Raw genomic sequence first — 45,056 nt, forward strand, 5'->3', positions numbered from 1 at the left:
AATACTTTACTAAGGACTTATAAATAAATCCAACATTCCTTAAGATTTTACAGATTATTTCTAGCGGTCCCCATGCCATATCAAATATAGCATAAGCACCTGCTTTATAGGGAACATTAATATCTCCAGTATATTCAACTAAAGCATTTAAAACATTGTTAAAATATTGATAGGATATCCAATTATTCCCATCTTCTAAATAATCTAAAGACATCCCTGTCTGTTCAATAAAATTATATAATTCATCTCTTCCATAATGTTCCCCAAAATATAAAAGAATATGTCTAATTACCCTACAACTTAAATGCATTTGGGTTTTTTGCGGATCAATATATTTCATATATTTTATTAAAAATCCTTCTACCTTTAAACTTTATACTTTTATCTATTTCTCTTTCTAATCTAGGTATGAATCGATTAAAAAAGCTATACTTATTCTTTATAAATAAATAAAAAGGCTTCAATTCAGATCCTAATTCTATTTTGGGAATATATGTTGAAATTCCTAGATCAATTTCTTTTGCTCTTTCTTCTATTCCGATTCTCACTAAATTATATAGAAGATTAAAATATATCGAATATTTTTTATTATATTTATAATCTAATCCTGAATAAAGAAATCGTAATGTATAATCATCAAAGAATACCAACAAAAATCCCACAATATCATTCTCCTTAATAGCTGAAATTATTTTAACTTTTTTATTTAAATACTTATTTATATTAATAAAATATTCTCTATTAATTAACTCTCTCTGTATTTCGTTTGTGCTATTATAGATATTCAACCATAATTGTAAAAGAAGTTGAGCATCTTTTATTAAGTTTTCCTTTACTTCTATCTTGATATCTCCATCTCTCATTTTATTAATATTTTTTTTTAATTTATGTCTATAATGACTTCTTAAAGAATTTACATATTCATCAAAGGAATTCCATCTGATATTCATAACTGCTAATGGAAATGATTTCATTTTAATATATCCGAACTTCTCAAAAGTTAGTAATAAATGCTCGATTTCTGATTCAAAAAAATCTCTGATAATAATTAAAGATGCCTTACAATTTATAAATATCTCTTCAACTTGATTTAATATTAATTTCAATAAATGATGCTGTTCATTTTTATTAACATTAAAGGAAAATGGATTTCCTAAAGATATAGCCCCTCCACACTCAAGAGTATTTATATATAAGAATCTAAAATTAAAAGTTTTTCTTATAAACACAAACATCTTTTTCACAATTCCATCAAGAAAAGCATCTAATGGATAAGATGTTAGATATATACATGTATTTCCTATCAATTCTTCATTGGAGTAAACTAATAGATATTTTAATTGAAAATTTTGGATCTTTGATTTTTCTACTGCTTTTAGATAATCATATGTAAAAAACAAATTATTTTTGGCAATGACACTATCCCATTCAGTTTTTGTTACTTCATTTATATTATCAATGACCTTTATCTTATACATTTTAGATTTTTACTACCTCTCAAATTTAAAATTTTCTTTCAGGGAGAATATATCTTAAATAATCCTTGTTTAAAGAATAAGTAAAAATTGATGAAGTAACACTTTTAGTAACAATCAGTGTCTTTAAAAACTGTTTTAGGATATTATAACTTGATAAAGTATTATGAATTACATAATCATATCCACGCACTAATTGGTCGACTGTCATTAATTTAGGAATAATCATAAGTTGATCCATATCACATCGATCCCAATCAGAAGGGAAATTTGAGTATATTATACGATCTTCCATCTTTAATCTCTCAAACAATTTAGTACCTGGGAATGGGGTTAAGAATGCAAGTTGTAATACATCGATTTTAGTATCTTGAATAAATCTTACTAATTCATCAAAAATTGTAATATCTTCATTATCATTTCCGACAATAAATGATCCTATCACACCTATACCATGTTTATGAATAATAGAAATAGCATGTTTAAATCTATCAGTTCCTAATTTTAAGTTAACACCTTTTCTCATTTCTTTTAAAGTAACATCTTTAATAGATTCAATGCCTATATATAATGCCCTACAACCACTCTTATATGCGTATTTTAAAACATCCTCATTCTCAATTATATTTATCGAAGTCTGAGTACCCCATATCTTTCTAATTTTTCTATCCATCATTCCCTTAAAAAGATCTATAGCTCTTTCTTCTGCTTTTTTTCCTACCCCAAGTATATTATCATCTACGAAATATACAACTTTCTTCATGATTGTTTGCAACTCATCCAACACTTCTTCAACAGGTCTTTGTCTGTATTCAGCACCATTAAAAGCTGTGACACTACAAAATTCACAATTAAAGGGGCATCCTCTAGACGTTTGTATAACATCCATTTTATACTTTTCGGAAAACAAATCTCGTTTAGGGATTGGTAGATTCACAAGTGAAGGTTTGTCTCCTACATACTTTTCTTTTAATTGACCATTTTCGAAATCTGATATAACTTTCATCCAAATAGATTCAGCCTCACCAACAACGACTGTATTAACATATTTGGCAGCTTCTTCAGGCATCATAGAAACATGTATTCCCCCTATAACTGTAGGTATGCCCTTCTGTTTAAATTCACTAGCCAATTTGTATGCTCTTGTTGCATTGACTGAATATGAGGTAATTCCTACCAAATCAGGTTTTTCATTTATATCAAGCTTTTCTACATACTCATCTACTATCTTTATATGCCAATCACTTGGAGTAAGTGCTGCAATATAACCCAAGGCTAATGGTGGCATACCCCAAGCTTCAGTATCTCCATATCCTTGTGTCATTTCTTTTGGGACGGGATGTATTAATAATAACTTTTTCATAATATTAGCATCATACCTTTTAATGTGTTATTGTTAAAATAGACATACAACTGTTAGCATATTCAAATTCTTATATAAAAGAGTATTTTCTGAAAGTATTGACAATCGTTTATCACATATTCTATTAATATGAATTTCTATTTCAATATTATATTCTTCAATTACAGAACATTATAGCATCACACTCTTTTTCATTTATTTTGAAAATACTATTGTAGACTTAAACTTTCATACTTTATGAATACTAAATAAATATTATTATATTCCTTCTATAAAAAAGTAAATAATTTCAGTTAACGCCACTCCAAGGATCTAATCTCTTACCTGTGGCAATATGAAAATGAAGCTGAAATAATAAATCATCAAGAAGTGAACCTTTTTTATCAGGTGTTAAATAGAATTTTTTAAATTTCCACAATCTTTTAATGATATTCTTATAAGAATAGAATGTATAATAACTTTTCCAAACATTATCTTGCAAATCCTGAATGGATATATTTTTTGGGGAAAATACAATATGGTTTAAATCATATTTTGACCAATCTTTTTCAAATATTCTTCCCTCACAATCCAATTTTTGATAGAGATCTGTCCCGGGATATGGTGTTACAGTAAATATTCTGATGAAATTAACATCATTGTCTAGCAAAAATTCCAATGTTCGCTTAAGGAGTTCTACATCATCATTTTCCAGTCCGAACATTATCATAACATGAGGGCTGATTCCATTTGATTTCAGTAGTTTAAAGAGCCGCGCATATTCTTCTGGTTTGTTGAACGATTTATTAACACTTTTTAAATTACATATATTTAATGATTCAATGCCTAATATAACCTCATGGCAGCCACTTTCACCAGCTAATTCGACTAACTTAGGATTATTTAAAACCCGAGTACTAAATTGACTGAACCATCTAATCTTAAGCGGAGTAATTTCTTTGAATAATTGTTCAGAGTATTTTGAATTTGCTGCCAAGTTATCATCAACAAAAAAAAAGTCACGAGCTTTTGAAGCATCTATCTCCCGAAGGACATTATCAATAGGCTTTGTTCTATATTTGCCCCCGAAGAATTTTGTAACTGAACAATAACTGCAACTAAAGGGACATCCTCTTGTTGTGAAGATTGGCATTGCTGGTGTCTTTGCAAAGGGGGCTTTTAGGCACTTGTCTGAATTATTCAAATCAAATCGAGGAATAACTAATTTTTTCAAATCTGGGAACACATCATTTTTGTATATTGAATTTAGCTTATTATTTTTCTGAAAATCCCGAACCACCTTTTCCCATAGATTTTCTGCTTCTCCAACTACTACACTATCCACATGTTGTAAAGCTTCTTGAGGTAATGCTGTTGCATGGATGCCTCCCATCACAACGGTTTTGCCTCGCTTTTTGAATTCTTGGGCTATCTGATATGCACGTGGCGCGTGACAAGTTAATGCAGTAATTCCAACTATATCTAGATCCTCACTAAAATCTATAGTATCAATATACTCATTGGTAATGGAGACTTCAACATCATTGGGAGTTAATGCAGCTATGGTGGATAATGTGCCTGATGGCAATAATATCTTCTTGTATTTGATTGGTTTTCCAGAATCATCGAGCTGTGCTGGTTGGATTAACCTAATCTTCATTTTTCTTCCTCATATAATCTTTGCATAATAAATCTATGTTCGGAATAAGGTAATTAAAATCTTCTGAACGGGATAGCAAAGCATCACTAATATTTTTCCTATAATAGATATAGTAAATTTTTCCAATATAAACGCTGACGTTTATAATAAATAAAAATGCTTCCTTTGTAATATTAAGTTTTAAATAATTGTAATGCAATGTGGATGTTGATGTAGAAGAAGCAGAGAAGATTAAACAAAGTGTGTTCATGATCCTCCCAACCAGAATATAACATTATCCCAGTGGTCGCACTTTCAAATTAAAATCCATAAGTAACACTAACAGAATAGCCAACAGCAAAATTTTCATATTCGCCATCAATGCTGGATGAAGAGCTTATTTCATTGTAATCGACATTGTTATTAATGGTTCTATCTTCATAGAAGATCAACTGAAGCGCGCCATCTATGCTCAAATTGCCTTTCCGAAAGCCAAGCCCGGAGGTCAGGAATTGCATATCTGTATCCGGCAGATTGGGTCTCCAATTCTCGTCAGGAACCGCGTTTTCATTGTAGATGTAGCCAGCTCGAAGGCATATATATTCATTTACTTTATATTCCAAACCAAATTTGTAAGCAAAGGTATTCTCATACCCATATTCCTGTGTGATTCTATCTGGCAACAGGGGTGGTACGGGCGAGTCGATTTTAATCACAACAGAATCAAGAGTCTCCCAATTGGTCCAATCTATATTAAACTCCAATTTTAACTCCTCCACTGGTCGATAGGCATATCCTATTACTACTGTGGCTGGGAAATCAAAAGAGGTTTCTCCGCTCGTTTTATATGATGGGCCAATTCCAATGGAATCGGGAATATTTGTTAATTCGAAATCGCCCTCGTATTCCAGTTTAAAAGGGCTTTTAAAAGCAGCGGCAAAATTGTGGTGGTCGTTTATACTATACAGAATTCCCAGGTTATAGCCAAAGGCATATCCATCACCCTTCAACCCTCTTTTCCCATCAAGAGCGCCTGACAATCCCATAGAAGTCTCATAGTCGATCATACTTTCCAGCGTTACTTGAGAATAATAAATACTAACTCCAAATCCAATGGATAAATCTTTCACTACTTCCCAACCCAATGAAGGATTCACATCAATAACTGTGAGATCAGAATATGTATCAACATATCTGGCGAATCCAGTGTCACTCCATTCACTAGCAAGGCCGTTTGGAACGGTGATGCCAATACCAATAACTAAGTTCTCAGTATTCAAATCACTGGTGACAAAACAATTTGGAATATATTGCCATTCGTCCAGCATTTCCTCTTTTGCGCCTGAAGGACTTTTGTGTTCAGGCCAACCGTTAGTAATCGTAACCCCGGTTGACGCCTGTATACCATCCAATTGCGTCAACCCCGCTGGATTAAAGGCTATAGCCGAGGGATCATCTGCCTGCGCAATAAATGCTTCTCCCATTGCTGTTGCTTTTGTGCTCTTAACGCCAAGAACTCTCAATCCATTAGCATGAAGAAGATCATTGTAAAAAGAAGTCACAAGACCCAACATTACAAACCATAGAATACATCTACTCATCAGTCGCTCCTAGGTACTGTATCACGTAAAGAAGGAAACAACATACTGGAGGGAATTATTCATAATTTTCATCCAAATAATATCTGACTCTTACACTCCCCTTCCCAAAAAACGTGCCCCCTTATCGTCAAAGAAGGGCTGTCTCATGATAATTATTGCGGTGATGACAGCCCCTCTTGCTGAAACACTCCCCAAACCCCCAATGGGGACCTCATGTATGTTTTTCAGCTTTTACCGACGTCAACTTATACAATTGTATCAATTCTAATAACAATCACATTACAGATGATGATGCTACTAGAGTAGGACTAGTTTTTATTATTCCATACTCCTGACATGCCGCTTCAAATATATCCGCTGCCCTATCCAAATCTTCCATTGTATGAGTAGCCATGAGACTAAACTTGAACCGCGCCTCTCCCTTACGCACAGAAGGGAAGGGCAATGGATTGATGTATAAACCCATCTCATGAATTTGTTTGCTCATTTTCCTAACTATGATTTCATCCCCAATGATTACTGAAATAACCCCGGTTCCTGGCTGTGTTACCTCTAATCCCATTTGGGAAAATCGGCTGTGCAAGTATTTTACGTTTTGATGCAATTGTTCCAACAACTCGGGCTCTTCTTCTATAACATTAAGGGCAGCTAAAACCGTGGCGCAAATACATGGCGGCAGTGCGGCTGAAAAAAAGTATGAACGAGCATAATATCGTATATAGTTTACTACTTCCTTAGTGGATGCTACAAATCCTCCAACCCCAGCAAGTGATTTGCTGAATGTGCCCATTACTATATCTATCATCCCCTCCATTCCATAATGCTCAGCCGTTCCTTTGCCCTGTTTGCCTATAACACCGGTTGCATGCGCATCGTCCACCATTACCCTGGCTCCATAACGATCCGCAATTCTCTTTATCTCTGGCAGATTGCAGATGTCCCCATCCATTCCAAAAACACCATCGGTTATCACAAGCATTCCTTGGCGCTGACCTCTACTCTTTTGCAGGCACTTCTCCAACTTGCCCATATCGTGATGTCGATAAACCCTCAAGCTTGCCCCGGATAACCTGCATCCGTCTACAATGCTCGCATGATTCAATTTATCTATAATTGCTACGTCATTTTTCCTTAATAATGCGCTAATGACGCCAACATTGGCTGAATATCCTGTGGAAAACACCATGGCGTCTTCACATCCCTTGAACTCAGCCAATTTCAACTCCAGTTCTCTGGTAATATCAAAGGTGCCACTTAGTAAGGGTGCGGAACTGCCTCCGGATCCATACTTCTCATAGGCTCTAATTCCAGCTTGCACAACCCTGGGATGCGAAATCAATCCCAAATAGTTATTTGAAGCCATCATGATCATCTCTTTTTCTGTTCCCGTGAAATCATCGTAAATAATAACTCTGTTTTCACAAGCAGAAAGGAGTGGTCGTTGATAAGAAAAATACCCCTTTCTCTTATGATCTTCAATATACCAAAATTGTGGAACAGTTTTTTTGAAGATGTCCTCATCATCAAGCTCAATAAAATCAGCCAAAGTATAGTAATCTGAATTAAGACTTCCTGTATCAACAACCTCCTGATATGCTATTGCGCACCTGTTTAAGCTATTACCCATGTTGTTATCCCTACCTGCTTTGATTGATGTAATTGTTGAAAATCTGTTTCTGTAATAATCATCTCAGGATAGGAAGGGATTTTATAACATTCATTTTAGAAGTATCCATGGGCATTCACCCTTGTTTTACTTCATCCATTTACAATGAATTAATTTGCTAACTTCTGGTGCATTACAATATTGTTGCCTCCTAAATTTACCATGAATGATGAGAGCATATCCGCTGAATGCACATGATCAAAATAAAGGACAATAATGAATAGAACCCTAACCAATTGAGATATTACTACATGCAAAAAACAAAATACATATTAGTTATCGGATGCCTCATGCTTGTCCTTAAGTATTGAATGAAACTATTATTCTTCCTGCTCCCTTTTCATGGTTAATTGAATGTATGAATTGTGATCATACATCAAAAATGCATGTTCCGTTTTATTCTAAATATTGCATCCATTGTTTCCTTCCGCATGCAACGGCAGGGTTGTGAGTGCATACTTGAACGTCTAACACCACTCAACACATTACTTTAGAGAACAATATTAATTAAATTTGAGCAAAACGTTATACAACAGAAGGCTTTCATCACCGCTATTCAAACCATTGACTGCATCGCAATATTTATTATGTGAGTCATCTCACCCTAAAGGCTGGACTAATGTCATAATTCAGCGAATATGGTTATGCAATACACTACCCACATCCTATACCAAAATTCGCTGCAACAGGCTCAAAGAGAAATATTATATTACTTTCATCATAAATATTTGTTATGAAAGTTGAACACCAATTTGACTTTGATTAAACAAATAACTATTCAATGTATCACCTGCAAGGATTTACAGTTAATAACAATTTAAATCTATAAACATTTCCTGTTTGGAATAAAATTATGTCCCATTAGTATTTATATTTTTAATTAGGACAAATATTATAAATAAACATTTATATGTCAATTATAATTTATATTAATAAATTTTTTATAAATAAATTTGTTATTTTAATCAATACTATTGAACTGGTTCAATATATAATCCTACTCAATTTCAACAAAATTTAGAAACTTTATTACACGCATGGTGCTCTAATTTTGATTATTTTTGTAAAAAAATCACATGATCGAGAGAGCAATATGTATAAATATTTTGTAAAGGTTTTTCGGTTGCAAAGCTGAGGATAAACGATAATGTTAGAAACATTGCCCATGATACCAAGGGTGATCACGGGCAATGTATTATTCCATAATACAATAAGCCAAATTCCCATTGCCAGAATATTGTAATCATTTTATATAAAACCATAGTGGAAAAAATTAAATCTTTTTCAACATTGAATTGTCTAAATGAGTAAGGGAACAAATAAAAAACAATCACATCAAGAAGACAGGAAGCTGGTTGAGGATTTTCAGGCAAACATTAATTCAGCCTTTGATAAATTGGTTATAAAATACAAGAACATTGTTTTCAATCTATGTTATCGTATACTAGGAGACCATGATGAAGCGAATGATTGCGCACAGGACACCTTTGTGAAAGTTTATAAAAATTTGAAAAACTATCAATTTCGATCAAGCTTCTCAACATGGCTCTATACAATAGCAGTTAACACATGCAAGAACAGACTATCATCATTAGATTATCGTTTTAACAAAAGAATGGCTCGAATAGATCATCCTGGAAACGCGGAAAATCGTCAGCAGAAGATTGAAATACTGGATCTATCATTTAATCCTGATCAAATATTTGAAAGAAGGGAAAAGGCAAGATTGATCGAGGAAGCGATAGACTCATTGCCACTAAAACAAAGAGTAATGATTGTGCTTCGTGATATTGAAGGAAAATCTTATGAAGAGATCGCTTCAATTACTGGATATAAACCAGGTACAGTCAAATCAAGGCTTGCAAGGGCAAGGCAGCATCTCAGGGATAGGTTGAGAGGAATTATTTAATATGAATTGCAATAAAGTAAAACACCTTATAGCAGCTTATGTTTATAACGAACTTGAGCCTGAGATGATAGATATCGTTAAAGAACATATTTCAACATGCAATGATTGCCAAGATGAATTAACCTTCTTTGAAAAATACAAGAGAGAGATGACTTCAGTAATGAAGCTTGGAGCACCGGATGATTTCCTGAAAAAGGTTCATATACGCATCTTCAAGCCTTCATATTTTCAACAGACTATACGAAGGTTATTTGTTCCCGTTAAGATAAAAATACCCCTTGAGGCAGCAGGTGTTTTGGTGCTGGTCTTCTTTGCAATATTTCTCTTTAAGCCCATACAACCTGAGAAAAAGGAGTTACAATTTGCTCAGGATGATATGCGCTCAAGAATCAGCAAAAAACCAGAGAAGCTCAATACCCCAAGAAATCATAGTAAGATACAAAATGATTCTCTACCAATTAATGAAAAAAGAGTTATGGCCAAGGCTGCGGCTGGTAGAAAGCCGAAGGCACTTGAAACACTAATGACCTTTGAAATAGTCCTTTCGTTAACACAATCAGCTCTCGCAAAACAGGATTCGCCTGAAGCAGAATCGTCAGTTCTATCTGACGAAGATGAACCGTTAGGGGAAGCAGCAACCTCAAGATTGAAAGAAGAAAGATTAGACTATGCTATAAATGATGCTGAAACAGCCGAGACCAAATCACCAAAAAGACTGATTGATAAAAAAGAGAAGGATTTGCGAAATGATACCATAAACCAACAAATAGATAAGGTTATACAAATAATTGAATTATTAGAAGGAAGGGTTATTCAGAGAGAGAAAAACCCCGAATCTAATCATATTCAATCTATAATCACAGAGATACCCTTTCATAATTACAGGGAACTCATAGATGAGCTAAACAAAATAGGCAGGATTCAAAAAAAGTATTCATCCCTAGCCATACAAGAGAAAAAAAGAATCAGAATGAAAATAAAACTCAACCCATTGAATAAAAAAACATGGAGTGAGGACAGATAACGATATTAAATGCAACCACAGGTGAGTCTGTTTCCAGATTATATCCTTGATCTTAGTTGAATGAGTTCTTTCAGGTATTATTCTGCACCGCGAGCTATATTTTCATCAATGCTCATCCATGGATATATAGATAGACCATACCTGTAAAACTTGCGAATATGAAGTCTTTGTTCATTAGACTTGTTCTGGTTTTGATGGAATAGGTTGGCTATGTGTAGGTTTTTTGAATCCCTTTATTCAGGGGTTGTGTCTTTGGGCGCTACAGGACTTGAACCTGTGACCCTCTGCTTGTAAGGCAGATGCTCTCCCAACTGAGCTAAGCGCCCATTTATACAGGGTCTCGTTCTGTTGACTTGCTTGCTTTAAAAGAAAGGACAGATTTTGGAGGAATATTGATGCTTCCTCTAACAATAGGCGAATACACTCTCCTTCCCCTCCTCAAGGCTCTGTAAAAACAGCCAAAACCTCTAAACTCAACCCTCTCATTGTTATCAACGGTTTTAATAATAATATCGAGAAAATTATTGATAATTTGAAGAACCTCTTTCCGTTTTATCCCGCTTTGCCTAGTTAGGCTATCTACAATTTCATGCTTTGTCAAAACTATTCCTATATTTATTGATTTTAATTGTATTTATGATTGTTGAGTTAGGGAATTGACCCTCTTTGCAAGTCTTGATTTTTTTCTCGCTGCAGTCTTCCAATGAATAATTCCCTTGCCTGAAGCTGTATCTATCTTTTTTATAAAGTCCTTAAACAGTTCATTTATTTTCTGTATATCCTTTTCTTCTTTGCCCTCAATTGCATGATATACCTTTTTATAGGATGTTCTTATTGAAGACTTAACTCTGGAATTCCTAATTCTTCTTTTCTCGTTTTGTAATATTCTCTTTTTTGCTGATTTTATATTTGCCAAGTATTAAACCCTCTATATTTAATTGATATTGAATTGCAAATATGCAATGGCTTAATAATATCGTCAATAATAATTATAAATATTAATAAAAAATGTTTAACTACAAAGTGCTATTCTTAGCGAAAGGTATGGAAAAATTTAGTCCCTTTATGCTGCAGTTTTACTTATGTTGGTATCAGATATTACTAATATAAAACGGATATGATCATCATTAGGGATTATTATAAATGAAATGATGGAAAAACGTGTTATATATTAAAATATTCTTGTGATATTTTCACAACAAGATGCATTGAAGAATTATTTAAACTTCTTTGTCTCTCAAGATGGCGGGCGGATCTAATTATATCTCTGAAAATAATATGTGAAAGAGTTTGCAATCATAAAAATATATATCACATTTGTTCGTTTTTAAATAAGAATATACAATGACCTTTGTTTTATTGTTTGAAAAGGAATAGATTGCCATTTTGTTGTCTTTCTGAACATTTGAATTACCATATTTCGAGGTTAGCCCCTTAATGATTGTATTTAATTTCTGGATTGTAATTGATTTATAGGATTCCTTTATCGTGTATAATCTATTCTTCAAAAAGAGGAAGTCTTTTTGAGGTTCTGATTTAATCCTTAATATCTTTATCTGCCTTTTAAGGTTTTCACCTCTAGCAATAATATAGTTCATTATTCTATTTTCATATTCAGGCTTATCATAAGGGGTGAATTCAATAAACTTAACTTTTGAGTTGTTCTGTCTCTTGATCATTTCATCTTTAGAGATTCCCCATGTATCGATTTTATTATTTGAATATATGCTGGTTGAAGAGAACAATATTAACATAAACAAAAAAAATATAACACGATGAGAATTGCTATAAATAAAATGTTTTGATTCTTTTAATATCACATCCATTATCTTTCGCTGATATTATAGATATCTATCACTCCTTAACAATGTTAGACATCAGGAGATAGAGATTATTTTCACGAGTTTATAACTATAATAGTATCATTGAGGTGCTTATTTACAAGCATATGCAATTATATTATGATAATTATTTAATATCAACACTTTTCCATTGATTTATTAAAAAATTTCAATGCATATATTTTCAGTATATTCATCATACTGTATCAAAAAATAATTACTTGGAGACATTTCATAATGGATAAAAAACAAATCAAGGCCTTAGGCAAAATGACCTATGGAATATATGTTCTAACGACTTGCCATGATGAAAAGATCAATGGCATGATCGCTTCATGGGTTTCACAAGTATCCTATGATCCCCCAATAGTAATGGTTGCCCTGCATCCAAGGCGTTATTCTCACTATCTGCTTGAGAAGAACAAAAAATTTGCTCTTCATATTCTATATCAGAGCCAGAAGGAGTTTATGAAACGCTTTAAGGGGCCTGATCCAGAGGCAAAGTTCGATGAGATTGAGTGGACAAGAGGAAGGACAAATTGCCCAATTTTAAAGGAATGCATTGCTTATATGGAATGTATAGTACGCGAGAGCTTCTCAATGGGGAATCACACACTCTTTTTTGGTGAGGTTATTGAGTCTAACATCTTTTCTGACAAAGAGCCATTAAGCACTAATGACTATGAGGGTGTTTACATAGGGAAGGATTAAGATCTGAAATTTTACAAGAGCCCTAAATAAAATTTTTAATAAGCTCTAAAATTCCATTATCAACCGTGGAATATCTACTTTTGATGTCGGCCTTAAATTGTTCAATTTGTGGATCAGCTTTTAGGTCAGTCAATCGCCTGAAGCGGCCCAATCTTCTACCGATAATGAAGCTCTCCTTTTCTTCTGTTGATAATGAAAGAAATTCATCTATAACCTTAATAATTTTATCCTTATCCTCCGGTAGTCTCCCTTGAACATCTTCCAACAGATTCATCATATGATCGCTTAATATATTACTTGTTATCCCATCAAGACTTTCAATAAACAATCGAATTTCCTCTACCTTCCCCTCTTCTGTAAGAGGTGTCCATTTCTTCTCAGTCATCCTTTGATAAAGAAGGGTTCCTGGGACTGGTATTGTGCTACGTATGCGTATGAATGTTGGATTGATTTCATTTAACACTTGAGCTGTTTCTAATGCATTCTCCTTAACAAATTCTTTTCCACCAAGGCCTGGCATATAGTATTCTGATAGGTCAAAACCTGCCTCAATGGCTTTCTTTCCCCCTGAGATCAACTCACTCGAGGTTACACCCTTTTGAATAAATTCGAGAACACTGTCCGCTCCTGATTCCATCCCTATATGCAACCGGGAAAGACCCGCATTCCTCAAATCCTTGAGTTCTTTTAATGACTTTTTGCTTAATGTTTTAGCCCTAGCATAAGTGGTTACTCTCTCAAGGGTTGGGAACTTCTCTTTTAGATATTTTACAATCTCAATTAAATCATTAGTTTTTACTATTAAAGAATTGGCATCCTGTAGAAATGCGCTCTTCATTCCATAATACAGCCACATGGCCACTTGATTGTAATAGTGGGAAGGGGTTATATCTATACCAATGGCTTCCCGAAGCACCGGCTCATTAATGATGCCATTATAGTCCAGTTTATACGAAGCATTGATAATTCTATCAGCAATTGTGTGTATTGAATCGATGTCCCCCTTAACCTCTTCCACACTTCTCTTGGAGAAGGCTTCCCCATAGGTCATACAGAAGGCGCATTTATTCCATGGACAATTTCTGGTTACGCGGATGAGAATGCTCATCGCCTCGCTTGGTGGTCTTATTGGGCCAAGTTCAAATGCATAACTCATTCATTATTTCCTTAATATTATTGTTAACATAAAAACTAACCTAAAGCTGTGAGTATTATATAACCCGCTTGCTGGAAGGTTGACAGAAAATCAATGTAATAGAAATGAAGGTTGGCACACCCCATTAACCTCGCTAATAGCGGAGAGTCTTGCTTCTATACTAAATATTGAGCCGTTATATACTTTTTAATAGGTCATCTAAAAATGGTTTGACACATCCGTAATATCAAGACATTTTTCGACAAAATGGTTGGATTTGATTCCTCACTTATGGAATCTTTCTCCCTATATTAGCAGAGAATAACAACTTATTGCTCAAATATGTAGTCAAGCCTTTGACAGCGGAGAAGCGTATATTTACCCTGCCTAATTTGTAGTGTATTTGAATTTTTTCAATTTTGTAAAGTATTATTTTAATCATTTATATCAAATCTTGTTTGTACCCTTGACCAAAACTTGTATTATTGATTTAAATTTAAGCAGATCAAAATCCGTGGCAAAAGGCAGGAATAATATTTTGTGTGCCCAAGGCCATGTATTCAGGAGATTGTTCAGTGGTTGATGAAGCGTCTGATTTAATTAAGCATAGAATAGAAAAGATTAATATTTTAAAGGAGAAGGGAATTAACCCATATCCTGTGCGTTATAAGAGAGAGGATGTGATACAGAAGGTTAGGGACAGATTCTGTGATGATGAGATCCAACAATATGTAAATGTTGCGGGAAGGTTAAAATCAATAAGGATGATGGGGAAGGCTTCCTTTGCTGATCTTGAAGATCTATCCGGAGTAATCCAAATATATGTAAAAAAAGACACCATCGGTAATGATAATTTTGAGGTTTTCAAGATGCTTGACCTTGGGGATATAGTTGGAGTAAAGGGGTCCACATTCAGGACAAAACAGGGAGAGATAACAATATCAGTAGAAGAGATTGTTCTACTTTCAAAAAGCATCAGACCGCTACCAGTTGTGAAGGAGAAGGATGGCCAATTATTCGATGAATTTGCTGACAGAGAGATGAGATACAGGAAAAGATATGTTGATCTCGCTGTTAATCAATCTGTAAAAAGAGATTTTATCCTGAGGAGCCGTCTAATAGCAGGGGTGAGAGAGTTCCTGCTAAATCGCAGTTACATTGAGGTTGAGACACCAATGATGCAGGTTATACCCGGAGGCGCAGCAGCAAGGCCCTTTATCACCCATCATAATACCCTTGACATTGATCTTTACTTAAGGGTGGCGCCTGAGCTATATTTAAAGAGATTGCTTGTGGGTGGATTTGAGAAGGTTTTTGAGTTAAATCGGAACTTTAGGAATGAAGGTATTTCAACAAAGCATAATCCTGAATTTACTATGCTTGAGCTATATGAGGCATATGCGGATTATTCTGATATGATGAACATTGCTGAGGAGATGATATCAACACTCTCTGAGAATCTTATTGGAAAGATGATCATCGATTATCAAGGGAATAGGATCGATCTTACACCGCCATGGGAAAGAATCACCTATATTGATGTAATCAAGAAGCATACTGGCGCTGATTTCGGAAAAATCGAGTCAATAGAGGAAGCAATAAGTGCCGCTTCCTCATTGGAGATTGAGATAAAAGAGAATCTTTCAATATGGAAGATAGCAGACGAGATATTTGATGCGAAGGTAGAAAACAAGTTAATTCAGCCAACACTTGTGACAGATTATCCCAAAGAACTCTCTCCATTATCAAAATCCAATGAGGAGAATCCTGATTTCGTCGAAAGATTTGAGCCCTATATTGCTGGAAGGGAGATTGGCAATGCCTTTACCGAATTAAATGATCCCTTTGATCAGAGAGAGAGGTTTGAAGAGCAGGTAAGATTGAGAGAAGCCGGTGATGAAGAGGCACAGATGATGGATTATGATTATCTCTCGGCCCTGGAGTATGGCATGCCTCCTGCGGGCGGTATGGGGATTGGTATAGACAGACTCATGATGCTATTTGTTGATGCCCCCTCAATCAAGGACACAATATTATTCCCCCTTTTAAGGCCAGAGAAATAGTGTTGAATAATAAGATTTGATTTTATATCTGACATGGTCTATAAAGACTATAGACTACATACCAATATGGATCGATACTATTTATTATGCTAGTAAAATACAGCAGAGAGAAATATGGATTGCAGATACACAGATTTTTGTATGATTGGGTACTTTCATGGGCAGACACCCCGCTTGGAGGTTGGGCGCTTTTCGTTCTTGCCTTAATTGAGTCGGTATTCTTCCCGATCCCGCCAGATCCACTCTTAATTGCACTCGTTTTATCCCTAAAAAAGAAGGCTTTAAGGTATGCCCTTATTACCTCTATTGCATCAACATTGGGTGGGTTTATAGGATACTATATTGGCTATGAGTTGTGGTATAGCGGGGAGCATTATTCTGCTATAGCGAATTTCTTTTTTACATATGTGCCTGGGGCTAGTGTTGACAACTTTTTAATCGTTAAAAAATTGTACAATGAATACTCTTTCTGGGTTGTCTTTACAGCAGGATTTACTCCAATTCCTTATAAGGTGATCACCATAAGCGCTGGAATTACAAAAATTGATTTAGCAATATTTGCCATCGCTTCAATTACAAGCAGGTCCCTACGATTCTTTTTGGTTTCAGGACTAATATGGAAATATGGTGCTCCTATTAAGGATTTTATTGAAAAGAGGTTCAATCTCGTTTCAATAGCCTTTGTAGTATTGTTATTGGGTGGTTTTGTTGTTATAAAATATATATTATAAAATAACCCTTCCGTGGGTTATTTTGGCGGAATTTATGTAAATTTCAAAAAATTACATCCGTGTAGTTCTTAAAATTCCGATGCGCTAAAATAGACTAAAGACCTAACAAGGGTGAGTGATAGGGAATTGTACCAGTATTAGGCTCCCTTTCATTATTATTTATGCGCAATGATTACATATAAAAAATGTATTGAGAGAATAATCAATCCTGAGATTATCATAACACTGGATCTAACAAGCAATTTAACTACCTTTTCCCTTATCGTTGACTCAACATCTAAATAATTAGCGGATGATGTAATCCAGAAATAGATCATTAAGAGGGCTAGGCCGATATAAACCAGGCTGAAGGATAATAGCGCATCCCAAACATCCTGCAGCAGACAGAATATGCAATGATGGAAGGGCAGTTCTAAAAAGAGGGGACTGATCTTTGTATGAATAGCAAGCACAAGGAAAGTGAATAAAGAGATAATGATGAAGGTTTCAAAGATCATAAATGATTTTTTCCCAAACCACATAGTCTTTTTGGTTAAGTCCTCACTTTTATTGATAAATAGAAAATAGAACAACTCCCCCAATACAAAAAGCGCAAGAACATAAAAGATAAAGACCCAAGTCCATGTAGACTCTGTAATAATCTGAGGGATATCATCTCTGGGAATATCAAAGAGTGATGTGCAGCATGATACCTGTCGCGGTGGTGTTGAGAAGAAGAATGAAGCATCTAATATTGTTTCTATAATGATCATTATTCCCAGGGGCGCAAGAAACATAAGTTTTTGCTTCATAAATGGCTGCGCAGGTGTTTGACGATCAAAATAATTTAATATTAGCCAATACCCATAAAGCGTCGCTAAAACAGGCTTGAGACCGCTTGTAACATAGGAGTAGGGAGCATTGACATTATGCACTCCTATAAGGCACATTGCGCCAGGGATTGAGACGATCATGCTTTGAAGGGTCCAGAACCATAACGGAATCATGAGCAATCTTAAAAAAAATCCAAGTGATACAATAGTAACAATCAAATACACCCTTTTTTCTAATCGATACTGTTCCTCTGCAGAATTACCTAAGTCCCACTTCCTCCATATATAAAAGCCATTTATGGAGGCTACAAGGCCTAAGGCCAATGAAAGGGCTGAGCAGACAAGATATGTTATGATATAGCTATTTATAATCATTATTTAGACTAGTCCATATGATAAAAAAGAATTCTAAACTGACAATCTCACTACCTCTGATCTTAATAATAGTAGGGGATCAACCAATGATTCGAGTGGAATTTTTGTCAATAAAATCTGTCAATTGTGCTGAACCTTGTTCTTGATATTTGGCTTATCCGATCTCAGGCTCCAAATATAATTTGTGAGGGCATGAAGCTCCTTTCCCTTTATAAACCCCTTCCACGCAGGCATCTTAAGTCTGCCTTTTTCCCTGCCTGCCATTCTTTTTGAATCCTTCCGCATCTCATCAGTTATGCTGTTTAGTATCATCTCCTTTAGCGTAGCCTTAGAATTTATATGCTGGTTAAATTCTTCAGTATTCCATCCAGGAATATACCCATTATTTGAGCCTGGATTCCTTATGCCCCCAACGCCATCAATGCCATGACATACGAAACAGCTATTATACTCCGCAACAATCCTGCCCAATTTTTTCATCTTCTTCACCCTCTGCTTAATCATTTTCGTATCATCAGACATATAAACCTCTGTTGATCTTAATGCACCCTTAAAGTCTGTCAACTCGCCCCCATGTTTTTTTTGGAATTTCTGAGCCTCTCTCCTTGTATTGAAAGCGAGTCTGCTTACACTGGACATTACCCCAGTGATATCGCTTCCTACAATGAAAAAGGCCTTATTCGCATCCATAAGGTTTCCTGTATTGTAATCTGCCACCCTTATATCCTTTACATTATTATTTTTTATTATTATTGCTGCACAATGAATGCTGCATGTATATCTTCGGCTTCCATCATCAAGGGTTAGAGTATATCGTGTGAGTCTATATTTCTGTAAATCCATTGCGCATAGGGTGCACCATCTCTGTGCCTGTAATTTCTGTATTGATATTAATGGAATAATCATTAATAATATTATGAATATTATTGCCTTGCCTTTTGTATCCATTTTATATTCCCCTTTTCCTCTTATTCATTTGCTCCTATTTCCCCTTCTTCAGTTGAGGAAGAGCATATCTCGCCCGATTGAAAATAATATTTTTCATCTACCAGGTCAGCCATGTATTGTTGTTCATCATGAGATGTAGTAATAATTGTCTTACCTCTCTTTTTTAGATCCGTTAGGATATCTACAACCAACCTGATATGCCCTGAATCGATATTAGACAGGGGTTCATCAGCAAGAATTATATCCGGATCATTTATAAGAGCCCGCGCTATGGCAGCCCGTTGCTGTTCCCCACCGCTAAGCTCATTGGCCATGAAATCCGCCCTTGTCTCAAGATTCAACTCCCGTAAAATATTCATTGCCTTTTCTCTTCGTATCCGATCAGGAATGCCCATTACAGAGAGAACAAGTGACACATTTTCCCAAGTCCTGTATCCTGGGAGAAGATTGAATTGCTGAAAGATAAAACCGATCCTCTCTCTCCTAATTTGTGAGAGGAAGTGATCAGGGAAGTGGGATATCTCCTGATTATCGAGCCATAGTCGTCCGCTGGAGATCCTGATCAGACAACCGATGATATTTAAGAGGGTGGTCTTGCCTGATCCAGATGGCCCACTTAGCATAACAAACTCACCTTTCCCGATTCTAAGTGTTATGTTGTTAAGCGCCCTAACCTTAATTTTACCCGATTGATATTTTTTTGTTATATTCTCTAAACTTATCATATAAATTCTATAAAGAGTAGGTCACCCTCTTATTGCATAATCAGGATCAATAACACCTGCCAGCCATGCAGGAATGGCGCTTACCCCCATAAGGGGTAAAATGCCCAAAATATAAAGAAGCACAATCGATTGGAGATCGCATTGTACAGGAACGGGAAATTTGGGATATATGCTTGCACACCCCAAACAATAACCAGAGATCCCAGGAGTGCCTAAAAGCGCATAGACAAACCCCAGCAGCACACCTATTGAAGTGCCTCCAAGGCCGAGAATCAAGCTCTCCATCATTCTCATCTCAATAATCTCACCAGTTTGCCATCCAATGGCCTTTAGAATCCCAATCTCCCTGCTGATATCTACGCTGATATGAGATGCCTGTGCCCAGACCAACAGAAGGATGGCCACCAACAATATAAGCCACATAGCCTGAAATGTCCCACCCCGACGTCCAAAAGCCTCCTTTACCAGATCGGTTAGGGCCTTGCTCGTCATAACCCGTGTATTCTTGATCCCTGTTATCTCCCATGCTACCATATCAGCATTCTCAGGACTGTCAGTATAGACCAATAGGTCTGATGCCTTATCTCTTTTATAACCAAAAAAGGATCTCGCATCATCAATGGATGTTATCATTAGATCTGTGCTATAAACCTGCACTGTTTTTTTCAAGATTCCTATCACCTCAAAATCGCCCTTATTGCCGAGAGTATCCTCAATCTGAAGCCTGTCACCAACATCGGCATTAAAGCTAAAAGCCACACCTTCCCCTAACACAACCTTGTTTCTATCCCCAGGTAACAGAAAAAATCCATCCTCAATTGTCCATGGGAAGTGTTGATCATGAATCAAGCGCTTAAGATCCAGTCCCATCATGGTATACGCAGAATCATTGCCATCAATCTTTAGAGGAAGATATCCCCAAACCCTTGGAATCACGCGTTTAACGTGGGGAATTTTTTCTATCTTAGCAAGTATATTAAGATCAATCTTCCCAACACGTCCAGCATCAATACCCTGAACAGTAATATCTGGAAGATATGCCCTGGCAATCTCTGCGTCCCTTAAAAACCCACCCCTTGTGAACATCATAAAAGAAGAAGTGGCCATAATAAGGCCTAAAGGGATTATGATAGCCAGAGACTTGGCTTTATAGCGCCTAAGATTTTGTGCTGCCATAATCCATAGGTTAATATGCTTTGCAATATTCACGGTTGTTTTTTAACCACCTTGATTGTATAGACCTTCTCGGAAATAACTCCTATTGTAGCAATCACATCACAATCAGAATGAAAGCAGAATCCCCCGGGCAGTTCGCTTCTCCGCGCATAAATTCCATCAGTAAGATTTCTTGATGTGCAGCATTGAGCAATAATTGGGATAGCGGGTACGCCCAAAGTCCAAACTAGTGCCATCCTCATTTTTGTGTCCTCGGATCGCTGATAATTCGTTGAGATATGATAATTATAGAGATACAGAGCTATAAAAATAATAATAATTATAAAAATTCTAATGAGGTATTTCTCTTTGAAGAGTTGAAGGATCATTTGCTATTCTCAAGTTTATTAATTAACATATATTAAAGGCAATTGATTAGAAACGAAATCAAATGCTATCCAATAAACCTATTAAAACTTTGGATCATTTCACTCATCAGGTAATTAGTCAATATCCAATCATCTATACTTCACCTTCCACTGGGGAATTGGGTGTGTTCCCCGTAATATTTGTGGGGAGAAGTCAAGATTCAAAATCCAGAGAAAAGATAAATCCTTATCATTAGCATACGTCGGATAGAGACAATGCCTACTGCTTCCATTGGCGCCAGGCAATAAAAGAACCAATAGATAAAAAAACTAATCCCATACCAACAAGGGTCACTGCCTGTGGCCATAGAATCTCAAAGCCGATACCCTTTTGAAAGATACCGCTAGCAGCTATGATAAAGTTTGTTGTTGGTAGGTATAAGGCTACTTTATACAAAACAGGGGGTAAATTATCCAAGGGCGCAAGAATACCGGCCATTGCTATTAAAGAAAACCATACAGCAAATGCCATGAGGATTGCCTGAATCATGTTCTGACAGATTGTCCCTAATAGAATGCCAATACCCGTCATCCCAATTAAAAAAAAAGCCATAAATGCAAAAAAAGTAAAAACATTTCCTCTGCATGGAACGTCAAACCAGATTATCGTATAAAAGGAGAAGATAGTCGCGATCATAGCAATGATAAATGGGGCAATAACTTTAGCGAGTAGGAGTTCCCATGAATGAACAGGGGTAACCAAAAGTTGGTCAATTGTTCCCCTCTCCTTCTCTCTCACAAGTGCCGCTGATGAAAGAATAAGGGATCCCATAAGGGCACCAATCACGACATGATAGATCACTACATAATAAATACCCTCCATCTCTTGATTGAAAAATGTTCGTAAATGATTTATTATACCTGGAGGGTGGGTAATCGCAACACCAGCACTATTCAGTCGCTTTACTAAAATTTCCTGATTGTAAGTGCCGATAATTCGCTTTGCAAACCCAATTCCCTGACCTGCTTGAATAACATCTGTGCCGTCTACAATGAATTGTAATGAAGCAGATTTATTGCTAGAGAGATTGCGTGTAAATTCAGGTGGAATTATCAATCCGACATCTGCCCTGCCGCTTATAATTTTACTCTCAACATCTTCAAGCGTAGAAGCAAAGGATTCAAATCTAAAATACTCATTGGATGTAAATCGTTCGACAAGATCACGACTCTTCGCTGTCTTGTTCATATCTAAAACTACAGTATCAAGGTCCTTTACATCAAAAATATAATTATATCCGCATAATATAATACATATTGTAAAAAAATACAGAATAATAAGCATAGATACATAATCACGGTAAAACTGTATAAATTCTTTTTTTATTAATCCAATTAGACGTCTAAACATATAAGTATCCCTATATTTTTTTATCTCTGATCCGCCATGCGCATATTGAAAAAATGATTGTACAATAGATAATTAGAGAGAGTGCATCCTTCCAATAGCCGAAGAGACTAGCCCCTTTAAGAATTTCAGCTCTGCTGATACCAGTGTAATGTTGAGCAGGAAAAATATATGAATAGAGCCGCCATCCCTCTGGCATATTGTCTATTCGAGCATTAATATCTGAAAATAAAATTGCGGGCATAAGGGTGAAGAGAACAGCAAATAGCATTGCAGTAAGCTGACTATTGGTTAATGTTGAGATAAAGAAGCCAATTGCCACAGAGGCAAATATCATTAATAAAGTAAACAATGAGAATGTGATTATGTTCCCCCTGAATGGAACATTAAAATACCATAATCCAAAGAAAATAATTACAATAAAATCTATAGTAAGAATGATAACATAAGGAGTCATTTTACCTGCAATGTATTCATAGGGTTTTATTGGAGAGGCAAATATCTGCTGAATGGATCCCGATTCCTTTTCCCTTACAATTGCTAAGGCTGCCAAAATTGGCACAAAGGCCATTATGGCAAGACTGAACATGCTGGCAACCGCTGAAATAATATCACTTATGGATTGATTATACCAGGACCTGGCATCCAGGGATATGGGTTCTAGATTTATATTTTGTCCATACTTCTTCATTAATGCTGTAGTCATTTCTATTGAATATGAGGCATTGATGCCGCTGATATAATTTATAATGGTACTAGCTGTAAGTGTTTCGGACCCATCAACAAGTGTCTGAACATTAGCTGGACGATTCTCATGGATGCTTCGTGAGAAACCAGGCGGAATAACGATTGAACAGCGGGTAGTCCCTTTTGATAAAAGCTCTTTAGCTTGAGTATAGTTAGCTAAGTTATATTTGATATGGAAAAAAGGAGTATTATCAATTGTTGTAATATAATTTCTACTCTCCTGACTCTGATCCATATCTAAAACCGCAAGGGGCAAATTATTCATTTCTAACCTGAAACAGTAACCACACAAAAAAAGCAACTGCAATGGCATAGCAAGCGCCACTCCAAGGCTTAATGGATCTCTAAAGATATGTAGAAATTCAGCCCTCATGACCGTCCATGTCCTTTGCAGGTTTATATTTTCGACCCTCTCTCTTATTACAGTCCAATATTCCTTTATTTTAGCTGGTAGAGATTCCAAAATCTTTTCTATCCATATTCTATTGTCGCTCAAAATAACACCCCCTCATTACTAATCTTGATTGCTTTCCAATACATGATAAATGAATACATCCTCAATTGATGGCATAATGCTGATAATTTTATCAACATCTATCCCTTCCGCTTTGAGGTAACCCTTAGTAAGCTTTTTCTTCTCTTTTGATGAGATATGTATCTTATCCCCATATAGGGCAGCCTGATATACAATATCATTGGAGGACAACTTATCAAAGGTATCAGAAACTGAAGAAGAGGTGATCTCATAAAAATTGGCATTTATATCATTCTTCAGCTCCTCAGGAGTACCGAGAGCTATAAGCTTAGCAGCATTCATCAGACCAAGTATGTTGCAGCGCTCAGCCTCATCCATGAAATGAGTAGTGACAATTATAGTAATCCCCTCTTCTGCAAAGCGATGAATAACATCCCAGAAATCTATTCTGGAGGCTGGATCAACTCCGGAAGTAGGTTCATCCAAAAAGAGAACCGGGGGTTGATGCATTACAGCAGTTCCTAAGGCAAGTTTCTGTTTCCAGCCGCCGGAAAGCTCGCTGGTTAAATATTTTTCCATCCCCTTGAGTCCAGCAAGCTCAATCACCCACTCTTTTCTTTTCTTTTTTTCTTTTCTACTGATACCATAAATACTTCCATAAAAGTTCAGATTCTGCTCCACTGTTAAATCTGGATAGAGGGAAAAGAGTTGAGACATGTAACCAATCTGGCTCTTTACTAAACGCGCCTGAGTTGTAATATTGTAACCCGCAACGGTTGCAACCCCTGATGTCGGAGGCAAGAGACCACATAGCATCTTAATCGTAGTAGTCTTTCCAGCCCCATTTGGCCCAAGAAGACCAAAAACAGTGCCAGTATTCACCTCAAAACTAACATTATCTACAGCAGTGAAATCGCCAAACTTTTTTACTATTTCTGTTAAAACAATAGATTTTTCACCCAAATTAGGGTGTTTGAAGGACATCCAGGGCTTTTCATCCTTCTGATCCTCATCCTCGCTTAACAGGCAGAGAAAGACATCATCCATGTTGGGCGACACCTCTCTGCACTCATCAATAAGAACCTTATTGCTCTGCATATCATTTCTGATCCCTGATATCTCCTCATCCACATCGTCCAGGTATACCCTGATCCTATCGCCAAACACCTGTCCGCTCGTGGAAAGCTCCTCCCTCAACACCCGGCATGCCTGGTTGATGTTGCTGGCCCTAAAGGAGCAGACTTTTTGTTTCATCAATTTCTTTAAATTGGAGGGACTGTCACAAGCTATAACCCTCCCATTCTGCATCAGGGCTACGCGATGACATCGCTCAGCCTCATCCATATATGGAGTAGAGATGATTACAGTAATACCCTGAATAATAAATTCATATAGAATTTTCCATAGTTCTGTGCGAGAGAGGGGATCAACTCCGGTTGTGGGCTCATCAAGTATTAAAACCTTGGGATGGTGTATAAGCGCACAGCTTAAGGCGAGCTTTTTCTTCATTCCTCCTGACAAGGCGGCAGCTCGACGATTACGAAAGGGTTCCATTCTCGAAAAGCGGAGCAATCTTTTTTTTTGTCGTTCGCGAAGATCCTCAGGAATACAGCGTATATCGGCCATAAAATTTATATTCTCTTCAACAGTCATATCTAAATAGAGGGAAAAATCCTGAGACATATAGCCAATGATTGAACGAATCGTCTCCGGCTCTTTCTCCACATCGTGGCCACCAATGAAGATCAATCCTGATGTCGGCTCCAATATCCCACAGAGCATCTGGATTGTTGTGGTCTTACCAGCTCCATCCGAACCCAGCAATCCAAATATTTCACCCTGTTTAATCTCGAGATTAAGATCATCCACCGCAGTAACATTTCTGTACTTTTTGGATAGACTCTCAATTATAACTTCTTTATCTTTTAATTTTGCTAAACTCACGATTTTTCTATTTCCCACATAACTTTTATATCTGCTGGCATTCCTGGCTTGAGGACTCCTGTTGGATTATCAATACCAACCTTTATTTTATAAACCATACTGGAACGATGATCATTCATTTGAACATCCCTGGGTGTAAATTCTGCCCTGGAACCGACAAAGATAACCCTCCCCTTGAAGGGACGATCAGGAAAGGAATCTACCTTAATTTCACAGGAATCATTGAGTTTTACCTTGCCAATATCAACCTGTTCAATATAGGTTTTCACATATAGTTGTGATAAATCAGTAAGAACAACCAGCGTGGTGCCAGGGGCTACATTCTCACCCAACTCGACAACCTTTTCAGTTACAGTGCCATTCATTGGGCTATGGATAAAGGTATCATCCAAGGTGGCTTCAATCTCTCCCTTCATTGCAAGCGCTGAATCAATAGCCCTCCTTGCAATATTCTCATCAGTGATTGCGGCTTCAATCTTCTTTTGGAGGGTTCTCAAATCATTCTGTCGCAACTGGACTTCAGTCCTTGATGTTTTGGCCATGGTTAGGGATGCATCTGCCAGCAAAACCCCGCTCTTAGCCCTTTCCACTTGAGCTTGAGCAAGCTTATAGGCCTCCTCCACTGCATCCATTTTACTCTGTGATATTGATTTATTTTCTGCTAAAGGCTTAAAACGATGATATTCCTTTTCAGCTCTGGTATAATTTATCTCAGTCTGTTCCAGAAGCACCTTTGTGGAGGCGAGGTTTGCTTCAGCTTGCTTAATGCCCGCTTCAGACTTGTCTTTGGCCAACCCCAAACCGATCTTTGCGCTTTTTAGCGTGCTATTTAGGATTTCTACATAATCATGAGCCTTCTCTGCAGTTCCCCTTGCCTGTTCAACCTGCGCCTCAACATTAGCTAGACGGGATTTTAGTTGTTCTGATCCAATCTGGGCAATGAGATCGCCTGATTTAACTTCAGTACCCTCATCTACATCCAGCTTAATTACTTCTCCGGCTATCTTAGAGCTTAATGAGACCTCTGTACCTTCAATCCAGCCATGCAGGCTTAGCGTCCCTTTTTTAGTGCCACCTTGATAAACCGCATAGTAATAGATAATTCCTAAACCACCTATGAACCCGACAATAATTACAGAAAATAATAATCTTCGAAGCATGAGCCTTCGGGTTTCTTCCTGTACCATACTCCCTCCTTATTTCTTGATATAATTTATAGAAAGATGAGTTATCATCAACCCATTATTACAAATGATAGGTATAAAAGAAAATCATGTGGAAATACCTTCCCGAAGTGATGAAAACCTATGGCTACTCAGAAATAATGTTTATATCCCTTTTCCTAAACCTTGTGATCCGAAGTGATGACACTCAATATCCTTTGTGCTGAATGCTTTGATGATAATACCCCTCCCCTAATACTCACCCATTGCGTGTTTCAATTTTGCTATTGCTAAATTGTAATCATATAAGGAATTGTAATAATTCATTCTAGCTTGAGTAAGAAGTGTTTGCGCATCAAGGACCTCTGTTGATGTCGTTAGTTTATTGTGATAGCGTTCCTTGCTGCTTCTGAGATTCTCCTCTGCCTGAGACACAGCCTTTTTCGTGGTTGGTATATTCTTCTCTGCCTCGTCAAGGGCTAGCGCTGCCTCCTTCACCTCCAGACGAATATTATCCTTAATTCCTGATCTAGTAAATATCAGTTGTCTCTTTAGGTTCTCTTTCTCTTTTGTTGAATAATGAGTCTTTCCCCATTGCCAGAACTTCCAGGATAAACCCACCATAAACTGCCATGAACTAGGGAGGTGAAAATCGCTGCCCGAAACATCAGGGCTGTCTCCTTCCTTTAGGTAATCAGCGGTTAATGCTACTTCAGGATAACAGCCGCTTTTGGCTAACCTGATCTGTTGACCTACTTGAAGAAATTTTACATCAATAATCATCATATCTGGCCTGTTTTTAAAGGCCTTCTGTAAACACTCGTCAAAATCAAACTCAGGTGGTTGGTACTCCAATACATCCTCAACTTCAACCGGATCATTGATTCTCCTTGACAGAAGGATGTTGAATGCTGACCGGGCGAGCTGTGTCGCATTTTGTGCCTTTGTCAGATTATGTTGTACATTACCCAATTCAACCTCCGCCTTTAATAAATCATTCTTCGGAATTATATCCGCATTAAAGAAATCCCTGGCTTCATTAACGTGTGATTCAAGTTGAAGGGCTGCGCTCTCTGCTACATCGCGAGTTTTATCAGCCCTAAGAACGTTGAAGTAGGCTTCCTTAACGCGTAGGGCAATATTTAATTTCTCCAATTCGAGTTCTAATTTTGATACATCTATGCCTAATTTAGCCAATTTATATGAGCTTGTCAGGGCAAATCCTGTAAATATTGGCTGCTTAAGAGAGATCTTCCATTGATAGTTGTTTTCAGTATCCAGCTCGATCTTCGGAATAGTATATATAGGAGGAGGTAGGGATAGGTTCTTAATTCGGTGAGGTTCACTTAGCCTCACATAACCATAACTCGTGCTAAGCTCAGGCAAAAATTCAGACCTAACCCTTTTCCTAATGTTGACTGCACCTTCAAGAGCCTCTTCCTTAACTTTAATGGATGAAAAATTGCTTATTGCCTTAGTAACACTCTCCTCTAAAGTATATCTCTTATTCTGTATTTCACTAGCTCGTAAATCTTGAAAGAATCCCATAACTAGAATATAAATCACAATTATAAAAAGGTGTGTAAGTTCCCATCTCATGATTTTCCTCCTTAAAACAAAGCACAAAAAACAATATTAATTTCGCATATTGAGATGTAAAGTAGTATATAATATAAATGAACATTTTTTAAAACTTCTTTAAAATGATTATTAATGAAAAAAGAAATATGAAACCATCTATTCCATTGGAGGGTATAAAAGTTAAGGTACGCTCATTTCTGTAGATTCCTTCTTTTCTTTAATGAAGATACTACAACTATTTCATAACTCCTATGATTTAAGTTGAAAGTTAACATCAACATTTTCAATAATAATATTTATTCAATAATGATATCAATTCAAAATCAATTCAAAATCAATTCAAAATCAATTCAAAATCAATTTTTAATTATTTACAAAAAAATGAATAGAACCCCATACTTTCGAAGTAGCTTAAGAAAAGGGTGGTTATTTTTTACTTTTTCTAATTCTGTCATATGACTCGGTATATCCCCATACCTCTTTCCAATTAAATATTCTTCCTCCATAGACCTTTCTAAATTTATTGGCCGTTTCATACGTTGAAAAAACCAGCATGAAAGGGACCATAGATCCCTTTGGCAACAATTCACTCTCTACTAAATAAAATCCTTTTTTTGCCTCTATCATCTCCCCGCTATCGTATTTAGATGTTACTGTATTATAATCACGAACTAATATTGATCCAATTTCACCACCGCTCAATCTATATTTGAAAAGCACTACACAATGCAAACAGCAAAACGAATAGCAACCGGATGCAATCTCCTTAGTTCCCTTGCTGACATGAACCTCAAACTTTGTTTCACTTTTGTTTGAATCCATCCCGCACATAATACATCGCTCTATTGAGAGTGTATTTGATCTAAGAGAAGGAATAAAAATAATAATTAAAAGCAATATCACTATATTCTTCATATATCCTGCCTCCATTTAAAATTTTGTTTTAATTTAAGTACTACCATGCCTTTTATATAGTTATCAATATGATAAATTAGGGTGTATAATTGTAAATTGTTCTTTTTATAAATTGACAATCATTTCATTTAATTTGTTATTGATATATTATACAAGAATTTTTGGAATATCTTTGAAACATGCAAGGAAAAATAATATACTTATTATTGGACTGACAACTAGTTCATTTCAGATGAAAACATCAAAATATACAGGATTTTAGGAATAAAGGGTTATGCAATAATGGAAGCCTCTGGTAATATAACGGATTTTTTGATGGACTTGAAAATACTAGCGCTTCAGATGGGGGCAAGTTCTGTTTCAGTTATAACTACAGATGAAATTTCCATTGAGGATAAGCTCGCTGCGAACTGCAAGGATCCTGGGTGTATGAACTATGGACAGTCTGCAAGCTGTCCTCCCTATGTTGCAGGACCAGATGGATTCAGAAAGCTTATTCAGAAATTAAAATATGGGTTATTTTTTAAGATTGATGTCCCATTAGAGGTACTCTATTCCAATCAAAATTACGATATTTTCAGACTACTTCACACAATAGCCTCGCATTTAGAGCATTCTGCTTTTGAAAAGGGTTTTGTGAATTCAGCGGCTTTTGCCGGAGGCTCATGCAAGCAGCTTTTCTGTTATGACAAGCCGGATTGTAATAAGATAAGAAGAGACGGCAATTGCAGGCATCCCAGCATAGCACGTCCATCGATGTCCGGATTTGGCATCAACGTCTCTAAATTGATGAAGAGGGTTGGTTGGGAGATGAGCTTCAAGATTCAAAAAAGCGAATATGAAGAAGTATCAATGGCTAATGTATGTGGTCTTGTACTTATTGGATAATATTCATTTCATGATATTATCGGCAATGACTTCGTAAAATACCTTGATGAAAAATAAAGAACAAAAAAATTTATAGATAATTTTAATTGTTTGTAAAGAGAGGAGTTAGATTGTCTACGACATTAAGAGACAAGCATTTAGCCCTACAGACTAAAATATCCCATTTTGCAGAACATGTGATTGCCCTTCACGATGATCTGTATTCAATGGATGAATTTCCCTTTGACATATGGAGTAAAATGGGTAGCGAGGACCTTCTTGGGCTCAGCATCCCTAAAACCTATGGCGGCATATGGCAGGACTATCTTTCAATTGTCGTGGCTACTGAAACCATGGTTAGAAGGGGACACAACATTGGACTTGCCCTATCATGGATTATTCATCTCATTATCTCACGTTTATTGATTCTGAATTTTGGAAACTGTGAACAGCGAAACCTGTATCTATTCGATCTTTCACGTGGCAAGATAACAGCCTCAATAGCTGTGTCAGAACCAGAAACCGGGGCAAATCCTAAGCGCTTGATGACATCTGCGCATTACAAGGATGGTTGCTACATTATAAACGGTGAGAAGGCTTTTCTATCAAACGGTCCGATTGCTGATATTTTTGTTGTTTTTGCAGTAACAGGGGTTCATAATGAGAAAAATCAGATTACAGCATTCCTTGTTCCAGCGGATACTGCAGGTTTATCGATCATTGAGAAGATGAGTTTAAATTTCTTACGACCTTCACCTCATTGTGGGATTACACTCACCAATTGTTCTGTTCCAGCAAATAATATACTTGGCAATGTAGGCAGCGCATATGAGGATATGATGAAACCATTTAGAGAACTGGAAGAGACTATTATGTTTGGTCCAATAATTGGAGGAATGCAATTACAGATTGATCTTCTACTCTCGCTTATTGAAAAACAGGGCATTACCATAACAGATGAGTTGAGAGAGGCTATTGGAGAATTGCAATCCATGGTGCATGCCCTTAGAATTATATCCTACGAAGCGGCGTGTTTGCTAGACAAACCAAAATACTGTCAGACACCCTTTTCGCTGATGCCTGTTTTTCGAAGGCTATCAAGGGACTTTCAATCTCTATTAGGGCAGACTATGCAAAACTCAGAGATAAAGGAGGATGCTCCTTTGGATAATATCACCAAAGATCTTGTTCATATCAATGATATTGGGAGGAATGTGATAAAAATAAAGCAGAGGAAGTTTGGCAATACTATACTAAATAATAGGTGAATCAATGAAATTACAAAACCAACTATTCTCCTCAATTGAGAATATTCAACAGGGGATGAAGGGCGCTGGCTACATCTGCAGCAGGAATATCGCTACAACACTATATCTTGCCTTCAATCTTGGAAAGCCAATTCTTATTGAAGGGCCAGCGGGTGTGGGCAAGACTGACCTTGGAAAGACAACTTCTGTTCTTTTAGACATGCCCTTGATCCGTCTGCAATGCTATGAGGGACTCGATGAGTCTAAGGCTCTATATGAATGGAAATATGGAAAGCAGCTTCTCTATACACAGATGTTAAAGGATAAGCTGAATGATATTGTTAATGAGGGAGAGAGTCTTGCAGAATCAATCAATAAACTCCATCAGTATAATGATATATTCTTTTCAAGCGATTTTTTAGACCCCAGACCAATATTGCAGTCTCTTCAGAGTAAAACAGGCGCAGTGCTACTGATTGATGAAATTGACAAATCGGACGAGGAATTTGAGGCCTTTCTTCTGGAAATCCTATCAGATTTTCAGGTTTCAATCCCAGAGATAGGTACCATACATGCTGAATCAAAACCATTTGTATTCTTAACGAGCAACAATACAAGGGAGATGAGCGACGCACTGAAACGTCGTTGTCTGCATCTATTTATCCCATTCCCAGATATAAAACTGGAAAGGGAGATAATAAGCATTCGGGTGCCAGATATTGCAGAAAGGTTAAGGATTCAACTTGTGTCATTTATTCAACAGGTAAGGGAGATGGATATCAGGAAGCCTCCATCTATTAGCGAGGTAATAGACTGGGCTAGGGTGCTTCTACTTCTAAATGCAGGCGACCTGAACCCAGATTTAGTAAGAGAGACTATTAATACCTTTCTGAAATTTGAAGTAGATATCCAGTTAGTAGAAGAGCATATCTATGATATTACAGCAAAAGCAGTTAGAGAGTCAGCGAACTAAGAGATGAAAAGAGCGCTTGAAGATTTCATAACAGCTCTTCGGAGCTCAGGTGTAAGGATCTCAGTGTCTGAAAGCATTGACGCAATGAACGCAGTCGAGCTTGTTGGCTTTCGGGAAAGAAATGTCTTTAGGGATTCTCTGCAATCAGCGCTTGCGAAATCTCAACATGAAAAGGAGATATTTAATATCTGTTTTGATCGATTCTTCTCCTCCTATAGTTTCACAGATCAAAATAATGACACCCTTGGCAGCGCGGCATCAGAGGGCAATGAAGGCACATCAAATCTTGCACAGATGCTCCTCTCCGGGGACAATCTCGGCCTTGCGGTCTCCATCAGAGAGGCTGCGCGAGCTGTCGATATAACAGGGATACAGTATTTTACACAGAAAGGGGTATACCTTCAGAGGATCCTACATCATATGGGCCTTCCTGAATTGAGGATGGATATAGATATGTTATTGAAGGAGAATACAGATTATTCCAAACAAAGGGCCACGGAGCTGGAAAAGGGGAGGCACTACCTCTTCGAAAATGTCAGAAATTTTGTGGAGCAGCAATTTATACTCTTCTCCGGTTCAACAACTGAGGAAATAAGGGAGTGGTATTTAAAAAATGTAAAACTCACTAATGTGGAAGGACGAAATCTCCATCAGATGCAGGCTATTATCAACAAGATGGTAAAAAATCTTAATGATGTAAGCTCAAGAAGGCGAAAAACCCACAAGAGAGGACAGCTAGATTTTAAAAGAACACTCAGAAATAACCTGAAATATCAGGGGGTCATCTTCAATCCCTGGTGGAAATATAAAAAGATCGACCGCCCGGAGGTTATTGCGATATGCGATGTAAGCCGTTCTGTAAGAACCGTTGTAAGATTCCTGTTGCTTTTCATATATGGAATGAACAGGGTTATATCCAAGATAAGGACATTCACCTTCTGCTCCAATCTCGTAGAGGTGAGCCATATTTTTGAACAATTTGGCGTTGAAGAGGCAATGGTGAGGCTGCAGAAAGGAATCGGACTTCCCATAATGTTTGGTCCAACGGATTATGGTCGCGCATTTAGCGATTTTAAGGCAAACTGGATTGATACTGTAACCCCAAAGACAACAGTAATTATTTTAGGTGATGCTCGTAGTAATTATGGCGATCCGGAGAGGGGGATTCTTAAACTAATTTTCACTAGATGCAAAAGGCTTATCTGGCTAAATCCTGAAGAAAAATCTATATGGGGAACCGGAGACTCGGAAATGAATGGCTACATCCCCTTTTGTCATTTAGTAAGGGAATGTAACACCATTACTCACCTGGAAAAAATAGTATACGATCTTGTAAAAACCCTTTAGAGTTGACTTCGGTCAGGAGTAATATTCATCAAACAACAACTCTAGGGGGTTAATTTAATTCTATATGTACTTTAACACAAAATTTGTAAATCTTTCTGCATTATCAGGATTGCTTTTACTATCAAGCCATAGCAGGAGTTCGCTACATACACCTTGAGAAGAGTTATATTCATGATGGATAACGTAGTTAGTGATTATGTATTTCACCTGCTGGAAAATATCCTCTGCTACATTCAGATTTGAAGGGCATTTTCCAAGGATTTCAGCAATTTTGACTATGATTTCATGTTCGTTCGCCTCTTTAATCTCCTTCAGATATTGCCTGTCAAAGATTGAATCGCTAAAAATTGTATTCTCAGAATGATCAAAACAGACCGTTTCACCATGAGGCTCTCTCGTTGACTTGGATCCACTCATCATGTTATCCTCCATGTTAAAAAAAAAGCATAGGGTTTTATTAAGAAAATTATTAAAGAATGATTTTATTATGTACCTCATGTCAGAAGTCCCCCTCTAAACTTGATGGTTGATTCTTTTTTTAAATCGAATAAATATAATAAAATTTTCTTTCAAAGTCAAATTTGCTTCTAATTTTTTTGAAAAATTTAATTATTAAGTGAAAATTTCCTTAAATTCTGGTAAAAGTGTATGCAGAAAATATACTCAAATCCCTTTATACCTATTACGAGAAGAAGATTTATTACAATAGAACTGTAGGTAGGTGATGGAGATTTCTGCATAGAAAACAGTCCGTAATTCTTTAATATAGTATTGACAGATGCATTAATTAGTGCTCTTACATCAAGGGATATAACCAATGAATAAACCTCGCACTAATTGTAGTAAATTTCAAAACATGGTCTAATGGCCTAGGATTTATTAAGGTCTTATATGAAATACCTTGCTCTAATACTCATATCAATTCTCTCCCTCATATATATTAGGGATCTTTTTGCTCAAAATAATTATTCAGATAATCATATTACATCATACTATATCTCCGCTATCAATAATGATTTCAACAATTCACATGTATCTAAACATCAAAACCTGGAGAATCCATTTAGGAGGTTAGAGGTTACCTTTTTCATATCCTTACCCTTCTCATTTATTATAACCTTTATGACAATACAGATTTTTGATGTGCTGAAGGAGAAGGGGGATATGAATGTTGATGTATGGGGTGATTATGGAAACTATTTGATATCAGGGACCCTTGCTTTATCATCCATAATCTCTATACGGGAGGCAATTATCTGCAACAGAATGAATAGGGAAATACGAAAAAAAACAGATGATCAGGTGTTGCATCTCTCGGTAATTAAACGTTATTGAATTCTTCTACATTGGCGGGAACTATCATATTCAACAAGACTCTCATAAATTTCATAAGCCTTTTTTATTAGGATTGTCCTCTGGTTCATTTCGGGACAATCCAAAACCATCTCAAGTAATCCATTGAGAATCTTCCCGATTTGAGGTCCGGGCTTTAATTTGAACTCTTCCATTATGACATATCCGTTTATATCCAAATCTTTGACAGTGATCGCGTTTTCGTCTTCAATTACTTTCTCGATTCTCTTAATCAAATCATGTATTGGAGCGGGCAATCCATCCCTCATTCCATTTCCCCTTCTATCAGCAAGCCTTAGGAGAAAGAGGTCATTCAGATTCTCAAGAGCAACCTTTCTCATGAATCTCCTGACAGCGCCATCAGTCCATTCATCAATATAATGAAACATGTGATTCAAAATGAGGTTGGAAACCCTTGATATCTCCTCGTTGGAGAATTTAAGCCTTTTCATTATCTTTTTGGTAATTTTTGCTCCAATAACCTCATGATTATAAAATGTATAATCAGCATCATCCCCCATTCTCTTAGTCGTCATCTTTCCAATATCATGAAGGAGAGCAGCTAATTTTATTATTGGATCTACACCTGGAATGGCATCGCATGAATAGAGGCTGTGATAATAAATATCATATAAATGATATTTATTCTGCTCTACTCCATAGCAATTGACTAATTCAGGCAAAAAGAGTCTCAGCAGACCGGATTTTCGCAAATACTCAAAACCAATGGATGGTTTCTCTGTAGCGATTAGCTTTATGAGTTCATCCCTAATCCTCTCTTTTGATACCCTTTTTGCAATAGAAAGCGTTTCCTCTATTGATCTGAAGGATTCTTCTTCAATAGTAAAATTCAGCTTTGCTGCAAAGCGGCAAGCCCTATAGGGCCTCAGCCCATCCTCGCTAAATCTTAAGATGGGATTGCCTATTGTCCTAACAACCCTCCTCTCAATATCTCCTATACCTCCAACAAAATCGATAACCTCATCGTTAATGAAATCATAAGCAAGTCCATTGATAGTGAAATCCCTTCTCTTTACATCCTCTTCCAATGTCTTGGAGAATGAAACACTCTCAGGTCTTCTGCAATCAATATACTCACCATCAGACCTATAGGTTGTTACTTCAAAAGATTTGCCCTTTATTATCACAGACACTGTTCCATGCTTTATACCTGTAGGAATTACTCTTCGAAAAATCTTCATTACCTCTTCAGGATGCGCGTCTGTGGCAAAATCATAATCCAATACTGACTTTCCCATAATCAAATCCCGAACCGATCCTCCGACAAGATAGCACTCATAACCATTTTTGTGGAACCTTTTGACAAGCTCATGTATGTCTTCCCGAATATTCTCCGGGATTTCTATCATCATTTTTTTCTCCATAATCGACATCAGGATAATAATATTTTAAGATATGATTCATCCCCTTAGAAAGATGAAATGGTGTCTCACCTCTTACCCATCATCTCTCATGCCCCCATTGGGGTAGAGTAAGCCAATATAACAATTACTTAAAAGCAAAATTTCATTGACTAATCTCAGAACCACCAAAGGGCCTTGCTGACACCTCATTAGAGAGCTTTGATTCATGATTGTATATGGTATCAGGTTTATATGAATCATATGCGCTTATAGCAAAATAGTATAATACACTATTATTTAATAATGGATAACTGAATATCCCATCGTCATATCTATGCCTATTTTCTTCAATCACCATATTAGTAACATCTACTTCAATATAATTCTTATTTTTTGATATACTATTAGTAATTCTATTGCTCTTCACATAACCTATCACACCATCATACCTGCCAGATTTAAGACCATAGAAGATCTTATATCCATAAATATCATGCTCTACATTCTTTTTCCATTTCAAGCCAACAATTCTATCCCCTTGTCTTGTTACTTCTAAAAAGATTGGGGTTTTAGGAGGAGTGTCAACACTATATTTCAATTGTATATTATATATTGATGGTGAGTATTTACCATCAGGTGATGGAATTAAATGCGCCCTCCACTGGTAATATTTCCCTCTCAAAAACTCGTCGCCGACTCTCTTCAGGTATATGTTCTTCTGATTATTCTCGATCCTGTACCACTTCAAATTTTTATCATTCATTAAAAAAAGATTATCGCTTATCCTAAATTCCATCCAGATAAAGGTATTTTTTCTAATAATTTCATTCCACATGAATAGTGTAACAGAAGTCCCTGTTGAAGGGAAGCTATAAACAGGGCTTTGTATTGATCCCTCGCTGTTGACTGGAAGCCTATTTATAACGCTCACCTCCTTATAGTTCCGATAAGCAATAGCTGTCTCTTTCTCAAGATCTATTATATTGCGATAGGATATCCTGAACTCATCAAGGTATCCGGTATAATTCTCGCCTATAATTGCCAAAGGCAGATCCTCACATGCAAAGGATGGCTCAAAAACCTGTATAAAGGGATCACCGCTCTTAGTAATATACTGCACCTCCTCTTCCACTCCATTTAGGCATTTCACAAGCTTCCCTGAAATCCTATCAAAACTTATATAAAAGTGATGCCATTCCCCCTTTTCAAGCTCTTTTCCCCTATTTAAGATTACACTATATCTTCTTCCTGAACTGTCTCTAAACATCTTTAGCATTCTAACAAGTATCCTCCCCCCCCTTAATACAATCTCAATGCCATTCTTTTCGCTCGATAAGTATCCAACCCTTGAGAAGAGCATAGCGCCATCAGCAAGGGATAACGGAAATAATCTAAATTCGATTGTAAAGGAGCCAAGGTCATCACATCTGCCAAGCCAAAGCTCTCTAGCTGATAATATCTCAACCCTATGATCAACCTTATAAAAATGAGCCCCGCCACCCCCGAGAACACCATTTCTCTCTACGTCACAATACAATGAGTTGTGAATATGATACTTGCCGGTATCATCCTTAGCGAGATGAGAGAACGAAGAATTGAATGAGAGGACAAGGTCAGTAATCTGTGGCTTGCTTCCAGCATAAGTAAGGTCTGATAGCGTAAAGACATCCCTTCCCTTCGAATCAGTTGTCATAATAACACTATGAAGATCTAATCCCCTGGACGAAAATCTTATTACATCTCCAGTCGCATTTGTCGAAGTAGAGATCGAGCCTATCAGCGCTAATAATAGTAACACCCTTTTCATATAATCATGAAGAGGTTGAACTTGGTCCAACAGGGATTTGAATCAATGATCCTCCACCAAGATTTTTTATCTCTTCGTTAGAAATCTTTCTGATTCTGCTTTCCCCTTCGACCTTCACTCCCCACTGACCATTATCATCACAATCCTCAATGATCGTTCCCATCTTACCGTCAACCAAGGCTATAACTTTGTTCAAATAATCCTCGCTCATTTCCTCCTCCTTAATTATAATCTGTAATTTTGACCAAATGCTATTATAGTACCAGCACAAAAACATAGAACACCATAATCTCTCTAAGATGTCATTATATCAGTCAAGGTTAATTTGATCTTTTATAATATTGCATTACCTCAGGTAATAATTCAGTAATTTTTCTTATTCTTGTTTTATCAGATGGGTAAGTGCTTAAGAGTTCTGGCGGAGCCTTGCCACCCTTCAACTCAGACATCCTTTCCCAAAAACTAACTGCTGAATTGAAATTATATCCAGCCATTGCCATAAATATTAAACCTAAATGATCAGCTTCACTTTCTTGAAGTCGGCTATAAGGTAAAATAGCCCCAAATTGTACCCCTACTCCAAAGGCCGTCATCCATAACTGCTTGGTCTTTTCTGGTTTTTCCTTAAGCGCGACTAATAATGCAACCCCACCCAGTTGAGTAAGCAAGGCTTGACTCATCCTTTCATTCCCATGACGCGCAATCGCATGAGCAACCTCATGTCCCATAACAACCGCCAATCCGGTTTCATCTTTAGTTATTGGCAAAATACCTGTATAAACCACCACCTTCCCACCAGGCATGCACCAAGCGTTTACATCCTTGCTCTCTACAAAGATTAAATTCCCATCTGTAGTCCTTTAATTTGTAAAGGATGTTCCTCTCAGAAAAGTATTTTTCAACAGCCTTTTGAATCCGTTGACCCACCGATTTAACCATTTTAGTTTGATGATAATTGTTGCTGAGTTTGTTGGTCTTAATGAATTCAGCATACTGCTTGAAACTCATAGATAGCATAGTTGAGTCTGAAATTAAATCTAATTGTTTTCTGCCACTCACTGGCACTGTGCTGCATGATTGCAGCAAAAAAATTAGTATAACAAAAAGATTAGAATACTGTATTAAGGATCGCATAATATGATCTCCCATAACAATGAAAGCGAGTATTACCCCGAAGATAGCAGGGGAAAGGCGAATCTAACCAAACATATTTTTGGATTTGCTTTATTGACTGAAAAGTCGTGAAAATCTGAGTTCAGTACTCAAACATAGATTATTGTGCATATAGAATAAAAAGAGCCATTATGTATATAAAATTACTATAATTGTGCAAAAAGACAATGCAAGTACTTTTCTCCATGTCTCTAATAGTATTAGGATGTACTCTTCATAACAATACGAGAAATGATAATCAAGGACAATGATGATTTACAGTAATAATTCTAAAAGCTATGTCGAAAATTCGGAATAATATTACAAAAATATCTGCAATTATAAAGCAATAAAATATTGAAGAAAAAAAATTACTTGACCAATATCTATATTAAACCAACAGTAGTAACACTTTTACGGTTATCGTGTTATCCAATTACACGAATACCACATCATTAACATAACAAAATGAGACTGAAGAGGGTTAAGTGATCTCAAAAATATCTTTGATTTTGATGCTATTCTTTTTTCTTTATAATGGCCATTACCTCAATGCAGATCCAACAGAGGCTCTTTTCACAGATGAAAGTACCATATTCGATGAATCATCTGAAAGCTCTGATAATAAAGAGGGTAAAGAGATTAGTTTACCACCAATTATAGTTGTTTCTGAGCATACCATGAGCACAGCATCCGATAATACTGTACGTAATCGCGATTTCATGAACTATCCAAGACGCACAGCATCAGACCTGATGCGTTTTATTCCAGGCCTGTATATTACACAGCATACCGGCGGAGCTAAGGCTCATCAAATATTCCTTAGGGGATTTGACGCCGAACATGGGCAGGATATTGCAGGTTTTTTAGATGGTATTCCGATCAATGAATCATCTCATGTCCATGGACAAGGGTATCTTGACCTGCATTTTATCATTCCAGAATGTATTGAAAAGATATGGGTAATGAAGGGGCCATATGATCCGCGATTCGGCAACTTTGCCACTGCCGGCGTGATCAACTTTATTCCTTACAAAAAGCGTGATTTTAACTATTCAGCAGATGCCAGCAGTGGCAATAAAAAGACAGTCCAAGGCATCGCTCATCTGTTTAAGGAATGGTATGGGATGAATAGTTATGTTGTGATAGAAGGTGATCAAACAGAGGGATATACTGATCCAGGAAAGCTACAGGCCGGACGCGGATTTGTCAATCAATGTATACCCATTTCAGATAAATCTGAGTTGCGTATCCTATACGCCGGATATGAAACCTCTTCTGAGGCAGCGGATATACTCCCTAAAAAATACATTGATGCTGGACTGATTTCACGTTTCGATTCCCTTGACGATTCAAATAGGGTTGATGTTAGTCGACATATTCTGGGATTAACATATGAATTATCAAGACGTGACATTAAAGCGCGTGCTCAAGCCTATTTTAATTACAAAAAGACTAAAATTTTTAGCAATTATACCTTTTATTACTTAAATCCTGAAATGGGCGATCAGCTTGAGCAGAATGATTCAAGGCATTATGCTGGGTTGCAGGGTTATTTAAGAAAGACTAATAAAGTAGGCAACATAAAGTTCAACACTGAGGGGGGCATGAGTCTGCGTAGCGACTTTATTGATCAAACCCAGGCAAATACAGCAGACCGACAGAGATTCAATGTTATAAATACTTACGATTTTACTGAAACTGCATTGGGCGTGTATCTGGATGAACGCATAACGCTTGCTCAATGGATAAAATTTATTATAGGCATTCGTTATGATATTATCTGGCTTAATGGCGATGGCGAGCAGGATATTCATGAATTTGACATATACACCAATACTGTTCAAACAAATCACAATAATCCGGTAAGTTTCAGAACTTATTCCTATGCGGTTTCACCGAAGGCATCCGCTATATTTTCACCTATTCGTCAGGTGGACATTTTTCTCAACTATGGCCAAGGTCTTGTATCTAAAGAGGCGCGACATTTAGCCTGGGAAGAGGACCACACTATACCAATCGTTGTTGGTGGTGAAATGGGATCGCGGCTTCGTCTATGGAATGGCATTGTTAATTGCGCCGCATCAGTCTGGATAGCCGAGAAGGAATCCGAAAGCGTGTTTGACAGTGAGTTTGGCACAAACATACCTAAAGGGGAAAGCCGTCGCACTGGGGTGGATTTTGAGAATAGAATCTCACCATGGCATTGGATCTACATTGGCACTGATATTAATTACGTTAGGGCACGCTTTGTTCAAAACAATGATCCCATACCTAATATGTGCGAGTTGTTAATAACTAATGTTATAAGCATAATACATCCCTGCGGATTTAAAGGGGCACTACGCGGACGTTATCTTGGAAAACGAGAGCACGATCTGAACTATACATCAAAATCCAATTATGTAACAGACTTACTAACGGGTTATGAGATTGGTCATCTTTCCATTACCTTATCTATCGAAAATATTTTTAATACAAAATGGTATGACTCTGTTTTTGCCTATGCATCACGTCCCTTCAAAAACGGAGCAGAGGCAGAAGGATTGCACGTAACGCCAGGCGCGCCAAGGATGTGGCAATTTCGGATTGGATTAAAATTTTAACTATATGTACCTGTCTAATTATTGGAATTTGTCAGTGCTTGCAGATGATTTAAATGATAATAGCTAAAGATAATATTTTCAAGCCGCCCTAGATAGGGAATGGGTATTGTTTTCATAGATTAAAATAATAAATGATCATTATTAGCTAATGTTTTGATGTTTCAAGGATACACGAATAGGACGAATGGAAAAGCGGAGCTTTGTGTGTTAGTTATGTTGAACTTGAAAAAATAATTTTAAGGAGAATTTTATGAGACCATTAAATCTTTTATTAATGCTTATGGGATTAGCAGTATCGGTTTTTCTAACCCTCAATGGATGCAGTGAAGATGACGATGATAGTGATTATATTCCTATAGAGGGGGCAGGTACACTGATATTCAATGCTAATGGAGAGGGATTTGTACACGATGGATTTAAATCTGAAGATGGATGGAATATAGAATTTGATCATGTATTTGTGAACATAGAAGGTTCAACTGCCTATCAGGTTGCCGAGGATTCATCCAAGGCGGCACGACATGCTGGGCATCCCCATTCTGATATCCCTGAGGGGGCGGCGCATATCGCCCTTTCTGGGCAATATTTTTTAGACCTTAAGCAAACTGGCGATAACCCAGTTTTTGAGGTAGGGAGGATCGAGAATGCGCCTATCGGCAACTATAACTATTTAAATTTTAACATTGTGCAAATTCCAGATGATGCTTCTGGAGACGCTGCTGATTATACAGGCTATTCCCTTATCCTAATCGGGGTCGCAACCTATGGCGATCCTGTGACAGAAAATATAAATTTTTCAATAAAGTTAGAGGAGGAACTGACATTTTACAATTGTGGTCCGCTTTTAGATTTGGATGAGGATGGAACAAATGATGGAGTGCTTGCCGCTGGGGGGGAGGCAAAAACAGAGATGACATTCCATTTTGATCATATTTTTGGAGACTGGGGGGAAACAGGTGATGATCCGGAACCAACAGATTCTGAGGAGATAAATTTCTGGGGCATAGGCTTCAATCCATTTTATACGATGTTGCCAGGCTCAGATTTTGATATAGACGGCAATCCCGATGGAGGACTTAATGGATCCTTTGTCATAACAGAAACAAACATGAAAGACGGTGGTGATGGCTTAGCTCCAATGCCTAATGCAGATTATTTTCAACTCACCGCTACACTTAATACACTGGGCCATACTGGAGAGGGTCATTGCTTATGCCGTGACGTTGAGTAATAATGAAAACCTATGTCACCTTTCCATCTGAACAGAATCGAGTTCAAAATTATAATTGAAATATTATCAAATAAAGATAAATTTCACAGCATCAGCTAAGATATATTCATTTGCTTCATCGGAAAGCATTTCCTGGGAAAGGTATTCCTCGGGATGAAAAATTATATAGGTTGAAGAAGGAATTAGCAGATGTAAAATTGGAGCGTGGTATATTAATAAAAGCAGTGGCCATTTTCTCAAAGACCGAGAAGCGAGGTACAAATTCATTAGAGAACATAGCGGCAAGTTTCCGGTGAAGAAAATGGCCGAAGTGTTGGGAGTATCACGTAGCCGCTATTGTTCTTATCTTAAGAATCGATATAGAGCTATTGCCAAAAGTTGTGGATTGATAGAATTATATCCACCAGCAGAATATATATTCTAAGCTGCTTCCTTCAAAACACCATCTTTGAATATTTTATCCTTTAAAACTAAGGGTATCATTTTATAACCTTTTAATTTATGCCAGTTCTTTTGGAACTACATAACCAATGTACTAGCCAGCATTTAATCTGACACTCTCATTTCCTTTTGTTGTCTGTAAGTTATTATCCAGCATCTTTTCTATAGCAATACTTTTCGAATCTAAAAATGTTTGCATAGGCGTTTTTCCGAAACAATATTTACCAGCATGTGTCCTCTCAACATTATATTCTTTTATCCAATTGTCAAGATCTTCTTGTAACTCTTCTAAATCTCTGTAAATCTTTTTTCTAAAAGCAACGCGATAAAATTTATTCAAAACTGTTTTATGAAATCGTTCACAAATACCATTCGATTGAGGACTCTTGGCTTTTGTCTTAGAATGATCGATATTCTCAACTGCTGAACACAGCTGATATTCTTGGTTTTCCATTTTTCCACAATACTCAGTCCCTCTATCTGTTAATATCCTCAAAAGGGGAATCACTTGCTCCTCAAAAAATGGCAACACTCTATCGTTTAAAATATCCGCAGCTGTAATAGCAATTTTAGTAGTGTAGAGTTTAACAAAAGCGACCTTTGAATAAGTATCGATAAAACTCTGTTGATATATTCGGCCAACACCTTTCATTGTCCCAACATAAAACGTATCTTGTGCTCCTAAATAGCCAGGATGTTCTGTTTCTATCTCTCCATGAGCCTCTTTTCCCATCTTAGCCTTCTCTAAAGCTATTAATTGATCTTCTGTAAACACTAAATTATCCTGGGCAGCCTTTGCCTCTAATGCCTTGAGCCTTTTCTTAAATGTCTCCAGATCATGTCTTTGCCAGATGCTCCTTACTCCACCTGGGGAAACGAATAAGCCATCTTTCTTTAACTCGTTAGAAACTCGCA

41 protein-coding genes, 1 tRNA gene and 1 pseudogene (1 of these 43 only partly in view) are annotated in these 45,056 nt (G+C 36.9%); 13 read left to right on the plus strand and 30 right to left on the minus strand.

Going from position 1 to position 45,056, the window contains the following annotated elements; genetic code table 11:
- The 7 genes from SVZ03_00420 to SVZ03_00450 all read right to left on the minus strand — a co-directional run.
- Positions 1-340, minus strand: the 5' portion of a protein-coding gene (locus tag SVZ03_00420) for a HAMP domain-containing sensor histidine kinase (GenBank protein MDY6932668.1). It extends 1,301 nt beyond the left edge of the window; 340 of the gene's 1,641 nt are visible here — the first part of the coding sequence; its start codon is at positions 338-340; the stop codon falls past the left edge of the window.
- On the minus strand, positions 327-1,478 hold the full coding sequence (locus SVZ03_00425; GenBank protein MDY6932669.1) for a GNAT family N-acetyltransferase: 1,152 nt from the start codon (positions 1,476-1,478) through the stop codon (positions 327-329). Before SVZ03_00425 ends, SVZ03_00420 begins: the two co-directional genes overlap by 14 nt.
- A 25-nt stretch (positions 1,479-1,503) precedes the next feature.
- Positions 1,504-2,838 (minus strand): radical SAM protein, encoded by a 1,335-nt coding sequence (locus SVZ03_00430; protein ID MDY6932670.1) that lies wholly within the window; start codon positions 2,836-2,838, stop codon positions 1,504-1,506.
- 289 nt (positions 2,839-3,127) lie between these two features.
- Positions 3,128-4,477 carry a radical SAM protein gene (locus SVZ03_00435; protein ID MDY6932671.1) on the minus strand — a complete coding sequence of 450 codons (1,350 nt, stop codon included), beginning with the start codon at positions 4,475-4,477 and terminating at the stop codon, positions 3,128-3,130.
- Positions 4,467-4,727: a hypothetical protein gene (locus tag SVZ03_00440; protein MDY6932672.1), complete on the minus strand. Its 261-nt coding sequence runs from the start codon at positions 4,725-4,727 to the stop codon at positions 4,467-4,469. Before SVZ03_00440 ends, SVZ03_00435 begins: the two co-directional genes overlap by 11 nt.
- Before the next feature lie 49 nt (positions 4,728-4,776).
- On the minus strand, positions 4,777-6,057 hold the full coding sequence (locus SVZ03_00445) for an outer membrane protein transport protein (protein ID MDY6932673.1): 1,281 nt from the start codon (positions 6,055-6,057) through the stop codon (positions 4,777-4,779).
- Between the two features lie 274 nt (positions 6,058-6,331).
- On the minus strand, positions 6,332-7,684 hold the full coding sequence (locus tag SVZ03_00450; protein ID MDY6932674.1) for an aminotransferase class I/II-fold pyridoxal phosphate-dependent enzyme: 1,353 nt from the start codon (positions 7,682-7,684) through the stop codon (positions 6,332-6,334).
- Positions 7,685-9,026: 1,342 nt separating this feature from the next.
- On the opposite strand from SVZ03_00450, the gene SVZ03_00455 reads away from it, so the two are divergent.
- Positions 9,027-9,632 (plus strand): sigma-70 family RNA polymerase sigma factor, encoded by a 606-nt coding sequence (locus tag SVZ03_00455; GenBank protein MDY6932675.1) that lies wholly within the window; start codon positions 9,027-9,029, stop codon positions 9,630-9,632.
- A 1-nt stretch (position 9,633) separates the two neighbouring features.
- Entirely contained in the window at positions 9,634-10,656 is a 1,023-nt protein-coding gene (locus SVZ03_00460) for a DUF2275 domain-containing protein (protein ID MDY6932676.1), read from the plus strand.
- Between the two features lie 253 nt (positions 10,657-10,909).
- Here SVZ03_00460 and SVZ03_00465 read toward each other — a convergent pair.
- The 4 genes from SVZ03_00465 to SVZ03_00480 all read right to left on the minus strand — a co-directional run bounded on the left by SVZ03_00465 (position 10,910) and on the right by SVZ03_00480 (position 12,335).
- Positions 10,910-10,982, minus strand: a tRNA-Val gene (locus SVZ03_00465).
- A 2-nt stretch (positions 10,983-10,984) separates the two neighbouring features.
- Positions 10,985-11,257, minus strand: a complete 273-nt coding sequence (locus tag SVZ03_00470; protein MDY6932677.1) for an HU family DNA-binding protein — start codon at positions 11,255-11,257, stop codon at positions 10,985-10,987.
- Positions 11,258-11,290: 33 nt separating this feature from the next.
- Positions 11,291-11,572 carry a 30S ribosomal protein S20 gene (gene rpsT, locus SVZ03_00475; GenBank protein MDY6932678.1) on the minus strand — a complete coding sequence of 94 codons (282 nt, stop codon included), beginning with the start codon at positions 11,570-11,572 and terminating at the stop codon, positions 11,291-11,293.
- 343 nt (positions 11,573-11,915) lie between these two features.
- Positions 11,916-12,335 (minus strand): hypothetical protein, encoded by a 420-nt coding sequence (locus SVZ03_00480; GenBank protein ID MDY6932679.1) that lies wholly within the window; start codon positions 12,333-12,335, stop codon positions 11,916-11,918.
- A 399-nt stretch (positions 12,336-12,734) separates the two neighbouring features.
- On the opposite strand from SVZ03_00480, the gene SVZ03_00485 reads away from it, so the two are divergent.
- Positions 12,735-13,208, plus strand: a complete 474-nt coding sequence (locus SVZ03_00485) for a flavin reductase family protein (protein ID MDY6932680.1) — start codon at positions 12,735-12,737, stop codon at positions 13,206-13,208.
- Positions 13,209-13,230: 22 nt separating this feature from the next.
- Here SVZ03_00485 and SVZ03_00490 read toward each other — a convergent pair whose 3' ends face one another.
- Positions 13,231-14,364, minus strand: a complete 1,134-nt coding sequence (locus tag SVZ03_00490) for a radical SAM protein (protein ID MDY6932681.1) — start codon at positions 14,362-14,364, stop codon at positions 13,231-13,233.
- A gap of 533 nt (positions 14,365-14,897) precedes the next feature.
- Here SVZ03_00490 and lysS point away from each other — a divergent pair.
- Both lysS and SVZ03_00500 read left to right on the plus strand, forming a co-directional pair.
- Positions 14,898-16,406: a lysine--tRNA ligase gene (lysS, locus tag SVZ03_00495; protein MDY6932682.1), complete on the plus strand. Its 1,509-nt coding sequence runs from the start codon at positions 14,898-14,900 to the stop codon at positions 16,404-16,406.
- An 86-nt stretch (positions 16,407-16,492) separates the two neighbouring features.
- Positions 16,493-17,137 (plus strand): YqaA family protein, encoded by a 645-nt coding sequence (locus SVZ03_00500; protein ID MDY6932683.1) that lies wholly within the window; start codon positions 16,493-16,495, stop codon positions 17,135-17,137.
- Between the two features lie 155 nt (positions 17,138-17,292).
- On the opposite strand, the gene SVZ03_00505 is transcribed toward SVZ03_00500, so the two are convergent.
- From SVZ03_00505 to SVZ03_00555, 11 genes are all read right to left on the minus strand, one after another.
- Positions 17,293-18,324 (minus strand): hypothetical protein, encoded by a 1,032-nt coding sequence (locus tag SVZ03_00505; GenBank protein ID MDY6932684.1) that lies wholly within the window; start codon positions 18,322-18,324, stop codon positions 17,293-17,295.
- Positions 18,325-18,444: 120 nt separating this feature from the next.
- Positions 18,445-19,272 carry a nitrous oxide reductase accessory protein NosL gene (locus SVZ03_00510; GenBank protein MDY6932685.1) on the minus strand — a complete coding sequence of 276 codons (828 nt, stop codon included), beginning with the start codon at positions 19,270-19,272 and terminating at the stop codon, positions 18,445-18,447.
- A gap of 20 nt (positions 19,273-19,292) precedes the next feature.
- On the minus strand, positions 19,293-19,997 hold the full coding sequence (locus SVZ03_00515) for an ABC transporter ATP-binding protein (GenBank protein MDY6932686.1): 705 nt from the start codon (positions 19,995-19,997) through the stop codon (positions 19,293-19,295).
- A 21-nt stretch (positions 19,998-20,018) separates the two neighbouring features.
- Positions 20,019-21,206 carry an FtsX-like permease family protein gene (locus tag SVZ03_00520; protein ID MDY6932687.1) on the minus strand — a complete coding sequence of 396 codons (1,188 nt, stop codon included), beginning with the start codon at positions 21,204-21,206 and terminating at the stop codon, positions 20,019-20,021.
- Positions 21,203-21,415, minus strand: a complete 213-nt coding sequence (locus SVZ03_00525; GenBank protein MDY6932688.1) for a hypothetical protein — start codon at positions 21,413-21,415, stop codon at positions 21,203-21,205. The genes SVZ03_00520 and SVZ03_00525 overlap by 4 nt, the downstream gene beginning before the upstream one ends.
- Positions 21,416-21,800: 385 nt before the next feature.
- A complete protein-coding gene (locus SVZ03_00530) occupies positions 21,801-22,931 on the minus strand; it encodes an ABC transporter permease (GenBank protein MDY6932689.1) in 1,131 nt (376 codons plus the stop codon).
- A gap of 10 nt (positions 22,932-22,941) precedes the next feature.
- Complete coding sequence (locus SVZ03_00535; protein MDY6932690.1) at positions 22,942-24,171, minus strand: ABC transporter permease; 1,230 nt, start codon at positions 24,169-24,171, stop codon at positions 22,942-22,944.
- A gap of 18 nt (positions 24,172-24,189) precedes the next feature.
- Positions 24,190-26,112: an ATP-binding cassette domain-containing protein gene (locus SVZ03_00540; GenBank protein MDY6932691.1), complete on the minus strand. Its 1,923-nt coding sequence runs from the start codon at positions 26,110-26,112 to the stop codon at positions 24,190-24,192.
- On the minus strand, positions 26,091-27,281 hold the full coding sequence (locus SVZ03_00545) for an efflux RND transporter periplasmic adaptor subunit (GenBank protein MDY6932692.1): 1,191 nt from the start codon (positions 27,279-27,281) through the stop codon (positions 26,091-26,093). Before SVZ03_00545 ends, SVZ03_00540 begins: the two co-directional genes overlap by 22 nt.
- Positions 27,282-27,509: 228 nt before the next feature.
- On the minus strand, positions 27,510-28,856 hold the full coding sequence (locus SVZ03_00550; GenBank protein MDY6932693.1) for a TolC family protein: 1,347 nt from the start codon (positions 28,854-28,856) through the stop codon (positions 27,510-27,512).
- Between the two features lie 408 nt (positions 28,857-29,264).
- Positions 29,265-29,753, minus strand: a complete 489-nt coding sequence (locus SVZ03_00555; protein ID MDY6932694.1) for a nitrous oxide reductase accessory protein NosL — start codon at positions 29,751-29,753, stop codon at positions 29,265-29,267.
- A gap of 282 nt (positions 29,754-30,035) precedes the next feature.
- Between SVZ03_00555 and SVZ03_00560 the strand changes: the two genes are divergently transcribed.
- From SVZ03_00560 to SVZ03_00575, 4 genes are all read left to right on the plus strand, one after another.
- Positions 30,036-30,641, plus strand: a complete 606-nt coding sequence (locus tag SVZ03_00560) for a DUF2284 domain-containing protein (GenBank protein MDY6932695.1) — start codon at positions 30,036-30,038, stop codon at positions 30,639-30,641.
- 110 nt (positions 30,642-30,751) lie between these two features.
- Positions 30,752-31,888: an acyl-CoA dehydrogenase family protein gene (locus SVZ03_00565; GenBank protein MDY6932696.1), complete on the plus strand. Its 1,137-nt coding sequence runs from the start codon at positions 30,752-30,754 to the stop codon at positions 31,886-31,888.
- A gap of 4 nt (positions 31,889-31,892) precedes the next feature.
- A complete protein-coding gene (locus SVZ03_00570; protein ID MDY6932697.1) occupies positions 31,893-32,840 on the plus strand; it encodes a MoxR family ATPase in 948 nt (315 codons plus the stop codon).
- A gap of 3 nt (positions 32,841-32,843) precedes the next feature.
- The gene (locus SVZ03_00575; protein ID MDY6932698.1) at positions 32,844-34,187 is read left to right on the plus strand and encodes a VWA domain-containing protein; all 1,344 of its coding nucleotides are present in this window, start codon (positions 32,844-32,846) and stop codon (positions 34,185-34,187) included.
- Between the two features lie 60 nt (positions 34,188-34,247).
- On the opposite strand, the gene SVZ03_00580 is transcribed toward SVZ03_00575, so the two are convergent.
- Positions 34,248-34,685 (minus strand): hypothetical protein, encoded by a 438-nt coding sequence (locus SVZ03_00580; GenBank protein MDY6932699.1) that lies wholly within the window; start codon positions 34,683-34,685, stop codon positions 34,248-34,250.
- A 393-nt stretch (positions 34,686-35,078) separates the two neighbouring features.
- On the opposite strand from SVZ03_00580, the gene SVZ03_00585 reads away from it, so the two are divergent.
- On the plus strand, positions 35,079-35,522 hold the full coding sequence (locus SVZ03_00585) for a hypothetical protein (protein ID MDY6932700.1): 444 nt from the start codon (positions 35,079-35,081) through the stop codon (positions 35,520-35,522).
- Here the strand turns inward: SVZ03_00585 and SVZ03_00590 are convergent.
- The 5 genes from SVZ03_00590 to SVZ03_00610 form a co-directional block, all read right to left on the minus strand.
- Positions 35,516-36,913, minus strand: coding sequence for a CCA tRNA nucleotidyltransferase (locus SVZ03_00590; protein MDY6932701.1), 1,398 nt, complete (start codon positions 36,911-36,913; stop codon positions 35,516-35,518). The two genes, SVZ03_00585 and SVZ03_00590, sit on opposite strands and share 7 nt — an antisense overlap.
- A gap of 154 nt (positions 36,914-37,067) precedes the next feature.
- Positions 37,068-38,711 carry a LamG-like jellyroll fold domain-containing protein gene (locus SVZ03_00595; GenBank protein MDY6932702.1) on the minus strand — a complete coding sequence of 548 codons (1,644 nt, stop codon included), beginning with the start codon at positions 38,709-38,711 and terminating at the stop codon, positions 37,068-37,070.
- A 4-nt stretch (positions 38,712-38,715) separates the two neighbouring features.
- A complete protein-coding gene (locus SVZ03_00600) occupies positions 38,716-38,922 on the minus strand; it encodes a hypothetical protein (GenBank protein ID MDY6932703.1) in 207 nt (68 codons plus the stop codon).
- A 109-nt stretch (positions 38,923-39,031) separates the two neighbouring features.
- Positions 39,032-39,514: a M48 family metallopeptidase gene (locus tag SVZ03_00605; GenBank protein ID MDY6932704.1), complete on the minus strand. Its 483-nt coding sequence runs from the start codon at positions 39,512-39,514 to the stop codon at positions 39,032-39,034.
- Positions 39,465-39,845 carry a hypothetical protein gene (locus tag SVZ03_00610; GenBank protein ID MDY6932705.1) on the minus strand — a complete coding sequence of 127 codons (381 nt, stop codon included), beginning with the start codon at positions 39,843-39,845 and terminating at the stop codon, positions 39,465-39,467. Before SVZ03_00610 ends, SVZ03_00605 begins: the two co-directional genes overlap by 50 nt.
- Positions 39,846-40,351: 506 nt before the next feature.
- On the opposite strand from SVZ03_00610, the gene SVZ03_00615 reads away from it, so the two are divergent.
- The 3 genes and pseudogenes from SVZ03_00615 (at position 40,352) to SVZ03_00625 (ending at position 44,049) form a co-directional block, all read left to right on the plus strand.
- Positions 40,352-42,469, plus strand: a complete 2,118-nt coding sequence (locus SVZ03_00615; protein MDY6932706.1) for a TonB-dependent receptor — start codon at positions 40,352-40,354, stop codon at positions 42,467-42,469.
- A 250-nt stretch (positions 42,470-42,719) separates the two neighbouring features.
- Complete coding sequence (locus SVZ03_00620) at positions 42,720-43,700, plus strand: hypothetical protein (GenBank protein ID MDY6932707.1); 981 nt, start codon at positions 42,720-42,722, stop codon at positions 43,698-43,700.
- Positions 43,701-43,855: 155 nt separating this feature from the next.
- Positions 43,856-44,049: pseudogene (locus SVZ03_00625) on the plus strand (IS3 family transposase).
- 186 nt (positions 44,050-44,235) lie between these two features.
- Here the strand turns inward: SVZ03_00625 and SVZ03_00630 are convergent.
- A partial coding sequence (locus tag SVZ03_00630; protein ID MDY6932708.1) for an IS481 family transposase occupies positions 44,236-45,056 on the minus strand: 821 nt, incomplete at its 5' end.

The organism is Spirochaetota bacterium (assembly GCA_034190085.1).
In the GTDB taxonomy this organism is placed as follows: domain Bacteria; phylum Spirochaetota; class UBA4802; order UBA4802; family JAFGDQ01; genus JAXHTS01.

Coding starts and splice junctions, on each gene's coding strand:
- SVZ03_00460 (MDY6932676.1), top strand. CDS start 9,634: ATGAATTGCAATAAAGTAAAACACCTTATAGCAGCTTATGTTTATAAC.
- SVZ03_00575 (MDY6932698.1), top strand. CDS start 32,844: ATGAAAAGAGCGCTTGAAGATTTCATAACAGCTCTTCGGAGCTCAGGT.
- SVZ03_00435 (MDY6932671.1), bottom strand. CDS start 4,477: ATGAAGATTAGGTTAATCCAACCAGCACAGCTCGATGATTCTGGAAAA.
- lysS (MDY6932682.1), top strand. CDS start 14,898: ATGTATTCAGGAGATTGTTCAGTGGTTGATGAAGCGTCTGATTTAATT.
- SVZ03_00570 (MDY6932697.1), top strand. CDS start 31,893: ATGAAATTACAAAACCAACTATTCTCCTCAATTGAGAATATTCAACAG.
- SVZ03_00505 (MDY6932684.1), bottom strand. CDS start 18,324: ATGATTATAAATAGCTATATCATAACATATCTTGTCTGCTCAGCCCTT.
- SVZ03_00440 (MDY6932672.1), bottom strand. CDS start 4,727: ATGAACACACTTTGTTTAATCTTCTCTGCTTCTTCTACATCAACATCC.
- SVZ03_00485 (MDY6932680.1), top strand. CDS start 12,735: ATGGATAAAAAACAAATCAAGGCCTTAGGCAAAATGACCTATGGAATA.
- SVZ03_00560 (MDY6932695.1), top strand. CDS start 30,036: ATGGAAGCCTCTGGTAATATAACGGATTTTTTGATGGACTTGAAAATA.
- SVZ03_00480 (MDY6932679.1), bottom strand. CDS start 12,335: ATGATCAAGAGACAGAACAACTCAAAAGTTAAGTTTATTGAATTCACC.
- SVZ03_00620 (MDY6932707.1), top strand. CDS start 42,720: ATGAGACCATTAAATCTTTTATTAATGCTTATGGGATTAGCAGTATCG.
- SVZ03_00425 (MDY6932669.1), bottom strand. CDS start 1,478: ATGTATAAGATAAAGGTCATTGATAATATAAATGAAGTAACAAAAACT.
- SVZ03_00555 (MDY6932694.1), bottom strand. CDS start 29,753: ATGAAGAATATAGTGATATTGCTTTTAATTATTATTTTTATTCCTTCT.
- SVZ03_00590 (MDY6932701.1), bottom strand. CDS start 36,913: ATGATGATAGAAATCCCGGAGAATATTCGGGAAGACATACATGAGCTT.
- SVZ03_00600 (MDY6932703.1), bottom strand. CDS start 38,922: ATGAGCGAGGATTATTTGAACAAAGTTATAGCCTTGGTTGACGGTAAG.
- SVZ03_00430 (MDY6932670.1), bottom strand. CDS start 2,838: ATGAAAAAGTTATTATTAATACATCCCGTCCCAAAAGAAATGACACAA.
- SVZ03_00550 (MDY6932693.1), bottom strand. CDS start 28,856: ATGAGATGGGAACTTACACACCTTTTTATAATTGTGATTTATATTCTA.
- SVZ03_00455 (MDY6932675.1), top strand. CDS start 9,027: ATGAGTAAGGGAACAAATAAAAAACAATCACATCAAGAAGACAGGAAG.
- SVZ03_00450 (MDY6932674.1), bottom strand. CDS start 7,684: ATGGGTAATAGCTTAAACAGGTGCGCAATAGCATATCAGGAGGTTGTT.
- SVZ03_00525 (MDY6932688.1), bottom strand. CDS start 21,415: ATGAGGATGGCACTAGTTTGGACTTTGGGCGTACCCGCTATCCCAATT.
- SVZ03_00515 (MDY6932686.1), bottom strand. CDS start 19,997: ATGATAAGTTTAGAGAATATAACAAAAAAATATCAATCGGGTAAAATT.
- SVZ03_00490 (MDY6932681.1), bottom strand. CDS start 14,364: ATGAGTTATGCATTTGAACTTGGCCCAATAAGACCACCAAGCGAGGCG.
- SVZ03_00610 (MDY6932705.1), bottom strand. CDS start 39,845: ATGCGATCCTTAATACAGTATTCTAATCTTTTTGTTATACTAATTTTT.
- SVZ03_00510 (MDY6932685.1), bottom strand. CDS start 19,272: ATGGATACAAAAGGCAAGGCAATAATATTCATAATATTATTAATGATT.
- SVZ03_00605 (MDY6932704.1), bottom strand. CDS start 39,514: ATGCCTGGTGGGAAGGTGGTGGTTTATACAGGTATTTTGCCAATAACT.
- SVZ03_00500 (MDY6932683.1), top strand. CDS start 16,493: ATGCTAGTAAAATACAGCAGAGAGAAATATGGATTGCAGATACACAGA.
- SVZ03_00580 (MDY6932699.1), bottom strand. CDS start 34,685: ATGAGGTACATAATAAAATCATTCTTTAATAATTTTCTTAATAAAACC.
- SVZ03_00530 (MDY6932689.1), bottom strand. CDS start 22,931: ATGTTTAGACGTCTAATTGGATTAATAAAAAAAGAATTTATACAGTTT.
- SVZ03_00595 (MDY6932702.1), bottom strand. CDS start 38,711: ATGAAAAGGGTGTTACTATTATTAGCGCTGATAGGCTCGATCTCTACT.
- SVZ03_00545 (MDY6932692.1), bottom strand. CDS start 27,281: ATGGTACAGGAAGAAACCCGAAGGCTCATGCTTCGAAGATTATTATTT.
- SVZ03_00445 (MDY6932673.1), bottom strand. CDS start 6,057: ATGAGTAGATGTATTCTATGGTTTGTAATGTTGGGTCTTGTGACTTCT.
- SVZ03_00585 (MDY6932700.1), top strand. CDS start 35,079: ATGAAATACCTTGCTCTAATACTCATATCAATTCTCTCCCTCATATAT.